The organism is Sphingomonas sp. P3_C6 (genome assembly GCF_056402595.1).
On the sequence record NZ_JBFUHB010000031.1, the window covers coordinates 1 to 49,792 of the forward strand.

At 66.0% G+C, this 49,792-nt stretch carries 56 protein-coding genes and 1 pseudogene; 17 read left to right on the forward strand and 40 right to left on the reverse strand.

All coding sequences use genetic code 11. The features are described from left to right. The coding region (locus AC1DT7_RS20825) for a transposase (protein WP_478036687.1) at positions 1–241 on the forward strand (241 nt) is incomplete at its 5' end. A 30-nt stretch (positions 242–271) separates the two neighbouring features. On the opposite strand, the gene AC1DT7_RS20830 is transcribed toward AC1DT7_RS20825, so the two are convergent. Further along, positions 272–1,060: an SDR family oxidoreductase gene (locus AC1DT7_RS20830; protein ID WP_478038096.1), complete on the reverse strand. Its 789-nt coding sequence runs from the start codon at positions 1,058–1,060 to the stop codon at positions 272–274. Between the two features lie 134 nt (positions 1,061–1,194). Further along, the gene (locus AC1DT7_RS20835) at positions 1,195–2,340 is read right to left on the reverse strand and encodes an acyl-CoA dehydrogenase family protein (protein WP_478038148.1); all 1,146 of its coding nucleotides are present in this window, start codon (positions 2,338–2,340) and stop codon (positions 1,195–1,197) included. A 225-nt stretch (positions 2,341–2,565) separates the two neighbouring features. Here AC1DT7_RS20835 and AC1DT7_RS20840 point away from each other — a divergent pair, with 225 nt between their 5' ends. From AC1DT7_RS20840 to AC1DT7_RS20850, 3 genes are all read left to right on the forward strand, one after another. Then, entirely contained in the window at positions 2,566–3,396 is an 831-nt protein-coding gene (locus AC1DT7_RS20840) for an SDR family NAD(P)-dependent oxidoreductase (RefSeq protein WP_478038097.1), read from the forward strand. Next, positions 3,393–4,868: an MFS transporter gene (locus tag AC1DT7_RS20845; protein ID WP_478038098.1), complete on the forward strand. Its 1,476-nt coding sequence runs from the start codon at positions 3,393–3,395 to the stop codon at positions 4,866–4,868. The genes AC1DT7_RS20840 and AC1DT7_RS20845 overlap by 4 nt, the downstream gene beginning before the upstream one ends. 264 nt (positions 4,869–5,132) lie before the next feature. Beyond that, positions 5,133–5,678, forward strand: a complete 546-nt coding sequence (locus AC1DT7_RS20850) for a CHAP domain-containing protein (protein ID WP_478038099.1) — start codon at positions 5,133–5,135, stop codon at positions 5,676–5,678. A 213-nt stretch (positions 5,679–5,891) separates the two neighbouring features. Here AC1DT7_RS20850 and msrB read toward each other — a convergent pair whose 3' ends face one another. Then, on the reverse strand, positions 5,892–6,389 hold the full coding sequence (msrB, locus tag AC1DT7_RS20855; RefSeq protein ID WP_478038100.1) for a peptide-methionine (R)-S-oxide reductase MsrB: 498 nt from the start codon (positions 6,387–6,389) through the stop codon (positions 5,892–5,894). A gap of 237 nt (positions 6,390–6,626) precedes the next feature. Between msrB and AC1DT7_RS20860 the strand changes: the two genes are divergently transcribed. Genes AC1DT7_RS20860 through AC1DT7_RS20870 form a run of 3 tightly spaced genes read left to right on the forward strand, consistent with a single transcriptional unit; the run spans position 6,627 to position 8,429 of the window. Then, the gene (locus tag AC1DT7_RS20860; RefSeq protein ID WP_478038101.1) at positions 6,627–7,106 is read left to right on the forward strand and encodes a carboxymuconolactone decarboxylase family protein; all 480 of its coding nucleotides are present in this window, start codon (positions 6,627–6,629) and stop codon (positions 7,104–7,106) included. Further along, the gene (locus tag AC1DT7_RS20865; protein ID WP_478038102.1) at positions 7,093–7,989 is read left to right on the forward strand and encodes a sigma-70 family RNA polymerase sigma factor; all 897 of its coding nucleotides are present in this window, start codon (positions 7,093–7,095) and stop codon (positions 7,987–7,989) included. The genes AC1DT7_RS20860 and AC1DT7_RS20865 overlap by 14 nt, the downstream gene beginning before the upstream one ends. Next, a complete protein-coding gene (locus AC1DT7_RS20870; RefSeq protein ID WP_478038103.1) occupies positions 7,989–8,429 on the forward strand; it encodes a hypothetical protein in 441 nt (146 codons plus the stop codon). The genes AC1DT7_RS20865 and AC1DT7_RS20870 overlap by 1 nt, the downstream gene beginning before the upstream one ends. On the opposite strand, the gene AC1DT7_RS20875 is transcribed toward AC1DT7_RS20870, so the two are convergent. From AC1DT7_RS20875 to AC1DT7_RS20890, 4 genes are all read right to left on the reverse strand, one after another. Beyond that, positions 8,387–8,815: a hypothetical protein gene (locus AC1DT7_RS20875; protein ID WP_478038104.1), complete on the reverse strand. Its 429-nt coding sequence runs from the start codon at positions 8,813–8,815 to the stop codon at positions 8,387–8,389. The two genes, AC1DT7_RS20870 and AC1DT7_RS20875, sit on opposite strands and share 43 nt — an antisense overlap. A 51-nt stretch (positions 8,816–8,866) precedes the next feature. Further along, complete coding sequence (locus AC1DT7_RS20880) at positions 8,867–10,108, reverse strand: cytochrome P450 (RefSeq protein ID WP_478038105.1); 1,242 nt, start codon at positions 10,106–10,108, stop codon at positions 8,867–8,869. Between the two features lie 200 nt (positions 10,109–10,308). Then, positions 10,309–11,550, reverse strand: coding sequence for an ABC transporter permease (locus tag AC1DT7_RS20885; RefSeq protein WP_478038106.1), 1,242 nt, complete (start codon positions 11,548–11,550; stop codon positions 10,309–10,311). After that, positions 11,547–12,491: an ABC transporter ATP-binding protein gene (locus AC1DT7_RS20890; protein ID WP_478038107.1), complete on the reverse strand. Its 945-nt coding sequence runs from the start codon at positions 12,489–12,491 to the stop codon at positions 11,547–11,549. Before AC1DT7_RS20890 ends, AC1DT7_RS20885 begins: the two co-directional genes overlap by 4 nt. Positions 12,492–12,617: 126 nt before the next feature. On the opposite strand from AC1DT7_RS20890, the gene queG reads away from it, so the two are divergent. Next, the gene (queG, locus tag AC1DT7_RS20895; protein WP_478038108.1) at positions 12,618–13,760 is read left to right on the forward strand and encodes a tRNA epoxyqueuosine(34) reductase QueG; all 1,143 of its coding nucleotides are present in this window, start codon (positions 12,618–12,620) and stop codon (positions 13,758–13,760) included. Positions 13,761–14,053: 293 nt separating this feature from the next. Here queG and AC1DT7_RS20900 read toward each other — a convergent pair whose 3' ends face one another. Next, complete coding sequence (locus AC1DT7_RS20900; protein ID WP_478038109.1) at positions 14,054–14,443, reverse strand: hypothetical protein; 390 nt, start codon at positions 14,441–14,443, stop codon at positions 14,054–14,056. 13 nt (positions 14,444–14,456) lie between these two features. Next, positions 14,457–15,137 carry an EI24 domain-containing protein gene (locus AC1DT7_RS20905; RefSeq protein ID WP_478038110.1) on the reverse strand — a complete coding sequence of 227 codons (681 nt, stop codon included), beginning with the start codon at positions 15,135–15,137 and terminating at the stop codon, positions 14,457–14,459. Between the two features lie 98 nt (positions 15,138–15,235). Here AC1DT7_RS20905 and AC1DT7_RS20910 point away from each other — a divergent pair, with 98 nt between their 5' ends. Next, on the forward strand, positions 15,236–16,234 hold the full coding sequence (locus AC1DT7_RS20910) for an adenosine kinase (protein ID WP_478038111.1): 999 nt from the start codon (positions 15,236–15,238) through the stop codon (positions 16,232–16,234). Between the two features lie 85 nt (positions 16,235–16,319). Here AC1DT7_RS20910 and AC1DT7_RS20915 read toward each other — a convergent pair whose 3' ends face one another. From AC1DT7_RS20915 to hisB, 8 genes are all read right to left on the reverse strand, one after another. After that, a complete protein-coding gene (locus tag AC1DT7_RS20915; RefSeq protein WP_478038112.1) occupies positions 16,320–17,846 on the reverse strand; it encodes an amino acid permease in 1,527 nt (508 codons plus the stop codon). 135 nt (positions 17,847–17,981) lie between these two features. Further along, positions 17,982–18,359: a histidine triad nucleotide-binding protein gene (locus AC1DT7_RS20920; RefSeq protein WP_478038113.1), complete on the reverse strand. Its 378-nt coding sequence runs from the start codon at positions 18,357–18,359 to the stop codon at positions 17,982–17,984. 127 nt (positions 18,360–18,486) lie between these two features. Continuing rightward, complete coding sequence (locus AC1DT7_RS20925; protein WP_478038114.1) at positions 18,487–18,807, reverse strand: phosphoribosyl-ATP diphosphatase; 321 nt, start codon at positions 18,805–18,807, stop codon at positions 18,487–18,489. A 31-nt stretch (positions 18,808–18,838) separates the two neighbouring features. Further along, complete coding sequence (locus AC1DT7_RS20930) at positions 18,839–19,039, reverse strand: hypothetical protein (RefSeq protein ID WP_478038115.1); 201 nt, start codon at positions 19,037–19,039, stop codon at positions 18,839–18,841. A gap of 155 nt (positions 19,040–19,194) precedes the next feature. Next, entirely contained in the window at positions 19,195–19,965 is a 771-nt protein-coding gene (gene hisF / locus AC1DT7_RS20935; RefSeq protein WP_478038116.1) for an imidazole glycerol phosphate synthase subunit HisF, read from the reverse strand. A gap of 1 nt (position 19,966) precedes the next feature. Further along, the gene (gene hisA, locus AC1DT7_RS20940) at positions 19,967–20,701 is read right to left on the reverse strand and encodes a 1-(5-phosphoribosyl)-5-[(5-phosphoribosylamino)methylideneamino]imidazole-4-carboxamide isomerase (RefSeq protein ID WP_478038117.1); all 735 of its coding nucleotides are present in this window, start codon (positions 20,699–20,701) and stop codon (positions 19,967–19,969) included. Continuing rightward, a complete protein-coding gene (hisH, locus tag AC1DT7_RS20945) occupies positions 20,698–21,339 on the reverse strand; it encodes an imidazole glycerol phosphate synthase subunit HisH (protein WP_478038118.1) in 642 nt (213 codons plus the stop codon). Before hisH ends, hisA begins: the two co-directional genes overlap by 4 nt. Beyond that, positions 21,302–21,895: an imidazoleglycerol-phosphate dehydratase HisB gene (gene hisB, locus AC1DT7_RS20950; RefSeq protein WP_478038119.1), complete on the reverse strand. Its 594-nt coding sequence runs from the start codon at positions 21,893–21,895 to the stop codon at positions 21,302–21,304. Before hisB ends, hisH begins: the two co-directional genes overlap by 38 nt. An 86-nt stretch (positions 21,896–21,981) precedes the next feature. On the opposite strand from hisB, the gene AC1DT7_RS20955 reads away from it, so the two are divergent. From AC1DT7_RS20955 to gmk, 4 genes are all read left to right on the forward strand, one after another. Then, positions 21,982–22,464, forward strand: coding sequence for an SspB family protein (locus AC1DT7_RS20955; protein WP_478038120.1), 483 nt, complete (start codon positions 21,982–21,984; stop codon positions 22,462–22,464). 153 nt (positions 22,465–22,617) lie between these two features. Further along, on the forward strand, positions 22,618–24,003 hold the full coding sequence (fumC, locus tag AC1DT7_RS20960) for a class II fumarate hydratase (protein WP_478038121.1): 1,386 nt from the start codon (positions 22,618–22,620) through the stop codon (positions 24,001–24,003). Between the two features lie 205 nt (positions 24,004–24,208). Next, positions 24,209–24,430, forward strand: coding sequence for a hypothetical protein (locus AC1DT7_RS20965; protein WP_478038122.1), 222 nt, complete (start codon positions 24,209–24,211; stop codon positions 24,428–24,430). Between the two features lie 51 nt (positions 24,431–24,481). Further along, positions 24,482–25,147, forward strand: a complete 666-nt coding sequence (gmk, locus tag AC1DT7_RS20970) for a guanylate kinase (RefSeq protein WP_478038123.1) — start codon at positions 24,482–24,484, stop codon at positions 25,145–25,147. A gap of 15 nt (positions 25,148–25,162) precedes the next feature. Here gmk and AC1DT7_RS20975 read toward each other — a convergent pair whose 3' ends face one another. The 8 genes from AC1DT7_RS20975 to AC1DT7_RS21010 all read right to left on the reverse strand — a co-directional run bounded on the left by AC1DT7_RS20975 (position 25,163) and on the right by AC1DT7_RS21010 (position 30,390). Further along, a complete protein-coding gene (locus tag AC1DT7_RS20975) occupies positions 25,163–25,843 on the reverse strand; it encodes an ATP12 family chaperone protein (protein ID WP_478038124.1) in 681 nt (226 codons plus the stop codon). 1 nt (position 25,844) lies between these two features. Beyond that, positions 25,845–26,066 (reverse strand): hypothetical protein, encoded by a 222-nt coding sequence (locus tag AC1DT7_RS20980; protein ID WP_478038125.1) that lies wholly within the window; start codon positions 26,064–26,066, stop codon positions 25,845–25,847. Further along, positions 26,063–26,725, reverse strand: a complete 663-nt coding sequence (locus AC1DT7_RS20985) for an HAD-IA family hydrolase (protein ID WP_478038126.1) — start codon at positions 26,723–26,725, stop codon at positions 26,063–26,065. Before AC1DT7_RS20985 ends, AC1DT7_RS20980 begins: the two co-directional genes overlap by 4 nt. Beyond that, positions 26,722–27,336: an FMN-binding negative transcriptional regulator gene (locus tag AC1DT7_RS20990; RefSeq protein ID WP_478038127.1), complete on the reverse strand. Its 615-nt coding sequence runs from the start codon at positions 27,334–27,336 to the stop codon at positions 26,722–26,724. Before AC1DT7_RS20990 ends, AC1DT7_RS20985 begins: the two co-directional genes overlap by 4 nt. 188 nt (positions 27,337–27,524) lie before the next feature. Then, positions 27,525–28,055, reverse strand: coding sequence for a DUF6714 family protein (locus AC1DT7_RS20995; RefSeq protein ID WP_478038128.1), 531 nt, complete (start codon positions 28,053–28,055; stop codon positions 27,525–27,527). Beyond that, positions 28,055–29,158 carry an RluA family pseudouridine synthase gene (locus AC1DT7_RS21000; protein WP_478038129.1) on the reverse strand — a complete coding sequence of 368 codons (1,104 nt, stop codon included), beginning with the start codon at positions 29,156–29,158 and terminating at the stop codon, positions 28,055–28,057. The genes AC1DT7_RS20995 and AC1DT7_RS21000 overlap by 1 nt, the downstream gene beginning before the upstream one ends. Beyond that, positions 29,155–29,532, reverse strand: a complete 378-nt coding sequence (gene crcB / locus AC1DT7_RS21005) for a fluoride efflux transporter CrcB (protein ID WP_478038130.1) — start codon at positions 29,530–29,532, stop codon at positions 29,155–29,157. The genes AC1DT7_RS21000 and crcB overlap by 4 nt, the downstream gene beginning before the upstream one ends. A 102-nt stretch (positions 29,533–29,634) precedes the next feature. After that, a complete protein-coding gene (locus AC1DT7_RS21010) occupies positions 29,635–30,390 on the reverse strand; it encodes a hypothetical protein (RefSeq protein ID WP_478038131.1) in 756 nt (251 codons plus the stop codon). A gap of 172 nt (positions 30,391–30,562) precedes the next feature. On the opposite strand from AC1DT7_RS21010, the gene AC1DT7_RS21015 reads away from it, so the two are divergent. Continuing rightward, complete coding sequence (locus AC1DT7_RS21015; protein WP_478038132.1) at positions 30,563–30,784, forward strand: hypothetical protein; 222 nt, start codon at positions 30,563–30,565, stop codon at positions 30,782–30,784. 76 nt (positions 30,785–30,860) lie between these two features. Here AC1DT7_RS21015 and AC1DT7_RS21020 read toward each other — a convergent pair whose 3' ends face one another. The 7 genes from AC1DT7_RS21020 to AC1DT7_RS21050 all read right to left on the reverse strand — a co-directional run bounded on the left by AC1DT7_RS21020 (position 30,861) and on the right by AC1DT7_RS21050 (position 35,923). Continuing rightward, positions 30,861–31,427, reverse strand: a complete 567-nt coding sequence (locus AC1DT7_RS21020) for a glycine zipper 2TM domain-containing protein (protein ID WP_478038133.1) — start codon at positions 31,425–31,427, stop codon at positions 30,861–30,863. A 113-nt stretch (positions 31,428–31,540) separates the two neighbouring features. Continuing rightward, entirely contained in the window at positions 31,541–31,969 is a 429-nt protein-coding gene (locus tag AC1DT7_RS21025; protein WP_478038134.1) for an OsmC family protein, read from the reverse strand. A gap of 87 nt (positions 31,970–32,056) precedes the next feature. Next, positions 32,057–32,374 (reverse strand): glycine zipper 2TM domain-containing protein, encoded by a 318-nt coding sequence (locus tag AC1DT7_RS21030; protein WP_478038135.1) that lies wholly within the window; start codon positions 32,372–32,374, stop codon positions 32,057–32,059. 603 nt (positions 32,375–32,977) lie between these two features. Next, positions 32,978–33,151, reverse strand: a complete 174-nt coding sequence (locus tag AC1DT7_RS21035) for a hypothetical protein (RefSeq protein WP_478038136.1) — start codon at positions 33,149–33,151, stop codon at positions 32,978–32,980. A gap of 41 nt (positions 33,152–33,192) precedes the next feature. After that, positions 33,193–34,119: a bifunctional riboflavin kinase/FAD synthetase gene (locus AC1DT7_RS21040; RefSeq protein ID WP_478038149.1), complete on the reverse strand. Its 927-nt coding sequence runs from the start codon at positions 34,117–34,119 to the stop codon at positions 33,193–33,195. 57 nt (positions 34,120–34,176) lie between these two features. Continuing rightward, entirely contained in the window at positions 34,177–35,340 is a 1,164-nt protein-coding gene (locus AC1DT7_RS21045) for a dipeptidase (RefSeq protein WP_478038137.1), read from the reverse strand. A gap of 97 nt (positions 35,341–35,437) precedes the next feature. Next, on the reverse strand, positions 35,438–35,923 hold the full coding sequence (locus AC1DT7_RS21050) for a dihydrofolate reductase (protein ID WP_478038138.1): 486 nt from the start codon (positions 35,921–35,923) through the stop codon (positions 35,438–35,440). Between the two features lie 341 nt (positions 35,924–36,264). Here AC1DT7_RS21050 and AC1DT7_RS21055 point away from each other — a divergent pair, with 341 nt between their 5' ends. Then, positions 36,265–37,509 (forward strand): phage tail sheath family protein, encoded by a 1,245-nt coding sequence (locus AC1DT7_RS21055; RefSeq protein WP_478038139.1) that lies wholly within the window; start codon positions 36,265–36,267, stop codon positions 37,507–37,509. On the opposite strand, the gene AC1DT7_RS21060 is transcribed toward AC1DT7_RS21055, so the two are convergent. From AC1DT7_RS21060 to AC1DT7_RS21090, 7 genes are all read right to left on the reverse strand, one after another. Continuing rightward, complete coding sequence (locus AC1DT7_RS21060) at positions 37,506–38,300, reverse strand: thymidylate synthase (protein ID WP_478038140.1); 795 nt, start codon at positions 38,298–38,300, stop codon at positions 37,506–37,508. The two genes, AC1DT7_RS21055 and AC1DT7_RS21060, sit on opposite strands and share 4 nt — an antisense overlap. A 57-nt stretch (positions 38,301–38,357) precedes the next feature. Then, a complete protein-coding gene (locus AC1DT7_RS21065) occupies positions 38,358–38,732 on the reverse strand; it encodes a beta/gamma crystallin-related protein (RefSeq protein ID WP_478038141.1) in 375 nt (124 codons plus the stop codon). Between the two features lie 100 nt (positions 38,733–38,832). After that, on the reverse strand, positions 38,833–39,516 hold the full coding sequence (locus tag AC1DT7_RS21070) for a class I SAM-dependent methyltransferase (RefSeq protein WP_478038150.1): 684 nt from the start codon (positions 39,514–39,516) through the stop codon (positions 38,833–38,835). A 29-nt stretch (positions 39,517–39,545) separates the two neighbouring features. Next, positions 39,546–40,673, reverse strand: coding sequence for a peptide chain release factor 2 (prfB, locus tag AC1DT7_RS21075; RefSeq protein ID WP_478038142.1), 1,128 nt, complete (start codon positions 40,671–40,673; stop codon positions 39,546–39,548). A gap of 128 nt (positions 40,674–40,801) precedes the next feature. Continuing rightward, positions 40,802–40,990, reverse strand: coding sequence for a DUF5908 family protein (locus AC1DT7_RS21080; RefSeq protein ID WP_478038143.1), 189 nt, complete (start codon positions 40,988–40,990; stop codon positions 40,802–40,804). Between the two features lie 59 nt (positions 40,991–41,049). Further along, entirely contained in the window at positions 41,050–43,572 is a 2,523-nt protein-coding gene (locus tag AC1DT7_RS21085; protein ID WP_478038144.1) for a penicillin-binding protein 1A, read from the reverse strand. 478 nt (positions 43,573–44,050) lie between these two features. After that, on the reverse strand, positions 44,051–45,307 hold the full coding sequence (locus tag AC1DT7_RS21090) for an N-acetylmuramoyl-L-alanine amidase (RefSeq protein WP_478038145.1): 1,257 nt from the start codon (positions 45,305–45,307) through the stop codon (positions 44,051–44,053). Between the two features lie 482 nt (positions 45,308–45,789). Here AC1DT7_RS21090 and AC1DT7_RS21095 point away from each other — a divergent pair, with 482 nt between their 5' ends. Together AC1DT7_RS21095 and AC1DT7_RS21100 are read left to right on the forward strand one after the other, a co-directional pair. After that, entirely contained in the window at positions 45,790–48,510 is a 2,721-nt protein-coding gene (locus AC1DT7_RS21095) for an Rne/Rng family ribonuclease (RefSeq protein ID WP_478038146.1), read from the forward strand. 135 nt (positions 48,511–48,645) lie between these two features. Next, the gene (locus AC1DT7_RS21100; RefSeq protein ID WP_478038147.1) at positions 48,646–49,413 is read left to right on the forward strand and encodes a class I SAM-dependent methyltransferase; all 768 of its coding nucleotides are present in this window, start codon (positions 48,646–48,648) and stop codon (positions 49,411–49,413) included. Positions 49,414–49,593: 180 nt separating this feature from the next. Here the strand turns inward: AC1DT7_RS21100 and AC1DT7_RS21105 are convergent. Beyond that, positions 49,594–49,792: pseudogene (locus tag AC1DT7_RS21105) on the reverse strand (hypothetical protein); the annotation flags it as partial.

The following is a 49,792-nucleotide window of genomic DNA, read 5'->3' on the forward strand; positions in this document are numbered from 1 at the left end:
GCGGGTGATCAGGGCGCACTGGACCATCGAGAACCAGCAGCATTGGTTGCTCGACGTCGCCTTCGGGGAAGATCGCATCCACACTCGATCCGACCACTGCGCCGAAAACCTTGCCCTGCTACGCCGGCTCGCCCTCAACCTGCTCCAGCACGATCCTGCCAAACTCTCCATCCGCGCCAAAATCAAACGCGCTGGCTGGAGCAATGGATACCTCTCATCGCTTCTCGCTCAAATGCGATAGCCCTGCCCTGAAGGGGAGGGGCTTTAGAAGTTACGCGTCGATCGATGTTCCCAGTGCGGCGTTCACCAGGCCGCCGTCGACGGTGATCGTGTCGCCCACCACATAATCCCCGGCCCGGCTGGCGAGGTAGATCGCGGTGCCCGCCATGTCCTCGTCGACGCCGATGCGCTTTGCCGGGATGCCCTTGGCGATCGCGTCGCCATGGTCGCGCGCGGCCTTGTTCATCTCGCTGGCGAAGGCGCCGGGCGCGATCGAGGTGACGTTGATCGAATCCGTGATCAGCCGCGCGGCCATGCGCTTGGTCAGGTAGATCAGCGCCGATTTCGACGCGTGATAGCTGTAGGTTTCCCAAGGGTTGAGCCGCTGGCCGTCGATCGAGGTGATGTTGATCACCTTGGCCGGGCGATCCCGGCTGGCCGCCGCCTTCAGCGCGGGGTGGAGCGCCTGGGTGAGGAAGAAGGGCGATTTCACATTGAGGTCCATCACCTTGTCCCAGCCTTTTTCCGGGAAGTTCTCGAACGGCTCGCCCCAGGCAGCGCCGGCATTGTTGACGAGGATATCGAGCTTGTCGGTATGCTCGGCGAGTTGGGCGGCGAGCGCCTTGCAGCCGGCGACGGTGGAGACGTCCTGGGGCAGGGGGATACACTTTTCCCCCAGTTCCTTTGCGGTCTCGAAGCATGCCTCGGCCTTGCGCGAGGAGATATAGACGGTCGCGCCCTGGGCGATGAAGCCGGCGGCGATCATCTTGCCGATACCGCGCGAGCCGCCGGTGACGAGGGCTGTGCGGCCATCAAGGCGGAAGAGGTTGGTGGTGTCCATTCGAATTCTCCTCCCCCTCTCGCTTGCGGGAGGGGGCAGGGGGTGGGCTCCCGCTCTCCGCATAGTCTATCGATTGAGGCAGGCCGCGAGCCCACCCCCGGCCCCTCCCGCAAGCGGGAGGGGAGGAAGAAGGGCTAACCGCCGCGCTTGATCGTCTCTCGGGCGATGATGAGTTGCTGGATCTGGCTGGTGCCTTCGTAGATGCGGAACAGGCGCACGTCGCGGTAGAGGCGCTCGATGCCGTAATCCGCGATATAGCCCGCGCCGCCGAAGATCTGCACCGCGCGGTCGGCGACGCGGCCGACCATCTCGCTGGCGAAATATTTCGCGGCGGCCGATTCCATCACCACGTCCTTGCCGGCATCCTTGGCCGCGGCGGTTTCCAGAACCAGCGCACGGGCGGCCAGCGCCTCGGTCTTGGAATCCGCGATCATCGCCTGGATCAGCTGATGCTCGGCGATCGGCTTGCCGAACTGCTTGCGGTCGCTCGCATAGGCGACGCTGTCGGCGATCAGCCGCTCGGCCACGCCGACACAGACCGCGGCGATATGCAGCCGCCCGCGATCGAGCACGCGCATCGCGATCTTGAAACCCTCGCCCTCGGCACCGAGTATGTTGGCGGCAGGCACCGGCACATCGTCGAAGATCACGTCGGCGACCTTGGCGCCCTTCTGGCCCATCTTCTTTTCGGGCTCCCCGATCGACAGGCCGGGCAGGTCGCGCGGCACGAGGAAAGCGGAGACGCCGCGACCACCGGCTTCCTCGCCGGTGCGCGCCATCACGGTGAACAGGTCGGCCTTGTCGGCATTGGTGATGAAGCGCTTGGTGCCGGTGAGACGATAGACGTCGCCGTCCTTTACCGCCTTTGTCTTCACGCTGCCCGAATCGCTGCCGACATCGGGCTCGGTCAGGGCAAAGCTGGTGACGATCTCGCCGCTGGCGATGCGGGGCAGCCAGTGCGCCTTCTGCTCGTCCGAGCCGGCCATGACCAGGCCCTGGCTGCCAATACCGACATTGGTGCCGAAGCTCGAGCGGAAGGCGGGCGTGGTGCGCCCGAGCTCGACCGCGACGCGCACTTCCTCGCTCATGGTAAGGCCGAGGCCGCCATATTCCTCCGCGATCGAGAGACCGAAAAGGCCCATGTCGCGCATCTCGCCGATCACGTCGGCGGGGATCGCATCGGCTTCCTCGACCACGGCTTCGAGCGGGCGCAGCCGCTCGGTGACGAAGCGACGGACCATGTCGATCAGGGCGTCAAAGGTTTCGGGATCAAGGGCCAAGGCTTCGGTCTCTCCATCGTCATGCCGGACTTGTTCCGGCATCCATCTCTCCCCCGGCGTCAGCGCGTGAGGAGGGATGGACCCCGGAACAAGTCCGGGGTGACGGTTGGTAGTGAAGGCCGCGTCGTCCCGCAAGCATGCGCAAACCCGAAATTCCAAAAAGGCCGCATTGACCGGGTCGAACCCCATACTATGCTGACCAAAACCAGAATGGAGGAGGATGTGATGCGCTTTTCAGGCAAGCGCGCCGTGGTGACCGGCGGCGCTTCGGGGATCGGCCGCGCGACGGCGCTGAGGCTGGCCGAGGAAGGCGCGGAGGTATGGATCGGCGATATCGACGAGGCCGGCGGGCAGGAGGTGGCGGACACCTCCAACGGGCGGATCCGGTTCAGGCGTACCGATGTGATGCAGGTCGAGGAGATCGCCGCCCTGATGGCCGCGGCCGATGCGGCAGGCGGGCTCGACGTTGTGTTCAACAATGCCGGTGCCGGCGGATCGCGCGATCCGATCGGGGAGATCTCGGCCGAGGACTGGGACCGGACCCAGGCGCTGCTGCTGCGGTCGGTCGCGATGGGCATCCGGTATGCAGCACCATTGATGGCCGCGCGGGGCGGCGGGGCGATCGTCAACACCGCCTCGATCGCCGCGCTGCAAACCGGCGCCGCGCCGACCGCTTACTCAGTGGCGAAGGCGGGCGTGCTGCACTTGACGACCATGGCCGCGGCCGATCTGTCCCGTCACAATATCCGGGTAAATGCCGTGTGCCCGGGCTTCATCACGACCAACATCTTCACCTCGGCGCTCGGTATCGGAGGCGAAAAACGCGACATGGCCAATGGCATGATTCGAGGTATAGCGGCGCATGCCCAGCCCCTGCAGCGCGCCGGAACCCCTGAAGATATTGCCGCCGCGGTCGCCTATCTGGCGAGCGAGGATGCGCGCTTCGTCACCGGCACGCACATCACGGTCGATGGCGGCATGACGATCGGTCCGCGCCATAGCTGGGACGCCGATGCCCCATCGATGTTCGCCGCGCTCGAGAAGTTCGCGTCTTGAGTCCAGGTCCTGCCGGCTCGCTGATCGCTGCGCCGCCGCCGCGCACGCTCGGCCCGCGCAGCCGCTGGTCGTTCGGCATCGGGTCGATCGCGTACGGCGTGAAGGACAATGGCTTCGCGACCTTCCTGCTGCTGTTCTACAATCAGGTGATCGGCCTGCCGGCGAGCACGGTCGGCATCGCCATCATGTGTGCGCTGGTGGTCGAGGCGTTCGTCGACCCGGCGGTCGGCTATCTGTCGGATCATACGCGCAGCCGCTGGGGGCGGCGCCATCCCTGGATGTACGCCTCCGCCCTGCCGGTCGCGATCGGCTGGCTGCTGCTGTGGAACCCGCCGCACTGGTCGGAAACGGCGACGCTCTTCTACGTGTTCGGCAGCGCGCTGCTGGTGCGGATCGCCCTGTCGGCATTCGAGATCCCTTCGTCCGCGCTCGGGCCGGAACTGAGCTCCGATTATGACGAGCGGACCCGGCTCTTCTCCTATCGTTACCTGTTCGGCTGGGGTGGCGGGCTGGCGATGCTGTCGCTCGCTTATGGCGTATTCCTGGTGCCGGACGCGACCCATCCGAACGGGTTGCAGAATGCCGATGGCTATTCGCGCATGGCGTTGTTCGCCGCGATCGTCATGGCGCTGTCCATCATCGTCTCGTCGGTCGGGCTGCATCACGAGATCAAGCATTTGCCCAAGGTGGCGAAATCGACCGAGAGCTTCCGCCAGCATTTCGCCCAGTTCCGTGCGACCGTGTCGAACAGGGCGTTCCTGATCCTGATGGCGGCGGGCGTCTTCGCCTATACCGCGCAGGGTGTCTCCTTCGCGCTGTCCAATTATCTGTACACCTATGTCTGGCAATTCGAGGGGGGCGACTATCAGTGGCTGTCGCTGGCGCTGCTGATCGGTGCGGTCGGCGCCTTCTTCATCGCGCCGATGCTGACAAAAGGCGGCAACAAACCGCGCGTCGGCATGATCCTGTCGTTCGTCAGCGTAACCCTGCTCGTCGGCCCGTATGTGCTGCGGCTGCTCGGCCTGTTTCCCGAGCCGGGCTCGCCCCTGATGCTGCCGATCCTGCTGATGATCTTCATGGTCAACACCGCGTGCAGCGTGGGCGCCTTCATCCTGGGCGCGGCGATGCTGGCCGATGTGGTCGAGGAATCGGAGACGCGCACGGGCAAACGGTCAGAAGGCGTCTTTTTTGCCGGCGGCTTCTTCGTGCAGAAGATGGTCGGCGGGCTCGGCATCTTCATGGCCGGGGCGATCCTGGCCTTTGCCGCTTTCCCCGCCGCAGCGAAGCCGGGCATGGTGCCGGCCGCGACGATCGACCGGCTGACCATCGTGTTCGTCTGCCTCGAACTGCTGTTCTACGGTCTTGCCGGGCTTTGCTATGCCCGCTTCCCGTTCGGCCGGGCCGAGCATGAGGCGCGGCTGGCGCGGAGCACGGCGGCGGCGGAACGCGAAGGCGCGCCGCACGCGCCCTGAACAGGACGTTCGATCGAATATCGTCCCCCGACGATCGTCGGGGGCCTGGATCTGGGGGCGATATCCATGATTCTATTGGGAAAGCGACGAATTTGCGACGACGCACGACCTTTGGCGCGCCGTTCGGCGTGCATCGAAGGGCAGTCATCGTCCCGTAAACACGGTTCGTCCTAAAAGGTTCCATTCGCCGCTACGCCGGGGTTCCCCATGCCGGCCGGACCTGCTTTTAGAAGCTCACGAGTTAGCGGGACCTGAGGGGGCCACATGAATTTTCGGGCGTTTGCAGCGCGTTTTGCGCTGGTGGCTTTGTGCGGCCTGATCGCAGCGACCCCGGCGTCGGCGCAGTTCTGGCAGTGCGCCCCGTACGCCCGCACCATCTCCGGCATCGAGATTCACGGCAACGCCAATACCTGGTGGGGCCAGGCAGCCGGTCGTTATGCCCGCGGCCATGCACCGAAGGTCGGCGCCGTCCTCGCCTTCTCCTCGACCGGCCGCATGCGCCTTGGCCATGTCGCGATGGTGAGCGAAGTAGTCAGCGATCGTGAAGTCCTGCTGACCCATGCCAACTGGTCGCGTCGCGGCGGTATCGAGCGTAACGTCCGCGCGGTCGATGTATCCGAGGCCGGCGACTGGAGCATGGTCAAGGTGTGGTACGGCCCGAATGGCGGCTTGGGCACCAGCGCCTATCCGACCAAGGGCTTCATCTATTCTGACCATGCCGCCGACAACGGCGTCGAGGACGACACCCAGCAGCCGCTGGCGACTGTGACGATGGCGTCGCTCGGCATGTCGGACGAAATCAGCTTCTAAACTTCTTTCCTTCTCCCCTTGCGGGAGAAGGTGGCCCGAAGGGCCGGATGAGGGGGGAGCGCGGCTCAAGACACTTGCGAGTGTCCCCCTCACCCTTCCCACGCCTTCGGCGCGGGCCCAGCGCCGGGTCGGTCATGCCCCCGGCATGACCTGAATAGCGCGGGGCGCTGTTCACCCGAAGCTCCTCTCCCACAAGGGGAGAGGGAGTTCAGGTCAGGCCTTCCCCGGCTGGAACGTCATCGCGACGCCGTTCATGCAGTAGCGCTTGCCCGTCGGCTTCGGCCCGTCATCGAACACATGGCCCAGATGCCCTCCGCACCGCCGGCAATGAACCTCGGTCCGTGCGAAGCCGAGCGTGCGGTCCTCGCGGGTACGTACCGCGTTCTGCAGTGGCGCCCAGAAGCTCGGCCAGCCTGTGCCGCTCTCGAACTTGGTCTTCGACGAATAGACCGGCAGCGCACAGCCCGCGCAGGAGAAGATGCCGGCGCGATGCTCATTGTTGAGCGGGCTGGTGAAGGGCGTCTCGGTCGCCTCATGGCGCAGCGTGCGATAGGCGGCGGGGGAGAGCTTCGCCTTCCACTGCGCATCTGTCATCGTCACTTCGAACTTTTCGGGCGGTCCGGCTGACGCGCTACCGCGGCATCCGAACAGGGCGAAGGCGGCGGCGCTGGTGCCCGCAAGGGTCAGGAAGCTGCGGCGGTCTGGGGTCATGATCGTCCTCGAAGAGGTGGTGAAGCCTATGTAGGTACGCGGGGCGGGGGCGACGAGATGTACTCTTTTTTCCCTCTTCCCCTGTGGGAGAGGGAAAGAAGGCATCGGCTCTTGTTCGCCGCATCAGTGCGCCGGGTTACGGGCGCCGCTCAAAAAAAATCGCACCCCCATGTCACACTCGCCGGGGCTATCCCGTCATGTCTGCATACGTGCATGGTGCACGCCTGGAGACAGACAATGACCTCACGTTTGCGCAACGTCCATCTGCTCGCTCCCGAGAGCGTGCAGGCGATGATGGCACTGGAGGCAAGCTTCGACTCGTCGACGCTCGAACCCGTGCTGCGGAACCTGGTGAAGCTGCGCGCGTCGCAGATGAACGGCTGCGCCTACTGCATCCACATGCATTCGACTCATCTGCGCGAGGCGGGCGAGAGCGAGATGCGGCTGTACATGCTGCCGGCCTGGCGCGAGTCGACCCTGTACAGCGATCGCGAGCGTGCGGCGCTGGGCTGGACCGAGTCGCTTACCCGCCTCACCGAAACCGGCGCGCCGGATACGGATTACGCGCCGATCAAATCGGTCTTCACGGATGTCGAGCAGGTCCAGCTGACCATGCTGATCGGGGCGATCAACGTGTGGAACCGGCTGCAGGTGGGCTTCCGTTCGCCGCATCCAGTGGAGCGTGCCCCAAAGGACCCTACCCGTGTTGCCGCCTGACCCGGCGGCTTCGGTGTTCGAGGCGCAGCGGCCGCGGCTGCTGCGTCTCGCCTATCGCATGCTCGGCTCGGTATCCGAGGCAGAGGATGTGGTGCAGGATGCGTGGTTGCGCTGGTCGCGGGTCGAGGAATCGGTCGATGTGCCGGCCGCCTATCTCACCCGCATCGTCACGCGGCTGTGCCTCGACCAGATGCGCTCGGCACGGGCGCGGCGGGAGACCTATTATGGTGCGTGGCTGCCCGATCCGCTGGTCGGATCGACCGAGGACGAGCAGGCCGACGACCTGACCTTGACCCTGATGCTGGCCCTCGAACGCCTCTCACCGCTGGAGCGCGCCGCCTTCCTGTTGCACGACGTGTTCGGCGTCGCGCTGAGCGAGGTGGCGGGCACGCTCGACCGCGACGCGGCGGCCGTCCGCCAGATGGCAGTGCGGGCGCGCAAGCATGTGCAGACGGCCCGGCCGCGCTATCCGGTGGAGCAGGCCGAGGCGGACAGGATCGCCCGGGCTTTCTTCATCGCGTCGCGCGACGGCGATGTCGCTGCGCTGCAATCGATGCTGGCGGAGGATGTCGCGATCCATTCCGACGGGGGCGGGCGGGTGCTGGCGTTTCGCAACCCGATCCTGGGCGTCGCCAAGGCGCTGCGGCTGTTCGCCGGGCTGGCGCGCAAATATGTCTATCGGCCGGTCATGTTGAAGCCGGTCTTGATCGACGGGCTGCCCGGTTATGTCAGCATCGACCGAGGCCAGATATTGCAGACCACCGCACTCGAGATTCGCGAGGGGCGGATCGCGGCGATCTACATCATGCGCAATCCCGACAAGCTCGGCCATGTCGCGCGTGCCTTCGACCAGGGCCATGCCGCCTTTCCGGGAGGACGATGATGCGGGGCACGATTCCCATTCTCGCCGCCATTCTGGGGGTAGGGGCGGTGGCCAATGGCCTGATCATGCTTGCCGTGCCCGCCGACTGGTATTTCGCGGTGCCCGGCGTCACCACCACGGGCCCGTTCAACCAGCATTTCATCCGCGATATCGGGCTGATCTTCGTGCTGATCGGGGTCGCCTTTATCTGGGGCGCCGCACGGCCCGTGATGCGCGTGCCTTTGTGGGGCGCGGCGAGCTTCTGGCTTGCCGGGCATGCGCTGTTTCATTTGTGGGAAGTGGCGGCCGGGATCTGCGGCACTTCTGCCATCGCGCGGGATTTCCCGGCGGTGACATTGCCGGCGATCATCGGGATCGGGCTTACGGTTTGGGCGATGCGGGATGCCCGGCTCGGTCGCTATCCCGTCGAGTCCGAACGGAATCGGGCTTCGCCGATCTGACCGGCGTTGCGACGCGCAAAACGGACTACCAACGCCGCGATGGCGGCGGTTGCGATAAGGGACAGCGCGGGAAAGACGAGGTCAGACGGCTGATCGAAACCATCGCCGAGCGAGTAGGCGGCTGCTAAGCCAGTGACGACCACGACTGCGCCGCCACTCCAGGCCGCGGATGGCTCTGCGAGTGGGGAACTCCTCTCGCCAAGTTTCATTCTTGCAAATGACCAGGCGAGCGAAACCACGAAGACGCTCCCGAACGCGATTCTTTCGAGCCTGTCGATTTCCGGAATGCTCGGCTCGAGATGCATCTTGAGATAGAACAGGACAGCCCATGAGCCGCAGAGGAACGTTGTAGCTCCCTTAGCGATGCCTTTAACTCCTTGCCACATCTGCGCGCCCCCTTTTCACGCGCGTACTATGTCAGCGAGGATGTCCTCCGCCTAGTATTTCGAGATCTCCACCGGCAGCTTGCGATAGCCGTGCACGAAGCAGGCAGCCACACGCTCCGGCTCGCCGAGTACGTTCACCCGCATGCGGCGCCTGGCCATTTCCTCGAGCAGCGTGGCGATCTGTAGTTCCGCCAGCCGCGCGCCGACGCAGCGGTGGATGCCGTGGCCGAACGCCAGGTGCCGGCGCGCATTGGGGCGGTCGACGATGATCTTGTCGGCGTTCTCGAACACGCTCTCGTCGCGATTGGCCGAGAGATACCAGAGCGCGAGCTTGTCGCCGGCCTTGATATGCTGCCCTTCCAGTTCGGTGTCCTCGGTCGCGGTGCGGCGCATATGGGCGAGGGGGGTCTGCCAGCGGATGATCTCCTGCACGGCATTATGGATCAGCGAGGAATCGGCCTCCAGCCTGGCGCGCTCGTCCGGGAACAGGTCGAGGCCATAGGCCGCGGCGGTCATCGAATTGCGCGTCGTGTCGTTGCCGCCGACGATCAGCAGGATGAGGTTTCCGAGGAACTCCATCTGGTCCATCTCGGCCATCGCGTCCGAATGCATCATCATCGAGATGAGATCGGGCGTCGGCTCCTTGCCGAGTTTCTGGTTCCACAGATTCTGGAAATAGCCGCCGCATTCATACATGTGCTTCAGCCGTTCGAGGCGAAGCTCCTCGGTCTTCACCAGCTCGATATCGCCGGCCCAGTCGGACCAGAAGGTCAGTTTCCGCCGGTCCTCCCAGGGGAAGTCGAACAGGATGGCCAGCATCTGGGTGGTCAGCTCGATTGAGACGGTATCGACCCAGTCGAATTCCTTGTTCCATTCGAGGCTGTCGAGGATTTCGGCGGTACGGGTGCGGATATTGTCGGTGAGGCGGACCATCTCGCTCGGCGTGAACGCAGGCGCGACGGTGCGGCGCTGGCCGGTATGCTTGGGCCGGTCCATCGCGATGAACATCGGCATGCGCACGTCGGTCGGCGAATTCTCGATGAAATCGGCGAGCGTGATGCCGCCGGCCTGGGACGAATAGAGATCGGGCAGCGATTCGACCTGGACGATCGGCTTGTAGCTGGAGACCGACCAATAGGGGCCGAAGCCGGATTGCTCGACATAATGGACCGGCGATTCGGCGCGGAGCTGGCGGAAAGGTTCCTGCCATATATCATCGCGATAGAGCTCCGGCCGGCTCACATCGAGCGGATCGATCGCCGTTTCGACCGGATGTAGCGCCTGTGTCGCCATTTTTTGCTCTCCTTTGGTTGTAGGAGAGCCTTAGCTGACATCTATGTCAATAGCGTTTTGCAACGGGATTCGGTGGGGCGGTGGTTTGCGCAGGTCGACTGATCGCTGCTGAACCGCATCATCGATAACGCGAAACAGACAGCCTGAGCACCTTCCCGGCCTTCGCCGGGGAAGGAAAGGGCGGTATGCCCCGACTGCGATCAGCGCCCGATCAGCCCCTTCCAGTTGATCTTGCCGCTCCCCGACTGAAGCACGCCGCGGCGGAAGGCGCGGGCGGCGACGGCGATGACGATCGCAACCCACAATGCCTGCCAGGCGAGCGCCGCGACATGCGGCCAGATTTCCGGCGAGTTCGCCGCGCGGCCGGCCATCGCATAAGGCGAACTGAACGGAAAAAGCTCGACCGCCGTCGCCAGCCAGCCGTCCGGGTGCGATACCGCCTGGACCGACAGGCCGAAGATCAGGATCTGCAGGACGGTGATCGGCAGCGACAGGAGCTGAAGTTCGCGGGGTGTGCTCGCCTGGGCGCCGACGCCCATGAACACGGCGCCGAGCAGCATATAGGCCATGGCGAAATAGAGCACGAACAGCAGCGAGAAGACCGGCATGCCGACCGCCGGCCCGATGTCGTGAAACGCGGCGCCGAGCCCGCCCGGCACCAATATGTCGATCTGGCTGGCCAGCGTGCCCCAGAAGCCGATGAACAGCAGCGCCGATCCGAACATGCCGATCAGCTTGCCGAAGAACACCGCCTCGAGCGGCACGGCGGCGGCGAGGATCTCGACCACCTTGTTGCTGCGTTCCTCGGCCATGGTGCCCACCGCCTGGCCCGCGAGGAACAGCGTGAGGAAGAAGATGCCGAACACGGCGAAGAAAGCCGAGCGCTTGTTGCCGGTCGGCGTCGGCGCGGCACGGGCGATGGAGGTCAGCGTCGCCTTGCTCAGCGCGTCGGTGCCGCTCCTTTCCATGCGCAGCGTTTCCTCGGCGAGCTGGGCGAGGAAATTGGCGTCGCGGCGGCCGAACCCGCCATAGAGGATCGTCGGTCGCGTCAGGTCGCCATAGAGCGCGGCCGAGGCATCGCTGCCCCGGTCGCTGAACGCGACATGGGCCTGGCCGGCCGGATTGTCCGTGGGCACCTGCATCACCAGCGCCGGCGGGCTGTCGTCGCGGGCGTAGAGCTGGCGCAGGCGCTTGTCGGCGGCGCGCATCGCCTCCTGCTGCGCCGGGTCGACGATCGCGACGATGCTTGCCTTCTCGACCGAGGCACTGGTGACCGACGACGCGCCAAGGCCACCGATCAGGCCGAAGGACAGCATCAGCACCGGCGTGAACAGGAACACCAGGAACATCGGCGTGAACACGGTCGCGACGAAATCGCGCCGCGCGATGGTCAGCGTCTGGCGGATCAGGCGGCGGAGATTGCCGGGCGGGGGCGTGCTCATGCTGCGTCCTCCCCGTCAGCGGCGGGTTCGTCCTTCAGCGCGTCGGGCCCGACGATACGCACGAATGCGTCGTGCAGGCCGGGCCGCTCCATCGACAGGCCGGATATGCCGAACCCTCCGTCGATCAGTCGCTTCAATATGTCCTCCACCCCGCCGGCCGGCACGATGAAGCGCCAGCCATCGCCGTCGCGTTCCGCATCGGGCGGCAGCAGCGCCTGGATGCCGGCCCCGTCATGATGCGGCACATACTGCGCCCGCATCGGCAGCATGCCGCGCGCGTCGGCCACCGTGCCCTCGAAGCGGCGCTTGCCGCCCGCGATGATCGCCAGCCGGTCGCACAGCCGCTCGGCATGGGCCATGACATGGGTGGAGAAGAGGATGGTCGCGCCGCGATCGCGCTGGGCGACGATCAACGCCTCCAGCCTGTCCTGGTTGACCGGGTCGAGGCCGGAAAAGGGCTCGTCCAGCACCAGCAGGTCGGGTTCGTGCACCACCGACCCGAGCAGCTGGACGAGCTGCGCCATGCCCTTGGACAATTTGCGGATCTTGCTGTCGACGGCGTGGCCGAGGCCCGCACTCTCCATCAGGGCGACAGCGCGCTTGCGCCCGGTCTTCAGGTCGAGGCCGCGTAGCGCCCCCATGAAGGCGATGGCGTCCTTCGCCTTCATCGCCGGATAGAGGCCGCGTTCCTCTGGCAGATAGCCGACCCGGTCGCTCACCTCGCGCGGGCGTTCATGGCCGAGCAGGGTGCGGGTGCCGCCATCGGGCTCGATGATGCCGAGCAGCATGCGCAGGGTCGTCGTCTTGCCCGCCCCGTTCGGACCGAGCACGCCGTAGATCAGCCCCCTGGGCACCGCGATATCAATGCCGTCGACGACGCGGCGGTCGCCGAATTTCTTGACCAGTCCGGTGGCGCTGATCGCCAGATTGTCGGTTATCAAGGCTTACCTTCCGTTCGTCCGGTTCAGGACTTCTCAGCCAGATAACAGTGCTTCGTTACTGTGTCTCGATCCGTCGGTAACAACGGAGAGGCTCACTTTTCGCGGGCGCTATGGTAGCGGGTGCCGGTGCATCACGGGATTGCCCTGAACGAACGCCTGAAGGCGAAGGCGGCCGAGCTGGGCTTTGCCGCGTGCGGGGTCGCGCGAGCGGATGCAGCGCCGTTGACGGCCGAGCGGCTGCGCCAATGGCTTGGCGAGGGCATGCATGGCGACATGATCTGGATGGAGGCGCGCGCGCATCACCGCGAAAGCCCCGCCGGCCTGTGGCCCGACGTGCGCAGCGTGATCTCGCTCGGCATGAGCTATGCGCCCGTTGCCGATCCTCTCGCGCTGGCGGCCGAGACGGAGCGGGGGCGGATCTCGGTCTATGCGCAGGGGGCCGATTATCACGATGTGGTGAAGCGTGCGCTGAAGGCGCTGGCGCGCTGGCTGATCGCCGAGGTCGAGGGCGCCGATGTGAAGGTCTTCGTCGATACCGCGCCGGTAATGGAGAAACCCCTGGCCGAGGCGGCCGGGCTTGGCTGGCAGGGCAAGCACACCAATCTGGTCAGCCGCGATCATGGCAGCTGGCTGTTCCTCGGCGCGATCTACACCACGCTCGATCTTGTGCCCGATGTGGCGGGGAACGACACCTGCGGTTCGTGCGATGCGTGCCAGCGTGCCTGCCCGACCGATGCCTTCCCCGCGCCCTACAGGCTCGATGCGCGGCGGTGCATCTCTTACCTTACGATCGAGAATGCCGGGCCGATCCCGCCCGAGTTCCGCGCGGCGATGGGTAACCGCATCTATGGCTGCGACGATTGCCTGGCGGTCTGCCCCTGGAACAAGTTCGCCGCGGCGGCGCGCGCCAACCGCGCCTTTGCGCCGCGCGCCGAACTGGCCGCGCCGGGGCTGGCCGATTTGCTGGCGCTCGACGATCCGGGTTTCCGCGAGGTGTTCGCCGGATCGCCGATCAAAAGGATCGGGCGCAACCGCATGGTGCGCAACTGCCTGGTCGCGGCGGGCAATAGCGGCGCCATCGCCCTGACCGGGCCGGTCGTGCGGTTGCTCGATGATGACGCGCCAGTCGTGCGCGGCGCGGCGATCTGGGCGCTCGGCCGGCTCGATCCGCGGCGCTGGGAGGTCGAGCATGCGATAAGACGCGCCGACGAGCAGGACGAGACGGTCCTGGCCGAATGGAGCGCCGGCCCAGGTGAGCGGGCGTTATAGCGGTTGGGGCGGCTCGGACGGATCGACCAGATGCCAGCCGTCGTGGCTGCGGATCATCGGGCGCCCGCATCCGGTGCAGACGCTGCGGAAATATTCGCCATCATGGGTCGCCAGTCGTCGATCGCGCCGGTGCTGCCCCAGGGCACACCGCCAAAGCTGTAGAAGATTCATTCCGGCCCTCCGCCCCGCGGATTGCCTCCCGGTCACCCTCTCGATTCGGATCTATAACTGATCCGAATCGGCTATATCACAGCTGAGTGGCGACCCTCCATGAAAAGCCCGACAGATTGTCTCTATCTTGCCCCATTGCGTCCCACGCTGAGCGCGCCGACGCAGCTTGCCCGGTCGATCGGGCTGCCATTGGTCTGCCGCGCATCCAGATAGGTCACGACGGGCTCGCCCCGGCCCTTGGGGTAGAGATAGGCGTCGAGTACGCAGGTCGCGTTGCCGAACTGGAGTTTGCGCGCGTTGCCTTCGCGCACATCGGCTGCGGGCTGGCCGAACAGGCCGATCAGCCCGTTGCCGGTCTGGCCGATCACCCGGTCGAGCCCGGCCGCGGTGCCGCCCGGGATCGGGATCGCGACCGGCGCCAAAGCGGCCCGGGCGGGGCGGGGGGCAATGCCGACACCACCGCATCCGGCAAGCAACAGGCCGGGAATCATCGCGAACGCCATTTTCTTCATTACGCAAACACCTTCATACGCGTCTTCGACCATGGAACAGATGAGTCGCCATCGCGGCGCCGAGCACCGGCGCGGCGAGATTGAGGATCGGCACGAGGAACAGGGCGGTCCCGGCAAGGCCGAGCGCGAAGCGTTGGAAGCCGGTCGATCCGCGCCAGTTCTTCATGCCCTTTTGGGGGATGTGGCGTGCGGCGACCATCTCGCCCAGGTCCTGGCCGAGCAGCCAGCCATTGACGATGAAGAACAGCAATGCCGTGCCAACCCCGGTGATCAGCAGCAGCAGGTAGAGCGGCGACACGGCCAGGTTCACCAGGATCAGCCGCCCGGCCGATCCGAGGCCCATCATGACCGACCGACCGAGCGGTACGTCGCGCGCCTCGGCCAGCGCCTCGGGATAATGTTTCCCTTCCACCGCCGCGACGACCTCATCGGCGAAGATGCCGATCACCGCCACGGCGATGGTCCTGAACAGCAGGAAGGCGGCGCCAAGCCACAGCAGCACCGTCGCCGCGCCTACCCAGCCGCCGGTCTGGGCGCTTGCGCCGATCCAGGCGGCCAGACGCCCGGCGCCGTACCACAGGGCGATGCCGAACAGGACGAGCAGGACCAGGGTCAGTCCGAGCGATTTGAGGAAGACCCTGATGATCTTCGGATCGCCGAGTTGGCCGACGGACAGAAGGAAAGCGCGGAGCATGAGACCGGTGTACCGGTGGCCGCTCTCAAGTCCAGACTGTTGCGCTCATCTGCCCGCGCCTTTACGGCCAGCCGGTATTTCCCATCCAGGAGACTGACTTGACCAGCCCAACCTATGACGTGGTTGCGATCGGCAACGCGATCGTCGACGTGCTTTCCCAGGCGGATGACGCGTTCATCACCGAACAGGGCATGGCCAAGGGCTCGATGCAGCTCATGTTCTCGCCCGAGGACGCCGACGCTCTTTATGCGAAGATGGGCCCGGGCATCGAGGCGAGCGGCGGCTCCGCGGCGAACACCGTGGCGGCCATCGCCGCGCTCGGCGGCCGTGCGGGTTTCATCGGCCAGGTCGCCGACGACCAGCTCGGCGAAGTGTTCGCGCACGATATCCGCGCGACCGGCGTGGCCTTCACCACCGCAGCGCGCGACGGCGAGCCGACCACGGCGCGCTGCCTGATCTTCGTGACGCCCGACGGCCAGCGCACGATGAACACCTTTCTCGGCGCGTCGCAGTTCCTGCCGGAGAGCGCGCTCGACCGCGACCTGATCGCCTCGGGCGCGATCCTGTATCTCGAGGGGTATCTCTGGGATCCCGAGGAACCGCGCCGGGCGATGCGCGCCGCGATCGAGGTCGCGCGCAAGGCGGGCCGCAAGGTCGCCTTCACGCTTTCCGACGTGTTCTGCATCTCGCGCCACGGTGCCGATTTCCGCGATCTGATGGCCAAGGGCCTGATCGACATCATGTTCGCCAACGAGGCCGAGATCCTGGCGCTGATGGAGACCGAGGATTTCGAGGCAGCGGTCGCCGCGGCGGCGGCGCAGGTGCCGACGCTGGTGGTGACGCGCAGCGAACAGGGCGCGATCGCCATCTCCAACGGAGAGCGTGCGTCGTGCGGGGCCGAGCCGATCGAGAAGGTGGTGGACACCACCGGCGCGGGCGACCTGTTCGCGGCCGGCTTCCTGTCGGGCCAGGCGCAGGGCAAGAGCCTGGAGCAGTCGCTCCGCCTCGGCGCGATCTGCGCGGCGGAGATCATCTCGCACTATGGCGCGCGGCCGATGTGCGACATGAAGGCGCTGGTGGCGGAGAAGCTGGGCTAAACGTCCCGCGTTCTTGCACGCCCATCAAAAAAGGGGCCGGGGAGTTGATCCCCGGCCCCTTTTTCTTTTGCCCTTACGGGGCCGGTCATTCCGCCACTGGCGGGACCGGCTGTGGTGGCACGTCGGTGTCGGTCTCGTGGACCTCGACGTTCCCGCGTCCGACATGGCTGCGGCTGTAGCTATAGGTGAAGTAGACCACGAGCCCGACTGCGGCCCAACCAACGAACATCAGCTTGGTCGGCATACCGAGGCTGACGAACAGATAGAGGCAGCCGATGATGGCGAGCGGCGCCATCACGACGACCGCCGGCGTGCGGAACGGCCGCCTGCGGTCGGGATCGGTCTTGCGCAGCACCAGAACCGCGATCGACACGGCAGCAAAGGCGAACAAGGTGCCCGAATTGGACACGTCCGCGAGGATGCCGACCGGGAAGAACGCCGCGAACAGGGCCACGAACACGCCGGTCAGGATGGTGATGACGTGCGGCGTGTGGAACTTCGGGTGAATCTTCGAGAAGGCGGCAGGCAGCAGGCCGTCACGGCTCATCACGAAGAAGATGCGGGTCTGGCCGAACATCATCATCAGGATGACAGAGGGGAGGGCGAGGCCGGCTGCGAGGCCAATCAGGTTGCCGACCTGCGGCCAGCCGATTTCGCGCATCGTCCAGGCCAGCGCTTCCTTCGAGCAGACGACGGCTGCGTCCTTGATCGCGGCGCACTGGCTGGCGAGTTCGGGGCTGCCGGTTGGGAGCGCAATGCCATCGGGGCCGGAAACCGGCTGCGCGCCGACGCTGCCGATCACGCCGGCAGCGACGAGAAGATAGAAGATCGTGCAGATGGCGAGCGAGCCGATCAGGCCGATCGGCATGTTGCGCTGAGGGTTCTTGGTTTCCTCCGCAGCGGTCGAGACCGCGTCGAAGCCGACATAGGCGAAGAAGATTGACGCAGCGGCCGCGGAGACGCCGGCAAAGCCGAGCGGTGCGAAGGGCGTGAACCGGTCCATGTTGATGACGGGCACGGCGAGGACGATGAACAGCGCCAGCGCCGACACCTTGATCGCCACCAGCACGGCGTTGACCATGGCGCTTTCCTTGGTGCCGATGACCAGCAGCCAGGTAACCAGCCCCGCGATCAGCATCGCGGGCAGGTTGACGACGCCGCCGTCGAACGGGCCGCGCACTAGCATATTGGGAATGTCGATGCCGAAGGCGTGTTCTATCAGCCCGACGACATAACCCGACCAGCCGACCGAAACCGCGCCAGCGGCGATGGCATATTCGAGGATCAGCGCCCAGCCGACCATCCAGGCGACCAGCTCGCCCATCACGGCGTAGCTATAGGTGTAGGCGGAGCCGGAAACCGGCACCATCGCGGCCATCTCGGCGTAGCAGAGCGCGGCGAAGGCGCAGACAAAGCCGGCGATGACGAACGAGGCCATCATGCCGGGGCCGGCCTTCTGCGCGGCCTCGGCCGTCAGCACGAAGATGCCGGTGCCGATCACGGCGCCGATGCCGAGCATGGTCAATTGGAATGCGCCGAGCGATCGCGTGAGCGATTTCTTCTCGGCTGTCGCCAGAATGGCGTCGAGCGACTTGATGCGTCCGAATATCATGAAACAGGGATCCCCCCAGAAGCGGCACTGCGGATGCCGCCAAGTTTTTCGATCGCGGGAGCCTAGCCTGAAATCAAGAGGGTGCAATCCCCCAATCGCGCCTGAACACCGGTGCCACCGAAAAGCATCGGAGCCTCAGCGTGCGAGCAACGGCCCCAGCGGTTGCCCTGCAAAGACATGGACATGGAGGTGCGGTACCTCCTGTCCGGAATGCTGGCCGGTATTGGCGAGCAGCCGGTATCCTGGCTCGACCAGCCCCGCGTCGCGCGCGACGGTGCCGACCGCGCGGACGAAGCCAGCGATCTCGGCGTCCGACGCCCTGGCGCTGAAATCGTCCCAGGAGACATACGGCCCACGCGGAATGACCAGGATATGGGTCGGCGCTTGTGGGGTGATATCGTAAAAGGCGACGGCGAACTCGTCCTCATAGACCCGCTTCGACGGAATTTCGTCGCGCAGGATCTTCGCGAAGATGTTCTGGTCGTCATAGGGCTTGGTGGCATCGATCGGCATAAATTCCCTATTCCTCTCTTATCCCCGTCCCGCTCAGGGGAGGGCCTGTCCTCGCAAAACCCTCGGCGTGATTGATCGGGGACATGCCCTCCCCCGACCCCTCCCGCAAGCGGGAGGGGAGTAAAGGCTAGTTCGTACGCCCCGCCTTTTCCTCGATCCCCGACACGCCCTCGCGCCGGCGCAATTCCGCGCGCACATCGTCCAGCGTCACATCGGCATCGGCCAGCAGCACGAGCAGGTGGAAGACGAGATCCGCCGCCTCGCTGGTGATCTCCGCCCGATCGTCGTGGATCGCGGCGATCACCGTTTCCGTTGCCTCCTCGCCGAGCTTCTGCGCGATCTTGGCGCGGCCCCGGGTGAAGAGCTTCGCGACATAGGAGGTGTCGGGATCACCGCCCTTGCGGGTGCGGATCACGGTTTCGAGCGTATCGAGAAAGTCGTCGGCCATCGGCGCGGGCTGCCCCGCCGCGGCGCGCGCGTCAATCCTTTAGGGTGTCGGCTTCGGTCCGTGCGCGTTTGGCGAAACGCGCGCGCATCGCGCGGCGGACCAGCCACACGCCCAACGCGGCCATGACGAACAGGGCGATGTCGGACAGTTCCGGGCTGGTGCGGGCCTTGGCCACGCCGCTGTGCGCGGCCCAGGCGGGCGCGGCCAGGAAGAGGGCAGGGAGGAAACGCATGCCTTCCCTTACGCTCCAGCTCCCTAATGTTCCGTTGCCGTCCGTACTCCCGTTCGTTTCGAGCGAAGTCGAGAAACAGGCCACAGGCGCCGAGCAAGGTTTCTCGACTTCGCTCGAAACGAACGGAGGGGAAGGTTAAGGAACGGAGGTGAGAGTCAGGAGGCGAGCGGCGTCCGAACCGGCACGCCGGCCGCCGCAAGCGCGGCATGCGCGTCGGCGATGCTCGCCTCGCCGAAATGGAAGATCGACGCCGCCAGCACGGCGCTCGCATGGCCGTCGAGCACGCCAGCCACCAGATCCTGCAGCCCGCCGACGCCGCCCGATGCCACCACCGGCACCGCCACCTGATCGGCGATGGTGCGGATCAGCGACAGGTCGTACCCGTCGCGCGTGCCGTCGCGGTCCATCGAGGTGACGAGCAGCTCGCCCGCGCCGAGCTTGACTAGCTTCAGGGCGTGCTCGACCGCATCGATGCCAGTCTCGCGCCGGCCGCCATGGGTGAACACTTCCCAATGATCGCCGACGCGCCGCGCGTCGATCGAGGCGACGCAGCACTGGCTGCCGAACCGGTCGGCGATGTCGGACACCACTTCCGGGCGCGACACGGCGGCGGAGTTGACGGCGACCTTATCGGCTCCGGCGAGCAGCAGCGCGCGCGCATCCTCGGCGGTGCGCACGCCGCCGCCGACGGTGACCGGCATGAAGCACACCTCGGCGGTGCGGCGCACCACGTCGAGGATGGTGCCGCGCGCCTCGTGGCTCGCGGTGATGTCGAGGAAGCAGAGCTCGTCCGCGCCCGCCGCGTCATAGGCGCGGGCCTGCTCGACCGGATCGCCGGCATCGCGCAGATCGACGAAGTTCACGCCCTTGACGACGCGGCCATTGGCCACGTCGAGACAGGGAATGACGCGGGCGCGGACGGTCATCTTACGCTGCAGCCGCCACGCTCAATGCCGCCGCCAGATCGAGGCGGCCATCGTACAGCGCCCGGCCGGTAATGACCCCTTCGATCCCGTCCACCGCGTGCAGCGCCAGGACGTGAATTTCGGCAATGCCCTTCACGCCGCCGCTCGCGATCACCGGAATCCTCACCGAGCGTGCCAGATCGACGGTCGCCTCGACGTTGCACCCCTTGAGCATCCCGTCGCGCCCGACATCGGTGAACAGCAGCGACGCCACCCCTGCATCCTCGAAGCGGCGCGCCAAATCGATCACCTCGACGGTCGACACGTCCGCCCAGCCGCGTGTCGCGACCATGCCGTCACGCGCATCGACCGCGACGACGATGCCGCCCGGGAAATCGCGTGCCGCCTCGCGCACCAGCTCCGGATTCTCGAGCGCCGCGGTGCCGATCACCACGCGGGACACGCCGAGGTCGAACCAGCGCTCGATCGCCGCGCGGTCGCGGATACCGCCGCCGAGCTGCACATGGCCGGGGAAGCGCTCGACGATCGCCTTGACCGCCTCGCCATTCACCGAGGCGCCGGCAAAGGCCCCGTCGAGATCGACGACATGAAGATATTCGGCGCCCTGATCGGCGAAGATCATCGCCTGCGCGGCGGGATCGTCACCGTAAACGGTCGCACGGTCCATATCGCCCTCGGCGAGGCGGACGACCTGGCCGCCCTTGAGGTCGATTGCGGGGAAGACGATGAGGCTCATGGCCGCCACTCCAGGAAACGGGCGAGCAGTTCCAGGCCGTAACGCTGGCTCTTCTCGGGATGGAACTGCACGCCGAGCATGTTGTCGCGGCCGATCGCCGCGGTGACCGGGCCGGCATGGTCGGTCGCGGCGAGCACGTCGTCGCCTTCAAAGGCATAGCTGTGCAGGAAATAGGCTTCGCCCGGCACGATCAACGGGTGCGGCGTCGAAGGGACGACGTCGTTCCAGCCCATATGCGGCACCTTGGCAGTCGGATCGGCGGGGGTGAGGAGGCGGACGCTCCCGCGAATCCAGCCAAGGCCGGCATGCGTGCCCGCTTCCTCGCCGGTATCGGCCATCAATTGCATGCCGACGCACACGCCGAGGAACGGCACGCCGTCCCGCCGTACGCGCTGCGCGATCGCCTCTACCATGCCCGGCACCGCGCGGAGCGCCGAGGCGCAGGCGCCGAAGGCACCGACGCCAGGCAGCACGATCCGGTCGGCCCGCGCGACGAGCCCGGCTGAGTCGGTGATGGCGACGTTCGCGGCGCCCGCCGCCTTCAGCGCATTTGCGACCGAATGGAGATTGCCCGCGCCGTAATCGATCAGCGCCAGCGTCTCAGCCACCCAGAATCCCCTTGGTCGAGGGAATCGCATCCGCCTTGCGTGGGTCGATCTCGACCGCGATGCGCAACGCCCGGGCCAGGCCCTTGAACGCACTCTCGACGATATGGTGGTTGTTCTTGCCGTACAGCGTCTCGACATGCAGCGTCAGCCCGGCACTGCCGGCGAAGCTGTGGAACCAGTGCTCGAACATCTCGGTATCCATCTCGCCGAGGCGCTTCTGGCTGAACTCGCATTTCCACACGAGATAGGGCCGCCCCGAAATGTCGAGCGCGACGCGGGTCAGCGTCTCGTCCATCGGCGACAGCGCGTCGCCATAACGGCGGATGCCCCTCTTGTCGGCAAGCGCCTTGGCGATCGCCTCGCCGATCGCGATGCCGGTGTCCTCCACCGTGTGATGCTGGTCGATATGCAGGTCGCCCACCGCCTTCACCGTCAGGTCGATCAGCGAATGCCGCGAAAGCTGTTCGAGCATATGATCGAAGAAACCGATTCCGGTTTCGATCGTGTAGCTGCCGGTGCCGTCAAGGTTGACGGTCACGTCGATCGACGTCTCCTTGGTGGAGCGCGAGATGGTGGCGGTACGCATGCGCACTCCCATAGCGCCACCGTTCTGTCATGCAATCTTGCTCAGGCAATCTTGACGGGGTTTCAAAGCCCGCTAGTCCATGCCCCATGAGCGATGGCCTGCCCGATAGTCTGATTCCCTATGACGAGATCGTCCAGGAGGCGCTGCGCGCCGTGGTCGGCCGTGTTCTCGGCTCCGTCGCCGAGAATGGCGGACTGCCGGGCGACCATCATTTCTACATCACCTTCAAGACCCAGGCGGCGGGCGTCGATATCCCGCAGCGGCTGATCGAGCGTTTTCCGGACGAGATGACGATCGTTATGCAGAACCGCTATTGGGACCTTGTCGTCAACGACACGGGCTTCTCGATCGGCCTGAGCTTCAATCAGGTGCCGTCGAAGCTGGTGATTCCGTACGCAGCGGTGACCGGTTTCCACGATCCGTCGGTGAATTTCGAGCTTCGCTTCCAGGCGCAGGAAGGTCCTGAAGGCCCCGATCCGCATGACGAGGCGGAGAATGACGGCCCGACCGTCACGCCGGTCGAGGATGGATCGAACGTCGTCTCGGTGGATTTCAAGCGGAAGAAATAAACTCTCCCTCTCCCGTTGGGAGAGGGAAGGGGCCCATCGCAAAGCGATGGGAAGGGTGAGGGTGACGTTTCGTCGCCTCATCGCCCTCACCCTTCCGGCGCTTCGCGCCTCCCTCCCTCTCCCGCTGGGAGAGGGAATTTGGAGTGACCTCGCATGACCGAAACCCGCACCGAAACCGATTCGATCGGCGCCATCGACGTCCCTGCGGACGCCTATTGGGGCGCGCAGACCCAGCGTTCGATCGAGAATTTCCCGTTCGGCGAGACCGAGCGCATGCCGATCGGCATCGTCCATGCCCTCGCGCTGGTGAAACAGGCCGCGGCACGGGTTAACCGGGCGCACGGTCTCGACCCGAAGATCGCCGATGCGATCGAGGCGGCGGCGGCCGAAGTCGCGAGCGGCAAGCTCGACGACCAGTTCCCGCTGGTCATCTGGCAGACCGGTTCCGGCACCCAGAGCAACATGAACGTCAACGAGGTGATCGCGGGCCGCGCCAACGAGGTGCTGACCGGCAAGCGCGGTGGGAAATCGCCGGTTCACCCGAACGACCATGTAAACATGAGCCAGTCGTCCAACGACAGCTTCCCGACCGCGCTGCACATCGCCGCGGCCATGGCGGCGACTCAGCGCCTGTTCCCGGCGCTCGACCGGCTGCATGATTCGCTCGAAGCGAAGGCGAACCTCTGGGCCGACATCGTCAAGATCGGCCGCACGCATCTGCAGGACGCGACGCCGGTCACGCTCGGGCAGGAATTCGGCGGCTATGCGAACCAGCTCTATCGCTGCCGTGCACGCATCACGCCGGGCGTCGTCCATGGTATGTGCCAGCTGGCGCAAGGCGGCACCGCGGTCGGCACCGGGCTGAACGCGCCCAAGGATTTCGGCGAGGCGATCGCAGCGCAGCTCTCGGACCTGACCGGGCTTCCCTTCTTCACCGCGGAGAACAAGTTCGAGGCGCTCGCGTCGAACGATCCGATCGTCCACCTCTCCGGCACGCTCAACACGCTCGCGGTGGCGCTCACCAAGATCGCCAACGATATCCGCCTGCTCGGCTCGGGCCCGCGCTCGGGCATCGGCGAGCTCGACCTGCCGGCGAACGAGCCGGGCAGCTCGATCATGCCGGGCAAGGTCAACCCCACCCAGTGCGAGATGCTGACCATGGTCTCGGCCCAGGTCATGGGCAACAATGCCGCGATCACCATTGGCGGGCTTCAGGGGCATCTCGAGCTCAATGTGTTCAAGCCGCTGATCGGCGCGAACCTGCTGCGCTCGATCCACCTGCTCAGCGTCGGCATGGAGGGATTCGCCGAGCGCTGCGTCGATGGGCTGGAGCCGAATCGCGGGCGGATCGCCGAACTGGTCGATCGCTCGCTGATGCTGGTCACCGCGCTCGCGCCCGAGATCGGCTATGACAATGCCGCAAAGATCGCCAAGCACGCTCATGCAGAGGGACTGACCCTGAAAGAGGCGGGGCTCGATCTCGGCCTGGTCGATGCCGGGACATTCGACCGGCTGGTGCGGCCCGAAACGATGGTGTGACAATCCTTCCCGGCACGGGAAGGGGGACCATCTGAAGGATGGTGGAGAGGCTTGGAGCGCGGGACAGATGTTGCGCGCTCCAAGCCCCTCCACCACCCGCCGAAGAAGCGGGCGGTCCCCCTCCCCGAGCAAGCTCGGGGAGGACCTGAAAGAAGGGAACCACCCGCCGCCTCATGCGCTCTCACCCCGAACGGAGGGACATCCCATGAAGACCAGCACGATCATCGGCGGCCTGATCGGCAGTGCCATCGACGGCGGAGAAGGCGACGACAGCACGGTCGACGGCGCGCTGATCGGCGCCGGCGTGGTGACCGCGGCACGCGTGCTGGTGCCGGTCGCGGTAACCTTCGCGGTGGGCTGGATCGTGCTGCGCGGCCTCGGCAAGCTGACCGATTCCGTGCTCGGCACCCGCAACCCCGAAGGCTGATCTGCCGCAAGACGGGTTGACGGGAGGAGGGCGCCCGCGCCACTAGCGCGCATGGACGCCTCCGATCCCGATCCGCACGGCTTCAAACGCCGCGGTGTACTCTTCGTTCTTTCCTCGCCGTCGGGCGCGGGAAAATCGACGATCGCGCGCAAGCTTCGCGAGGACCAGCCCGAGCTGGTCGTCTCCGTTTCCTACACCACGCGACCGATCCGGCCCGGCGAGGTGGACGGCGTGGATTATCATTTCGTCGATCTCGAAACCTTCCGCGAGATGGTCGCGAACCACGAATTCCTCGAATGGGCGCATGTCTTCGGCCATCGCTACGGCACGCCCAAGGCGCAGGTCTGGAACGTGCTCGAGCAGGGCCGCGACATCCTGTTCGATATCGACTGGCAGGGCGCGCAGCAGCTGCACCAGCTCGCCGGCGGCGACATCGTCCGGGTCTTTATCCTGCCGCCCTCGATGACCGAGCTGCGCAGCCGGCTCGAACGCCGTGCGACCGATTCGCCTGAAGTGATCGACGCGCGCATGGACCGCGCCGCGAACGAGGTCAGCCACTGGGACGGCTACGATTATGTCCTGGTCAATGACGATGTCGAGCATTGCTTCGACTGCGTGAAGACGATCCTTGCGGCCGAGCGGCTCAAGCGCTCGCGCCAGACCGGCATCATCGGCTTCATCCGCAAGCTGATCCGGACGTCGCCGACGGGCGAGTGACGCGCCGGCTGTTTTCTAAATCAGCCCCAGGAACCGTACGCCCGCATCGAAGTCGCGCCGCCGCGATTCGAGCGCACCGAGCGACAGTTCGTCCCGGCCCCATTGCTCGGCCTGCCAGTCCTCGTCGAGTTCCACCGCACGCCACACCTCGTCTGGTGTCGCCGCGCCCTCGGCCAGTGCCAGCGCCGCGACCAGCGAGCCGCCGATGGTGACGATGGGCGAGAGTCCCGCCAGTTGCCACGCGTTGCGCGCCGCCACCGCTTCGGCCAGCCGTGCGATGGTCGCGGGCGGTTGGGGCTTGTGCATCACGCCCGAGGCGATCTCGAAATGCACGTCATACCGGGTGCGTGCCCAGTCGAGCATCGGATCCCACAGCGCCGCTTGCCGCGCGACCAGATCGTCCGGGCTTTCGGCGCGGTAATAGAGCAGGTCGCTCTCGCCGAACGCGGCAAGGCCGGCGGCGAAGGCGGTCGGGTCGATCCGTTCGATCGCCGCGTTGGACAGGCCGGTCAGCGGCATGGCGCGCGGATCGATCTCGGCGCCTTCGCCCACCGCCCGCCATTCGTCGGCGACCGCCTCGGCCAGGGCAGGGGTAGGGAGGATCAAGTGCTGCTTTCCGGGCGTGCGCACGGGCTTGCCGTCGAGCGTGATGCCGCGATCGGCATCGATCGCCACGGTTTTCCAGAATCTCTTCATGTCAGGCCTCGGGCGGGGTCCGCCAGCGCCGCGCGAGCGAACGCGGCACGATCGCGATCATCGCCAGCGCCGACAGCACGATCGCGACGCCCAGGATCTTCGGGCCCATCGTCTGCGCGCGGCCGAGCAGCACCACGCCGAAAACGGCACCGGCCGATCCGGCGAGCCGGGTGAGCGTCAGCGTCAGCCAGCGATTGCGGGCGGTGGTGTCCTGCTCGGTCATACCGTCTCCATATGCCCGGGCAGGCTCGCCACCGTCGTGGCCACGGCATGCGCCCCGGCCGCGACCAGCTCTTCGGGCGGATGATAACCCCAGGCAACGCCCAGCGCCCGCGTGCCCGCCGCGCGCGCCATCAACATGTCATAGCTGGTATCGCCGATCATCACCGTCGTTTCCGGCGATGCGCCCGCCTCGGCCATGGCCAGCTCGATCATCGAGGGATGGGGCTTGGACGGGTGCCGGTCGGCGGTCTGAAGCGTGACGAAACGGTCGGCGATGCCGTGATGGGCGAGGATGCGGGCGAGTCCGCGGTCCGACTTACCGGTCGCGACGCCGAACAGCCAGCCGGCCTTCGCCAGCGTATCGAGTGCGTCGATCATGCCGTCGAACAGGGGTTCCCCATCCATTGCGCCCGAGGAGCGGAGCCGGAAGAAGCTTGCCTTATATTCCTCGGCCAGCGCGCGGTGGCGGGCATCGTCGAGTTCGGGGCTGAGCGCGGCGATCGCCTCGACCACGCTGAGTCCGATGATCCGACGAATGGCGTCGCGGCCGGGCGCTGCAAGCCCGCCGAGCCGGAACGCCTCCTCCATCGACTGGCAGATATTGGCCTGGCTATCGACGAGCGTGCCGTCGCAGTCGAACAGGGCGAGGCGGTTGGTCATGCAGTCCTCACGGATATTGGCCTCATCAGATCGGCAAGCGCCGTATTGCCGCTTTGGGTCAGCCCCTGGAGCGCGCCTTCGCGGTCTGCCCCGGTCTTGTTCTGGCCCAGCTTGTGCGTGCCGCGGACTGCCTCGATCGTCACCTCGAAGCCGGTGATCGCCCGCAGCATCGCGTGGAACCGGTCATCGTCCAGCTTGGCGCGGGTCCATGGGTTTTCGGGAATGACCCGCGGCTCGTGGAGCGCGGCAAGCGTGTCGAGCTGCTCGGTAAGGCCCTGCTCGTCGAGAAGTCGGGCGGTGCCCTCGATCTCGACCGCGATGTAGTTCCAGGTCGGCACCTGCTGGACCGGGTCGGCATACCAGTTGGGGGAGATGTACCCATCCGGCCCGGCGATGCTCAGGATCACGCGCGCGCCATCGAGGTGCGACGTCAGCCGGTTGCCGCGCGCCAGATGGAAACGGACCGCGCCGTCGCCGGCCGGAACGATCGGCGCATGGGCGACCACCGGCCCGTCGGCCGTCGCCGCCATGATATGCGCGAAACCGCGCGCGAACGCCCAGTCGAGCATCGCGGCGTCGCTGTCGAAGCGGAAGGCCTTGTTCGGGTGCATGGTTGTGGCCGTACCGCGGCTGCACGACCGGCGCTAGGTCGGCGTTGGTCAGACCGCAAAGATGGGGTTCTCGGTGGACGTCATCGCCTGCGCTTGCGCCGGCTTACCCGGCGACGCTGATTCAACCACTTGTCCATGCGTGGAACAGACCCGCCATGGCATCATATTCCCGTCCGGCCTCAGGCGCTTCAATGATCTTGGAGCGAGGTGGCCCGTTCGCGCCAGTAATAACCGAGAGCCTCGGATACCGCGCTTTCCAGTCGCAGCGCATCATTGGCCGCTCGCCATTCCAGATAGTGCACCACGGCCGTCACCTGGGGGCCGGTGAGTCGCGCCCACCGATCTTTTGCGTAATCGGTCCAGGTTCGTCCGTCTTCGAAGCGCTCGTCGCGGGTGAGGTCGTCGAAACCATGCGTCAATTGGAACGAAAGCTCAGCGCGTTCGAGGCGACCGTGCAAATCGGCGACGAGATAGGCCGGAAGGTAGAAGCATACGGCCTCATGCGAGAGGAAGTTCAGGGCGCTTGCCCATCCGTCCGGCGCCTCGTCGATCCATGTCGCGTCCAGCTTGGTCCAGTCGTCCTTGTCGTGGAAGTCAGTGACGATCGACAGCGGCTCGCTGCCCTGGCTGCTGTTGTTCAGCGGCTCCGACAGGGGCGGCCGAATCGCCGGAAAAGCCGCCCTGATTTCCGCGACGATGTGCTCCGCAGTGAGCGGCATTACGCGCTACCGCGGCTCCGCCGTTCGCCGCGCCGGGCCTTGCGCACCGTCTTGGCGTGCGCCTTGGCCTGCTGCTTCTTGACCGCCTTGCTCGGCGGGGGCGGGGTGTCGAGCGGCATGTTGTTGCCGAGCATCTCGTCGAAGCCGAGCTGCTTCAGGCTTTCGGCAAAATGCTGGGGCAGCTCGGCCTGGATATCGATCTTGCCGCCATCGGGATGGTCGACCGCAATGCGCCGCGAATGCAGATGCATCTTGCGGCTGATCCCGCCGGTGAGGAACGCTGCCTGGCCGCCATATTTGCCGTCGCCGACGATCGGATGGCCGATCGCCGCCATGTGCACGCGCAACTGATGTGTGCGGCCGGTATGCGGGATCAGTTCGACCCAGGCAGTGGTATTCCCCGCGCTTTCGATCACGCGGTAGCGCGACCGGGCGAGTTGCCCTTCCTTCTCGTCGACATGCATCTTCTCGCCGCCGCTGCCTGGCTGCTTGGCGATCGGCAGGTCGATCGTGCCGTCCTCGATCGAGGGCACGCCGACGATCAGGGCCCAATAGGTCTTCTTGGCGCTGCGCGACGAGAAAGCCTTGGCGAAGAATGCCGCGGCACGCGTCGTGCGCGCAATCAGCAGCGCGCCGCTCGTGTCCTTGTCGAGGCGATGGACCAGCTTCGGACGGCTCTCGCCCTCGAACTGCAGGCCGTCGAGCAGGCCGTCGACATGCTCGTGCGTCTTGGTGCCGCCCTGGGTAGCGAGGCCGGCCGGCTTGTTGATGACGATCGCCTGCTTGTCGCGGTGGATAACCGTCTCGCGGATGAAGTCGGTCTGTTCCTCGCTGAGCGGGGGGCGCTCGCGTTTCTGCGGGGCATCGACCCGGACCGGTTCGGCCGGTGGTACGCGGATCGTCTGCCCTGCCACGATGCGGTCGCCCGGTGTCGCGCGCGCGCCATCGATGCGGAGCTGCCCGGTGCGCGCCCATTTGGCGACGGTGGTGAAGCTGGTGTCGGGCAGATGCCGCTTGAACCAGCGATCGAGCCTGATGCCGTCGTCATCGGCGCCGACGTTGAACTGGCGGACGTTGGTGTCGTCCTTTGCCTTATCGCTCATGCCGCCACCCGCACCAGCGAGAGGCCCGCGAACAGGGCGACGATCGAGCCGATCACGGAGAGCAGGACATAGAAGAGTGCCACGCCGAGATCGCCGCGCTGGATCATCGTCACCACGTCGAGCGAGAAGGACGAGAAAGTGGTATAGCCGCCGAGCGCGCCGACGCCGAGCAGCAGCCGCCAATTCTCGCCGGGAACCGACATGCGCGCGAGCGCGCCGACGAGCAGGCCCATGGCGAACCCGCCGATCAGGTTCACGGCGAGCGTGCCGTACGGAAAGGCCGGGCCGAACGCGGAAAGCGTGGCGCGTCCGGTAAGATAGCGCGCGCCGGAGCCTATGGCACCGCCGAACATGACTAGGAGAAGTTGGAACATCCGGGGAGCGTTAGCGCGGATTGGAGGAAATGAGAACCTTGAGGGATTTTTCGCAGACGGATCTAATTTCCCTCTCCAACGGGGGCAAAGGGAGTGAAGGCGTTACTTCCCGTTGTTCGCCACGATATCGACGTCCGTCCCACCATCCTTGCGGCTGGTCACGAACAGCGCGAAGGCGCCATTGTCGCGGGTCCGGGTGCCGCCGAGGACATGTTCGCCGCCATCCGCCTGATGATCGGCCGAATATCCGGCATTGGTCGCGCGGGTATAATACCAGTCGAGCACCGTCTGAAGTGGCGCCGCGCTGGAGAAGCTGACGGCGCGGAGCGTGCAGCCATTGGCGTCGGCGCCTGCCGCCTCGGAAACCCTGGCGTCGGGATAGAGCGGCAAGTCGACGGGCAGGCGCTGGGCCCAGCGCGCCGAATAGCGCATATTGCTCGCGCAGCCGCTGGTCCGCTTGTCCTTCTGCCGCGAGGCGAGGGCACCGAGCGTCAGCGATTCGCGCGCCGCGCCGCATTGCGGGCAATCGGCGCCGGGGGCGGGTGTCTTCTTCAGCGTTTCGCTGGTCGCGGCGCCCTTATGGGCGGTGGTGCCGCCCGGCGTGCCGGCAATGCCCTCGGGCGGTACCGCGCCGGAATAGGGCTGGGCAGGGGGACGGACCGCGTCGTTGTTCGCCTGTTGCGCCAGCGTGGGGTCGACCATGATCTGGTCCTGCAGGGCGCTGGTCAGTGCCGGATCGCGCGTCGTACCCGAGCTGTTGGCGTCGACCAGCTCGTTGTCGAGCGAATCGAGGTTGCGGTCCTCGTTGCCACGCGCACCGCACGCGGCAAGCGTCACGGGCAGGACGAGGAGGGTCAAAGCCCGAAACCGATCAAGCGCCATTCGAAAGGGAACTCCCGCGATATGCCATGCACCATGGCTGATCGCCGGTTAAGGAAGCGTTGGCGCGGCGAACAGCCGCTTAACCACGATCATCACGCGCGCTGCCATGATGCTTGCGCCCCGGCCCCCGGCCCGCCATGTTTGCCCCATGCTAAACATCCTCTCGATTCTTGTCGGCATGCTGGTGCTCCTGTTCACGCTGGTCGGCTTCATTCCCTTTCTGGGGTGGCTCAATTGGCTGACGATCCCGCTGGGTATCGTCGGGCTCGCTCTCGGCGCATTGTCGTCGAGCAATGCCGGGCGCAACCTGAACCTGGTGCTGATCATCATCTGCGCGATCCGCCTGTTCATGGGCGGCGGCATCATCTGATCGTCGGTGCCTTGCGGACGTACGAAAAGGGCCCGGCGATCGCTCGCCGGGCCCTTCGTCGTTCAGGGATAGTGGCTTAGCGGCAGGTCACGCCGCCACGATCGATCGACTGGCCAAGCAGGGCGCCCGCGGCGCCGCCGAGCAGCGTGCCGAGCGCACGCGAGCCGCCACCCGCGATCTGGTTGCCGAGCACGGCACCGCCCAGGCCGCCGACGATCAGGCCGGTCGTGCCGTCGCTGCGGCGGCAATAATAGCGGTTGTCCTGGCCGCGATAGATGCGGTCGGCACGGGTCAGCCGGCGCGGCTGGTAATAGCGGCCGTCGCGATAATAGCGGTCGGCATAATAGACGCGCTGGCCGGGTTCGAGCCGGTTATAGTCGTAGCTGCGATAACGCCGCCAGTCGCGCGTATCCTTGCGATAGTCCCGACGGGCATCGCGGATATCGCGATTGCGGTCACGCCGCGCATCGCGGATGTCGCGCGCCGAGTCGGCGTTACGGACATCGCGGCGATAGTCGCGGTTCGCGTCGCGCACCTCGCGATTATAGTCGCGGGCTGCCTGTCCCGGTGTCGTCTGGGCCAGTGCCGGCACGGCCGGAACGGTGACGGCGGCGATCATCGCCGCAAGCAACATCTTGCGCATGGCTCTTCTCCTTGAATCCTCTGCGATGATTCAAGAACCCGTTGCGCCGTGCGAAGTTGCGTGAATGGAAAACTACCGCCCGTTCACGCAACCGCAATGCCGCGCCTGCGCGATCAGGGGTTGAGGCGGTGCGTCAGCGTGACCTCGGCCTTCAGCAGCTTGGACACGGGGCAATTCGCCTTCGCGTCGGCGGCGATATCGGCGAACTGCTCGGGGTCGATGCCGTCGATCGTCGCGGTCAGATCGAGATCGGAGCGCGTGATGGTGAAGCCGCTGTCGTCCTTTTCGAGCGTGATCTTCGCGTTCGTCTCCAGCGTGCCGTCCGAATAGCCGGCGCGGGCGAGGCCGAAGCTCAGCGCCATGGTGAAGCAGCTCGCATGGGCGGCGGCGATCAGTTCCTCGGGGTTGGTGCCCGGGCCTTCCTCGAAGCGGCTGGTGAAACCATAGGGCGTGTCGGCGAGCGCGCCCGACTGAGTCGAGACATGGCCGACGCCGTCCTTGCCGAAGCCATTATACCGGGCGGATCCGCTGCGAGTCGTCATGATAGGTCTCCTGCGATGGGAGACCCGAATACACGAAGGGCGCGGATCGCGCCGCGCCCTTCGCCGTTATTTCTCAAAAGAAAACGTTTAGCGGCAGCGGCGCCGGTTGTTGCTGTTGCTGCGGTCGATCTCGCGCCCGGCGAGACCGCCCAGAATCGCGCCACCCAGCGTGCCGACGGTGCGGTCGCCGCGCGTATCGATCGTGCGGCCGACCAAGGCACCGCCGACGGCGCCGATGAGCAGGCCGGTCGTGCCGTCCGACTTGCGGCAATAGGTGCGGCCGTCGCGGCCACGCCACTCCTTGTACCGGTAGTTCTTGCGCGCTTCGGCGCTGGTAACGGGAACCGCCATGGTTGCCGGGATCACGAGTGAGGCGGCGACGGCCGCCATGATCATCTTGCGCATTGGTCTACTCCCTTGCCTTAAATCAATATCGGGGTCGTAACGCTCCCTCTTTGGGCGAAGTTGCATGAACGTCGAATAACGTTCCATTCATCGGTGCGGCAGGTCTTGGGAAGAGGGCGGCTGGGCGCAGGATATTCTCCACGATATCCACGTTATCCACAGGCGCGCGACGTCGTTTGAGCCTTTGCACGACTCGGATTCAATGACAGCATCATGACTGTAAGCGGAAGACGCGGAAGCGAGAAATCGCAGAAGTAACAGAGGCTTATGTCAGAATTGTGGAAAGGTGCCGCAAGGAAACCGTTCACGCTTCTGGCGGAGTGTCGGACCGAGCAGGGAAGCCCGCCGTCGCGCAAGCGAAGGCTTGGCGGAACGGCCCGGAAAGATGGTCCAAGGCGTTCTTTCCGGTCCTCGCGACATGAAAGGACGTTGGCCGTGAAGACCGGAAACGCGCCGCCCGGCAACGGGTGGAAGGCGATCCGGAGAGAGTGGCCGAGGCGCGATCATCGGGTTTCGACCTGATTATCGAGCTGGCCGCCGGAGGTCGCGGCGTTGAGGCCCGCAAGGGTATCGCGCCCGACCCCGGTGACCGAAATGCGAAGCCTAGGGCCGTTCGCGGCGCGGGTGGAGCATGCCGCCGAAACCAGAGGGCGCGGGCGTCTCTTCGGAGATGCCAAGCGGATCGAAGTCCGGCGACAGGGGGTCGGCAGCGATGCCGGCCCCCATTTTGCGTTCGCGCTCCCCGGCAGTGCGGATGCGCGGGCCCTGCGCGGGCAAAACTTGCTTCTCCCAAGGACGACGTCGCCCGCGCAGGCTCGCTAGCCCGCGAGCAGTTCCTTCGCGCGGGTGCAGTCCTTCTCCATCTGCGCGGTCAGGGCGTCGAGGGAGTCGAACTTCGCTTCCGGGCGGAGAAAATCGATCAGCGCGATCTCGATCGTCTGGTTGTAAAGGTCGCCCGAGAAATCGAAGAAATAGGGCTCGAGCAGTTCCTTGGGCGGATCGAAGCTCGGCCGCACGCCGAGATTGGCCGCACCGTCGAGCAGGCGCCCGTCGGGCAGCCGGCCACGCACCGCATAGATGCCGTAAGCGGGGCGCAGATAATTGCCCATGTCGATATTGGCGGTCGGATAGCCGATCTCGCGGCCGCGCTTGTCGCCATGCTGGACCACGCCTTCGATCGCGAAGGGCCGGGTGAGCAGCCGCGCCGCGCCGCGCGGATCGCCGGCGACGAGCAGGTCGCGGATCCGGCTGGAGGAGACTTCCTCGCCATCGAGTTCGACCGGGGCGACCGTGTCGACCGAAAAGCCGTTCTTCGCACCGAGATCGGCGAGAATATCGACATTCCCGCCGCGGGCCTTGCCGAAGGTGAAATCCTGGCCCGTCACCACGCCGCCAACGCCGATCTTGTCGAGCAGGCGATCGGCGACGAACTCAAGCGCGGTCAGGCCGGCCAGAGCCTCATCGAAGCGGAACACGACCATGCCGTCGGCGCCCGCGGCGGCGAACAGCGCCTCGCGCTGGTCCAAGGTGGTCAGGCGAAAAGGGGCTGCATCGGGCTTGAAATGGCGCACCGGATGCGGGTCGAACGTCGCGACCAGCACCGGGCGACCTTCCGCACGGGCGCGCTCGACCGCCTGGCCGACCACTGCCTGATGCCCCATGTGGAACCCGTCGAAATTCCCCAGCGCGACGATCCCGCCCCGAAGTTCGGGAGGCACCACCGAGCCGCCGTCAAGCCGCTCCATGCGTTCGGGCATAGGGGGGCGACGCGACGGACACAATCCTCCCCGTGTCGGGCAGGATCATTGCGGCGCGATCCCCGCGCGCAGCACCCGAAACACATTGCCCCCCATCACCTTGGCGATATCGGCGTCCGAAAATCCGCGGTCGATCAGCGCCTGGGTCACGGCGACGATCTGGCTCGAGTCGAAGCCGGTGGTCACCGCGCCGTCGAAATCGGAGCCGAGACCGACATGGTCGATGCCGACCACGTCCCGCACATGCGCGATCGCCGCCGCGACCGCCTCGGGTCGGGTCGAGCAGATCGCCGCATCCCAATAGCCGATGCCGATCACCCCGCCGGTCCGCGCGATACCGCGGATTTCGTCGTCGGTCAGGTTGCGGTTGACCTTGCACGTCGCCTGCACGCCGGTGTGGCTGGCGACGATCGGGCGCTTCGCCATGGCGATCACCTGGGCGGTGGTTGCGTGGCTCGAATGGGCGACGTCGACGATCATGCCGATCCTCTCCATCCGCCGCACGACCTGAATGCCGAGTGGGGAGAGACCGCCCTTGGCCACGCCGTGCATCGACCCGGCCACGTCATTATCGAAGAAATGCGCCAGCCCCGCCATGCGGAAGCCCGCTGCATGGAGCCGGTCGAGATTACCGAGCTTGCCTTCGAGATCCTGCAGGCCCTCGATCGAGAGCATGCCGCCAACCACCTTGCTGCCCGAAGCGCGATCGGCGAGCAGCCGGTCGAGCTCGGCCGGGTTGTGGATCACCCGGAACTGTCCATTCGAGGCGGCAGCGTAGCGGTCGAGCTTGGTCGCATGCCAGAGCGAGCGTTCGAGCAGCGAGCCCCAGGTGCGGATCGGCTGGAGATCGGTAATGGCGAGCGAGGTGATGTTGTCGGTGTCGGCGGTGTTCGCGTCGTAATTCTGGCCCTTGGGCGTCTTGGTCACCGAGGAAAACACCTGAAGCGCATAATTGCCCTGGATCAGCCGGGGCAGATCAACCTGGCTGCGATCCACCCGGTCCAGCAGGCTGCGTTTCCACAACAGGGTATCGGCATGCATGTCGGCGATCTGCAAGGTGGCATGGAGCGCGCGAGCGCGCGGGCTGATCTTCAGCGAGACCGGCTCGACCTTGTTCATCGATCGCTCGATCATTGCCGGGGCAAGGGTGAAGAAGGCAATCGCGGCGACGAGAATCAGGGCCAATATGCCCCAGAACCATTTGCGCATATCGCCTCTCCGTCACGCCGGATCAGTCCGGCGTCCACTGCGCCGGCTGTCCGATCGATCCAAGGTATGAGGGACGATGGACGCGCGAACAAGGCGGTTACGGCCGCTCCAGCGTTACGAAGCTGTATGCCGGTCGGTCGCCGTCGGCGGGATGATCCTCGCGACCGATCTCCCGCCAGCCGGTAAAGGCCGGGACGACGGCATCGCCCTCTGGCGCGGCATGGACCTCGGTCAGTTCGACCCGGTCGGCGCGCGCCAGGAACAGCGCGAATATCTCGGCGCCGCCGATCACCGCGATCTCGGGCGCGTCGGCCATGGCGATCGCCGTCTCGACGGAATGCGCGACTTCTGCACCCTCGGCCGACCAGGTCGCGTCGCGGGTAAGGACAATATGGCGGCGGCCCGGCAGCGGGGCGGGGAAACTCTCGAAGGTCTTGCGGCCCATGATCATCGGCTTGCCCATGGTCTGCGCCTTGAAGCGCTTGAGATCGGCGGGCAGCCGCCATGGCAGCCCCCCGTTGTGGCCGATCACCCCGTTGTCGGCACGGGCGAGGTGAAGGCTGATATGGGGAGGGATCGACATCGGTCGCTTATGCGATGCGTCGGGCCGCGGTGCCACCGTCTTGTGCGGAGATCATGACGGGATTGCCTGTCGGGCGCAGGGGCAGGGGAGCGTGGATTTGGGCTGCGGCTGTGGCGACTGGGTCATCCATTGCAGAAGCGCTGCGGCGAGCGCAGCCGTGATGATCGTGAGATTAATCTCCCGCATGTCCTTGTCTCCCTTTGTCCCTGTCCGACTACATTTGTAATCGTTCGACTGAATGGCTGCTGAATTGGCGATGGGGAATGCACCGATCGCGGTGGTATCGGCCGTTGCGCACGGCAGGCCGGCTGCTAGGCTCGCCGCGCTACAAGGGGGTGGGAATGGACAAAAGTCGCGCGACGCCTGGCGTCTATATCCAGGAACTGTCGGCCTTTCCGCTCTCGATCGTCGGGGTGGCGACCGCAGTGCCGGCCTTTATCGGGTATAGCGAGAAGGCGACCGATCCGGTCGGCGGCAATTCGCTCACCAATGTCCCGGCCTCCGTCTCGTCGCTGGCTGATTATGAGACGATGTTCGGCACTGGCTGGTCCGGCGACCCGACCGGGGTCGTGCCGATCCTGCGGGAAAGCGTGGCGATGTTCTTCGGCAATGGCGGTGGCAATTGTTATGTCATGTCGGTCGGCAGCTTCGCCGATTTCACCACCGACATGGGCGCGGCCGGGCTGGCGCCACAGCATTGCCAGGCCGGCCTCGATGCGATCGCGGCCCAGGTCGGGCCGACCCTGCTGGTCGCTCCGGATGCGCTGGCGATGGCCGAGGCGGATTATTACGCCTTTGCCTGTGCAATGTTGCGCCAGGCAGCGACCCTGCAAGATCGGTTCGCGATCCTCGATGTACCGGGCGGCCGCGATTCCGCCAACGCGACGCCACAGCGTATCCAGGCCGCCATTGCCCGCTTCCGAACGGGCATCGCGCCGGTACAGGCGGAGGCGGCCAGCTATGGTGCGAGCTATTTCCCGTTTCTCGATTCAGTGATCGACGGCAATCCGAGGGTCATGCCAGCCTCGCCGACGATGGCAGGGCTCTATGCCGATACCGATTCGGTCCGCGGCGTCTGGAATGCGCCGGCGAACCTGTCCGTCGCGATGGTCGATGGCGTGACGATCCCGGTCGACGACGCCGAGCAGGGCGACATGAACGTGCCGCTCGACGGGCTGGCCGTGAATGCGATCCGCCTGTTCGCCGGCCGGGGCGCCGTCGTCTGGGGCGCACGCACACTGGACGGCAACAGCCAGGATTATCGGTACATTCAAGTACGGCGCACGCTCATCTATATCGAGCAGTCGATCAAGGCAGCGCTGGCGCCGTTCGCCTTCGAGCCCAATACCGGGGCGACCTGGGCAAGCGTCAGCGGCATGATCTCCAATTTCCTGACCGGTCTCTGGACCCAGGGTGGCCTGATGGGCGCCAAGGCGTCGGAAGCGTTCCAGGTATCCGTCGGCCTTGGGACGACCATGACCGCGCAGGATGTGCTAGACGGCCATATGCGCGTCCTCGTCACCGTGCAGATGATCCACCCGGCCGAATTCATCGAGCTCAGCTTCGAGCAGCAGATGCAATCCTAGACCGCGACGGGCGCCTTGATATGCGCCTGCGCCTCGTAGCCGACGAGCCGGAAATCCTCATAGTCATACTGGTCGATGCCGGCTGGCTTGCGGAGAATCTCGAGCTGCGGCAGCGCGCCGGGTTGCCGTGAGAGCTGCTCGCGCGCCTGATCGAGATGGTTCGAGTAGAGGTGGCAATCGCCGCCGGTCCAGATGAACTCGCCTGGCTCCAGCCCGCACTGCTGCGCCAGAATATGGGTCAGCAACGCATAGCTTGCGATGTTGAACGGCACGCCGAGGAAGATATCGGCCGAACGCTGATAGAGCTGGAGCGAGAGCCGCCCGTTCGCGACATGGGTCTGGAACAGGCAATGGCACGGCGCGAGCGCCATGGCGTGGAGGTCGCCCGGGTTCCAGGCGCTGACGATCTGGCGGCGCGACGCGGGGCTGGACCTGATCTGCTCGATCAGGTCCTTGATCTGGTCGATATGGCGGCCGTCCGCCGTCTCCCAGTCGCGCCATTGCTTGCCATAGACCGGACCGAGCTCGCCATCCTCATCGGCCCATTCGTCCCAGATGCTCACCTTGCGGTCGCGCAGCCACTGCACGTTGGTGTCGCCGCGCAGGAACCACAGCAGCTCGACGATGATCGACCGCAGATGCAGCTTCTTGGTGGTGAGGACAGGGAAGCCCTTGGCCAGATCGAAACGCATCTGATGGCCAAACACGGACAGCGTTCCCGTGCCCGTCCGGTCCATCTGCTGGGCACCGGTGTCGAGCACGCGCTGCATGAGGTCGAGATAGGGCTGCATCGGATCGGGATAGCGCGCGCGCCACCGCGCGCCAAGCCAGTCGTTTGCCCCTTGCGATCAGCGTCGGCGGCGTGGCCGGGGCATGGGGCGGATCGAAGATATCTTGTCGTCCAGACCCATCCGGCTGAGCCGGCCGATCGAACGGTCGATGATCTCGCAGCGTCCGCGGAAATCGTCGTCGGTGCAGACCTGCCAGGTGCCACTGTCCACCCCGATCGCAGAGATCTTGTCTTCCATGCCGGTCGGGCCGAGGCGGCGGATCGGGCGGGTGATCTCCATGCTTCGCCCGCGGAAATCATCGTCGACGAAAACGGTGACTCGCGGCCCGCCGTCCCGGTCGCGATAGCCGTCGCGATACCGTTCCTGGGCCGTCGCCGTCGGAGCGACCGCGATCACGGCAAGGGTCAGTACGACCAGGTTCAGCCTTTTCATGAAGTCCTCCCATCAGGCCCGCAATTGCGCTCCGCATGCGGTTGAACGAAGCTTCCCATAGGCCGGCCGCGAACACAATGGCGACCCAGGCCTGGCGGGTTCACCCCAGCTTGCACGGCTTGATGGCGCGGGGCTCGGGCCGGGGGCCGACCGCGCGGAAGGTGGCGAGATATCCGCCGGCCGATGGCATCTCGTGCATCTCGACCTGGGTATAGCCGACCGCTGCGAACTCGCAGCGCAGCAGCCCGGGCGGCGTACCGTGATTCTGGGTTGCCCGGTTGGCATCGACCACCACGACCAGGCCGTCCGGCTTCAGCGACGGGCGCATCCGCCAGAGGAATTCATAAGGCTGCTCGATCTCATGATACATGTGCACCATCAGCACCCGGTCGAAGCTCGCATCGGGCAGGCGCGGATTGGCGGGCAGGCCGAGGCGCACGCTGACATTGTCGAGCCGTTCGCGCGCGACGCGCTCGGCCAGCGCATCACGCACGCCGGCAACGATGTCCTCGGCCAGCACCCGGCCGTCCTTGCCCACGCGGGTGGCGGCGCGGATCGTGTAATAGCCCTCGCCGGCGCCGATATCGGCGACGGTCATGCCGGCCTTCAGCCCGGCCTTGTCCATCACCTCGCCGGCCTCGTTCAGGCGGTCGCGTGCTTCCTCGGTCGACCAGCGCGACGAGATGATATGCGCGACCGGCCGGTCGGCCTTGGGGAAGGGGCCCGCCTTGTCCTGGTCGTCATCGACACGCGGCTGCCCGGGCTCGCAGCCCGTGAGCAGCATCGCCGCCAACGCCAGGGCTGCGGCCAACCTCACTCGACGTCCTCCACCTCGACCGTCTCGCCGGTAACGCGCTGCGACAGCGCGGCCGACATGAAGGGGTCGAGGTCGCCGTCGAGCACGTCGGATGGGCTGGTYGAGGTCACGCCGGTGCGCAGATCCTTCACCAACTGATAGGGCTGGAGGACATAGGAACGGATCTGGTGGCCCCAGCCGATATCGGTCTTGGTCGCGTTCTCCGCATTGGCCGCAGCCTCGCGGATCTGCAGCTCGCGCTCATAAAGCTTGGCGCGAAGCTGGTTATACGCCTCGGCCTTGTTCTTGTGCTGGCTGCGCTGGTTCTGGCACTGCACGACGATGCCGGTCGGCAGGTGCGTGATGCGCACGGCCGAATCGGTCGTGTTGATGTGCTGACCGCCCGCGCCCGACGCGCGATAGGTGTCGATGCGCAGCTCGCTCTCGTTGATCTCGACCTCGATATTCTCGTCGATCACCGGATAGACCCAGATGCTGGCGAAGCTGGTGTGGCGGCGCGCGGCGCTGTCATAGGGGCTGATGCGGACGAGGCGGTGAACGCCGCTTTCCGTCTTGGCATAGCCATAGGCGTTCTCGCCCTTGATCAGCATCGTTGCGGATTTGATGCCGGCCTGCTCACCCGAATGCTGGTCGACCAGTTCGACCTTCATGCCGCGGCGTTCGGCCCAGCGGGTGTACATGCGCTGCAGCATGCCGGCCCAGTCCTGGCTCTCGGTGCCGCCGGCGCCGGAATTGACTTCGATATAGGTGTCGTTGCCGTCGGCCTCGCCGGCGAGCAGCGCCTGGATCTTGTCATGCTCGGCCCGCGTGGCGAGTTCGGCGAGGCTACGGGTGCCGTCGGCCGCCATTTCCTCGTCGCCCTCGGCCTCGGCCATCTCGATCAGCTCGGCCGTGTCGGACAGCTCGTTCTGGATCGCGCGCGTCGCGTTGATCGCCTCTTCGAGGCGTCGGCGCTCCCGCATCACCGACTGGGCGAGCTTGGGATCGTTCCAGAGGGACTGGTCTTCGACGCGCGCGTTCAGCTCGTCGAGCCGACGCAGCGCGCGGTCCCAATCGAGAAAGCGGCGGAGCAGCGCGAGCGCGTCATTGATGGTGTCGACATGAGCCTGCGCTTCGGCGCGCATGGTGGGAACTCCGGTAAATACTCGTCATGCCGACAGGAGCCGGCTCACAGGGATATATAGGGCGGGCTAGTAGATTCCGCCCGTCCTTGGCAAGGCGGGGGTATCATTCAATATGATTTAGCGCCCGTTCAGCGCGCCTGAAGACGCTTCAACGTCGCCAGGACACGTCGCACACAGGCATTGACGATCTGCTCGATCCGCGACGGGGGCCGGTCCGCCGCGGAAGGCGGTACCTCTCCATTCTCCGCCGGTGGTGTTGCCGCTGCCGGCTCACCGACCGTCAGGCGGATGCCGGTCTCACTGATCTCCAACGCCATGGCTGCTTCTCCCATCGGCTGACGAACCGATGCAGGATGCGCCCGGATCGGGCTTATGCCTAGTAGATTCCGCCTTCGCGCTGGAGGAAGTCGGTGTCGCGCGGGGCGGCTTCCTGCCGCTGGACGGGCTTGGCTTCCCTCGGCTTGTCGGCGGCGTCGCTCTCCAGATCGCGGCGCGCCGCGCGGCGCGGCTCGCTCTCGGGCTTGAATGCTTCCCAGATTACCGCCGCCTTCGGGTCGGTGGTCGGCCAGGCGCCGAAGACCGGCTTGCCCGAGGCACGGTCGATCCGGACCATGCGGATGCCGGCGGGCGCGCGGAACGGGATCTTCTCCATTCCCTCATAGGCCTTGACCGCGAACTCCTTGAAGATCGGCGCGGCGATCGTGCCGCCCTGGGCGTAGCCGCCAAGTCCGGTCGGCGAATCATAGCCGATATAGACGCCGCCGATCATCTGCGGCGTGCCGCCAATGAACCACACGTCGGTCGGGCCGGAATTGGTGCCGGTCTTGCCGAACATCGGCCGGTCGAGATCGCGCAGCACGGTCGCGGTGCCGCGCTGGATCACGCCCTCGGCGATATGCACCATCTGATAGGCGCTCTGCGCGTCGACCACCTGCTTGCCGTGCGCGACCGGGCGCGGCATCGGCTTGCCGTTCCAGTCCGGCGCGTTGCAGCGGTCGCAGGCGTGCCAGTTGGTCGGCCAGATCACCTTGCCGTGACGGTCCTGCACGAAGTCGATCAGGGTTGCCGGGTGGCCGCGGCCCTGGTTCGCGAGGATCGAATAGGCGTTGACCATCCGCATCACGGTCGTCTCGCCGGCGCCCAATGCGAAGGACAGATAGGGCGGATATTTGCCGACGCCGATCCGGTCGATCAGCGACACGACATGTTCCATGCCCGTCTGCGAGGCGGCGCGGACCGTCATCAGGTTGCGCGACTGCTCGACGCCCCAGCGCATGGTATGGGGACCGGAGCCGCCGCCGCCGAAGTTGCGGAAGCATTTCTGGCCGAGCCGCGCGCCCTGATAGACGCAGAAAGGCCCGTCGACGATGATCGAGGCGGGGGTCATTCCGCCTTCCAGCGCGGCCGCATAGACGATCGGTTTGATCGTCGAGCCGGGCTGGCGCATCGCCTGGGTCGCGCGATTGAACGACTGGATGCTCGAATCGAAACCGCCCTGCATTGCGAGAATGCGGCCGGTGGCGGGTTCCTCGACGACGAAGCCGCCGGAGATCTTGGGCACCGAGCGCAGCGCGAACGTGCCGCCCTCGGGCGCGACGGCCAGGATGTCGCCGACCTTCAGCGCCGCAAAGGCAGTGCCACCCACACCGCGCACCGGCATTTGCGCGGCAGAGCTCGGCAGGCTGCCGGTCTGGCCGTTGCTGAAGCCGAGCGTGGCCGATCCGCCGCCGACTGAAGTGACGATCGCGGCACGCCAGTCCAGATAGTCGAGACGGAGATTGGTATTGAGCAATGCCGACTGCCAATTGTCGCCCGAGATCTCGACATGGCGCAGCGGGCCGTTCCAACCGCGGCCGCGTTCGAAGCGGATCAGGCCGTTGCGCAGCGCCGTCTGGGCGTCGAGCTGGATCTTGGTGTCGAGCGAGGTGCGCACCCACAGGCCGCCCGAATAGACGCTGTACGGTCCGGCCTTTTCATCCTCGCCGAACTTGTCGATCAACTGGCGACGGACCTCCTCGACGAAATAGCCGGCACCGGCCACCTCGGTCTTCGGCGTCTGGCGCGGCACCGCGCCGATCGGCGCGACGACTGCCCTGTCATATTGCGCCTGGTCGATGAACTCGTTCTTGAGCATCTCGCGCAGCACATAGTTGCGGCGGTCGAGCGCGCGCTGGGTGTTGCGGAACGGGTCGTAGTTCGACGGGCCCTTGGGCAGGATGGCGAGATAGGCCATCTGCGGCAGGTCGAGCTGCTTCAGCTCCTTGTTGAAATAGGCATAGCTCGCCGCCTCGACGCCGAAGGCGTTCCGGCCAAGCGCGATCTGGTTGAGATACAGCTCGAGGATCTGCTGCTTGGTCAGCGTATCCTCGATGCGATAGGCGAGGATCGCTTCCCTGATCTTGCGCGTCGGCGAATAGGTGTTGCCGATCAGCAGGTTCTTGGCGACCTGCTGCGTGATGGTCGAGCCGCCCTTGGCGCGCCGGCCGGTGCCGAACTTCGTGGCGTAATCGATGACCGCGCCGGCCATGCCGGGATAATCGACGCCATGATGCTCGAAGAACGTCTTGTCTTCCGCGGCGAGGAAGGCGCGGACCAGCAGCGGCGGATATTCGGCGTAGCTCAGTTCGACGCGGCGCTCGCGGGCATAGCTATGGATCGGGGTGCCATCGATGCCGCGGACGTTGGTCGGCAGTGGCGGCTCATAGGAGCGCAGCTTGTCGACCGAGGGCAGGTCGCTCGCAAAGACATACCAGAAGATCGCATAGGCGATCGCGATCAGCACCGCGAGGACGGCAAGGACCTTCACCCACCAGCGCCCCCAGACGCGTTGGGCAAATCCGCGAATCCCCTCAACGTCGCGGCGAAGGCGGAATTTCACGCTGGATTCGGTACTGGTCATACAGGGTCGAGGCTCTAGCAAGTTTATCGGGGCTTGYCAGCCTGTGTCCTTTCATCCTTGCGCGTTCCGCCCGGATAAGTCGTCGTGCGGCCGGATTGAGTCAGGCGCGTCCGGCATGGTGCGTGTGACGAAAGTCCTGGGCGGTATCGGGCGGTTTGTTGGGTTTTCACGAGGGGATTCGGGAAAATGCGGCGTTTTTCGCGGCTGACTTTTGTCATGCCTGTCGGGGGTGTGCTGGGCGAGGGTGTTGGAAATGTCGTGAGGGTTGCTGACATTTCCGGGATTGATCATTAGTTGTGAAATATATCATTATAAATCAATAGCTTAATGCGATCTGCGTCATGTCGGACTTGTTCCGGCATCCACCGTGCCGCACATTCTCGGGCCGCAGAGTCCTGGGGACGGTGGACCCCGGAACAAGTCCGGGGTGACGAAGGGCGGGCGCCACACGCCAGCACCTCCTCCCTGAAATTTCGTGTCAGTCGTTCGATGCGAGCCGGCGGGCGAAGTGGATGTCGACCGCGCGGCGGACGCTTTCTGCGATGCGCTCGCGGCCTTCGCGCGAATCGATGAAGGCTGCGTCCTTCGGATTCGAGATATAGCCGGTCTCGAACAGGATCGACGGCATGTCGGGCGCCTTCAGCACCATCAGTGACGCCATGCGGTGGAAGTTCGGCTTCATCGGCATCAGCGGCTGCGCTTCGCGGCCGAGCAGGCGGGCGAAGTTCGCCGAGCTGTTCATCGTCTCGCGCTGGGTAAGGTCGATCAGGATCGACGAGATGTCGGCCGAGGTGGAGGCGAGGTTCACGCCCGAAATGATGTCGGCCTTGTTCTCGCGCGCGGCAAGACGGGCCGATTCCTTGTCGGAGGCGACCTCGGACAAGGTATAGACGGTCGCGCCCGAGGCGTCGCCGCTGCCCACGCTGTCGCAATGCACCGAGATGAACAGGCTGGCCTTGAGCTTGCGCGCGATGCCGTACCGTTCCTGGAGGACGAGGAACTTGTCGTCGTCCCGCGTCAGCGCGACGCGGACCCGGCCCGAGCGGAGCAGTTCGTCGCGGATCGCGCGGGCGATCCTGAGCGTCACGTCCTTTTCTCGGCGGCCGTCGACCGGCGAGATCGCGCCGGGGTCGACGCCGCCATGACCTGCGTCGATCACCACCAGCGGGCGGCTGTCGTCATCGCCGTAGATTCGCGGCAGCGGCAGCTTGCTGGTCGATTTCGGGATGGGAACCGACACTTCATATTTGCGCGCGGGCGGCTGCATTCCCAGGTTGAACGGCGGAAGGAAGCGCAGGCGCTGTTCCGCCGCGGCGCGGGCGAAGCTGGCGTCGTCGACGGTGCGCAGCTCGAGCGTCAGTTCGCGGCCGTCGGCACCGAATGTCCCTTCGGTGACGATCGCGGGCCGGGAGAGGTCGAACACGATGCGGGTGCCGTCATTGCCGCGCGCTGCCTGACGCACCGCCGCAACCATGCCATTCCCGTCGACCGGCACGCCCGGTGATGCGCCATCGATATCGACCGCGATGCGCTGCGGCCCCTTGAGCACAAAGCTGGAGGCGTCCGCGACGCCCTGGTCGAAGCGGATCACGATGCGGTCCTGCCTGATCTCGACACGCTCGATGGTCGCGGCCCAGGCGGGCGAACCGCCAAGCCAGCAGGCCAGAAGGGCAAGAAGGAACGACACGGATCGGTAATGCCGCGCCGGTAGGGCAACGGTCCAGCGAAAAGGCATGGGCGGGGGGTCCCATCGAGTACAAAACGACAGCCCCCGGAATAGGTGACAGCCCCTTCCGGCACGGTAAAATTATATGGTTAACGGCAAATTTTGGCATGAAATTGCCGTGGACCCCGGCAGAAACGTGCCGGTTGCTGCGCGGCGATAGCAGTGCTAGTCATGAAATTGCACCGGCAAGCGCCTCTTCTGGCGTCTGCCCGGTCCCATGGCCGCACCGGATTTCTCGGTGGCGGCTCTTCAGGTTGACGTTCGCATGATGCATTTTCCCCGCCCCTCGCACCGACCGGTTTCCGCCGGCGGTCTCGCGAGCGCGCGGGGTGCCCAGGGCCAGATGCCGGGGCGTGGATCGCGAGCAGAGGCATTTTTCGAAACCACAAGCGGCACGGAAAAGGGCGGCAATTCCGCCACCACGTCGCCGCATCACAATCGCGCGCGGCGGATGCCGCCAGGCCCCGGACCGCGCGCCCGGAGAACAATAAATGACCATGCGTATGCTGATCGACGCGCGGCACCGGGAAGAGACCCGGGTTGCCGTCGTCAAGGGGAACCGGATCGAGGAGTTTGATTTCGAGTCCGCTGAGCGCAAGCAGCTCAAGGGCAATATCTATCTAGCCAAGGTCACCAGGGTCGAGCCGTCGCTGCAGGCGGCGTTCATCGATTATGGCGGTAATCGCCATGGCTTCCTCGCTTTCAGCGAAATTCACCCCGATTATTACCAGATCCCGAAGGAAGACCGCGACGCGCTGCTGCGCGAAGAGGCCGAGCACGCCGCCGAAGAGGCAGCGCTGCGCGCCCAGATGGACGCCGAGGACGAACTCCATGACGATGAGCATGGCGAGGACGACGGCTTCGAGCCCGACGCCGAATCGGTCGAGCGGTTCGACGACGATGGCGGAGCCGACCCCGAGGTAAGCGCCGAGACGGAGAGCCGTGGTCGCGGCCGCCGCAAGCGCAGCGCCGCCGATGATGCGGTCGACGATCTGCGCGAGCGCCGCACCAACCTGCGCCATCGCTACAAGATCCAGGACGTGATCCGCCGCCGCCAGGTGCTGCTGGTCCAGGTCGTCAAGGAAGAGCGCGGCAACAAGGGCGCTGCCCTCACCACCTATCTGTCGCTGGCCGGCCGCTATTGCGTGCTGATGCCCAACACGTCGCATGGCGGCGGCATCAGCCGTAAGATCTCGAACGCTGGCGACCGCAAGCGTCTGAAGTCGATCATGGCCGACATGAAGCTGCCCCCGTCGATGGGCTGCATCGTGCGCACCGCCGGCCTCCAGCGCACCAAGGTCGAGATCAAGCGCGACTTCGATTATCTGGCGCGCCTGTGGGACGGGATTCGCGAGACGACATTGTCGTCGTCGGCGCCTGCCCTGGTCTATGGTGACAGCGACCTGCTGAAGCGGGCGATCCGCGACATCTACAACCGCGACATCGACGAGGTGATCGTCGAGGGCGAGGCAGGGTATCGCCAGGCCAAGGAGTTCATGAAGCTCCTGATGCCGAGCCATGCCCGCAAGGTTAAGCATTATTCCGACCCGGTGCCGCTGTTCCAGCGCAGCCATGTCGAGGAACAGCTCGCCGCGATGTATCATCCGGTCGTCCAGCTGAAATCGGGCGGCTATCTGGTGATCAACCCGACCGAGGCGCTCGTCTCGATCGACATCAACTCCGGCCGGTCGACGCGCGAGCACAGCATCGAGCAGACCGCGACCGCGACCAACCTGGAAGCAGCGCACGAGATCGCGCGCCAGCTGCGCCTGCGCGACATGGCCGGCCTCGTCGTCATCGACTTCATCGACATGGACAATGGGTCCAACGTCCGGAAGGTCGAGAAGGCGATGAAGGAGGCGCTGAAGAACGATCGCGCCCGCATCCAGGTCGGCCGCATCTCCAGCTTCGGCCTGATGGAGATGAGCCGTCAGCGCCTGCGCACCGGCGTGCTCGAAGCATCGACCCGCCAGTGCCCGCATTGCGAAGGCACGGGTCTGGTCCGCACCGCATCGTCGGCCGGCCTGTCGGCATTGCGCCTGATCGAGGACGAGGCAGCCCATGGCCGCGGATCGCAGCTGCTGCTGCGCGCCAGCCAGGAAGCCGCCTTCTACCTGCTCAATCGCAAGCGCGCGGAACTGGCCGAGATCGAGGATCGCTACGGCGTGACGATCGAGGTTGCGCCTGACGGCGAGCAGGAAGGCGCGCGCATGTCGGTCGAGGTCTCCGGACCGCCGCCGGCACATGCACCGCGCTTCGACGCGGCGATCGAGGAGATCGAGGACGATATCGAAGAGGATATCGAGGACGAGATCGACGAGGTCGAGGTCGAGGACGAGGAAGAAGAGGAAGCCCCCCGCGAGGCACGTGCACCGCGCGAGCCGCGTGAGCGTGGCGAGCGTGCCGAAGGCGAAGACGGCGGTTCGCGCCGCCGCCGCCGCCGTCGCGGCCGCCGCGGCCGCAATCGTCCCGAGGGCGAGGAGGGCGCTCCGCGCGCCGAAGGCGAAGAGGGCGAGGCCGAGGGCGAGGCCGATGCCGAAACGGAGACCGCCGATGAAGGTGCAGCCGAGTTCGCCGGCGAGCAGCCTGTGGCCGGTGAGGGCGAAGGCCGTCGCCGTCGCGGTCGCCGGGGCCGGCGTGGCGGTCGCCGCGGTGAGGGTGATCGCGTCGAGGGTGGCGAGTCCGCACCGGTCGACGCCGATGCCGCTGAGGCTGAAGCCGTGGTCGAGACACCGGTAGCCGAAGAGGCTCCTGCCGAGGTCGAGGCGCCCAAGAAGGGCCGTCGTCGCCCCAAGGCACGTGAGGCGGTCGCGCAGGTTGCTGCCCCCGAACCTGTGGTCGAGGCGGCCCCGGTCGTCGAGGCCGAGGCGCCCGCCGAGGAAGCGCCGGCCAAGCCGAAGCGCGCACGCCGCAGCAAGAAGGCCGAGGCCGAGGCAGCGCCCGAGGCGGTTGCTGCGCCCGAGCCTGAGCCCCTCGTCGCCGAGGCTCCTGCGGCCGAAGCGCCGGCCAAGCCGAAGCGTGCCCGCCGCACCAAGGCAGCGGCGTCCGAGGCGGCAGCGCCCGAGGCGATTGCAGAGGAATCGGCCCCGGCCATTCCGCTTGCCGACGATGGCGCCGCGCCTGCCGATGACGCCGCCGGCGGGATCGATCCCGATCCGGGCGAAGCGGGTTCGCCCCGTCGCGGCTGGTGGCAGCGGACCTTCGGGCAATAGTCCCCGCCTCTCCCTTTCGGGAGGGCAGGATTGAAGAAGAAGCGGCGGGGGCTCGATGCCCCCGCCGTTTTCTTTTGCGGCGCGTCGGCGCCTATGGTCGAAGCGTCGGGTGGAGATGGAACGAACGGGGCGGTTATGCCGGTCCATGACAGTGCATCGAAAGGCTATCGGGCGGGGGCGGCGACCTATGTGACCGGGCGCCCCGGCTATCCGCCCGAGGCGAGCCGGTGGCTCAGCGAGGTACTCGGCGTCGGGCCCGGCCGATCGACGATCGAGATCGGCGCGGGCACGGGCAAGTTCCTTCCCCTGCTGGAGGAATGCGGCGGTCATATCCTCGCGCTCGAGCCGGTCGACGCGATGCGGGAGCGGTTGGCGCATGATCATCCGGACATCGAGGCGATCGCCGGGACGGCCGAGGCAATCCCCTTGCCGGACGCGAGCATGGACGTCGCGGTCTGTGCCCAGGCATTCCACTGGTTCGCCAGCGCGGCGGCGCTGGCCGAGATCGGGCGCGTGCTGGCGCCGGGTGGCAGGCTTGGCCTGATCTGGAATGTCCGCGATGAAAGCGTATCCTGGGTCGCTGCGCTGTCCAGAATCACCGACGTGTTTGAAGGCGATACGCCGCGCTATCGCACCGGGGCATGGCGGCACGTCTTCCCGGCGCGGGGCTTCGCCTTTATCGGCGAGCGGCAGGCCCGCAATGCCCATGTCGGTAGCCCGGAGCAGGTGATCGTCGGGCGGACATTGTCGGTCAGCTTCATCGCCGCGCTGCCGTCCGATCAACGCGACGCGGTGGAGCGCGAGGTCCGCGCGCTCATCGCCGACACGCCCGAGCTGGCCGGCCGCGACAGCATCGCCTTTCCGTATGAGACGCGGATGTTCGCCTATCGTCGGACTGAGTGAAGGAACTGAAGCCTCACATGTCCGTCACCGCGGGACGTGTCCGGTGGTTATCCCATTCGCACATCTACTTTGCTTGTTCCCCGGCGAAGGCCGGGGCCCAGTTGGGGGACGATAGTGATGATCGTTGCGCACCGTTACATAAGCCTTCCCAACTGGGCCCCGGCCTTCGCCCTACGAGATTCACACATGGTATAGTGCGTATCCTTGTAGCATCGTCTGAAGGCGTAAGAGGCCTTCGAGTATGACGACGGGTCCGGGTTTTCCATAATAGCCGGTCCAGCCGCCGAGGCGCGCGCAGATCCACGAGGCGAACGCGAGCGAGCCTGGTGGGTGAGGGTTTTTCTGCTTGTCGGTCTTGCCTTCGAGCGCGGCGTTGACC

Coding starts and splice junctions, on each gene's coding strand:
- AC1DT7_RS20905 (WP_478038110.1), bottom strand. CDS start 15,137: ATGCTCCGCGCTTTCCTTCTGTCCGTCGGCCAACTCGGCGATCCGAAG.
- AC1DT7_RS20840 (WP_478038097.1), top strand. CDS start 2,566: ATGCGCTTTTCAGGCAAGCGCGCCGTGGTGACCGGCGGCGCTTCGGGG.
- AC1DT7_RS21055 (WP_478038139.1), top strand. CDS start 36,265: ATGGACAAAAGTCGCGCGACGCCTGGCGTCTATATCCAGGAACTGTCG.
- hisF (WP_478038116.1), bottom strand. CDS start 19,965: ATGACCGTCCGCGCCCGCGTCATTCCCTGTCTCGACGTGGCCAATGGC.
- AC1DT7_RS21060 (WP_478038140.1), bottom strand. CDS start 38,300: ATGCAGCCCTATCTCGACCTCATGCAGCGCGTGCTCGACACCGGTGCC.
- AC1DT7_RS20975 (WP_478038124.1), bottom strand. CDS start 25,843: ATGAAGAGATTCTGGAAAACCGTGGCGATCGATGCCGATCGCGGCATC.
- AC1DT7_RS21030 (WP_478038135.1), bottom strand. CDS start 32,374: ATGCGCAAGATGATCATGGCGGCCGTCGCCGCCTCACTCGTGATCCCG.
- AC1DT7_RS20875 (WP_478038104.1), bottom strand. CDS start 8,815: ATGTGGCAAGGAGTTAAAGGCATCGCTAAGGGAGCTACAACGTTCCTC.
- AC1DT7_RS21070 (WP_478038150.1), bottom strand. CDS start 39,516: ATGCTGCTCACGGGCTGCGAGCCCGGGCAGCCGCGTGTCGATGACGAC.
- gmk (WP_478038123.1), top strand. CDS start 24,482: ATGGACGCCTCCGATCCCGATCCGCACGGCTTCAAACGCCGCGGTGTA.
- AC1DT7_RS21085 (WP_478038144.1), bottom strand. CDS start 43,572: ATGACCAGTACCGAATCCAGCGTGAAATTCCGCCTTCGCCGCGACGTT.
- AC1DT7_RS21015 (WP_478038132.1), top strand. CDS start 30,563: ATGCTAAACATCCTCTCGATTCTTGTCGGCATGCTGGTGCTCCTGTTC.
- AC1DT7_RS20925 (WP_478038114.1), bottom strand. CDS start 18,807: ATGGCCGACGACTTTCTCGATACGCTCGAAACCGTGATCCGCACCCGC.
- AC1DT7_RS21020 (WP_478038133.1), bottom strand. CDS start 31,427: ATGCGCAAGATGTTGCTTGCGGCGATGATCGCCGCCGTCACCGTTCCG.
- crcB (WP_478038130.1), bottom strand. CDS start 29,532: ATGTTCCAACTTCTCCTAGTCATGTTCGGCGGTGCCATAGGCTCCGGC.
- hisB (WP_478038119.1), bottom strand. CDS start 21,895: ATGCGTACCGCCACCATCTCGCGCTCCACCAAGGAGACGTCGATCGAC.
- AC1DT7_RS21080 (WP_478038143.1), bottom strand. CDS start 40,990: ATGGCGTTGGAGATCAGTGAGACCGGCATCCGCCTGACGGTCGGTGAG.
- AC1DT7_RS20965 (WP_478038122.1), top strand. CDS start 24,209: ATGAAGACCAGCACGATCATCGGCGGCCTGATCGGCAGTGCCATCGAC.
- AC1DT7_RS20900 (WP_478038109.1), bottom strand. CDS start 14,443: ATGAAGAAAATGGCGTTCGCGATGATTCCCGGCCTGTTGCTTGCCGGA.
- AC1DT7_RS21090 (WP_478038145.1), bottom strand. CDS start 45,307: ATGCCTTTTCGCTGGACCGTTGCCCTACCGGCGCGGCATTACCGATCC.
- AC1DT7_RS20915 (WP_478038112.1), bottom strand. CDS start 17,846: ATGATATTCGGACGCATCAAGTCGCTCGACGCCATTCTGGCGACAGCC.
- AC1DT7_RS20995 (WP_478038128.1), bottom strand. CDS start 28,055: ATGCCGCTCACTGCGGAGCACATCGTCGCGGAAATCAGGGCGGCTTTT.
- AC1DT7_RS20830 (WP_478038096.1), bottom strand. CDS start 1,060: ATGGACACCACCAACCTCTTCCGCCTTGATGGCCGCACAGCCCTCGTC.
- AC1DT7_RS20980 (WP_478038125.1), bottom strand. CDS start 26,066: ATGACCGAGCAGGACACCACCGCCCGCAATCGCTGGCTGACGCTGACG.
- AC1DT7_RS21025 (WP_478038134.1), bottom strand. CDS start 31,969: ATGACGACTCGCAGCGGATCCGCCCGGTATAATGGCTTCGGCAAGGAC.
- AC1DT7_RS21045 (WP_478038137.1), bottom strand. CDS start 35,340: ATGCGCAAATGGTTCTGGGGCATATTGGCCCTGATTCTCGTCGCCGCG.
- AC1DT7_RS20870 (WP_478038103.1), top strand. CDS start 7,989: ATGCGGGGCACGATTCCCATTCTCGCCGCCATTCTGGGGGTAGGGGCG.
- AC1DT7_RS20880 (WP_478038105.1), bottom strand. CDS start 10,108: ATGGCGACACAGGCGCTACATCCGGTCGAAACGGCGATCGATCCGCTC.
- AC1DT7_RS21040 (WP_478038149.1), bottom strand. CDS start 34,119: ATGGAGCGGCTTGACGGCGGCTCGGTGGTGCCTCCCGAACTTCGGGGC.
- AC1DT7_RS20930 (WP_478038115.1), bottom strand. CDS start 19,039: ATGCGTTTCCTCCCTGCCCTCTTCCTGGCCGCGCCCGCCTGGGCCGCG.
- AC1DT7_RS20990 (WP_478038127.1), bottom strand. CDS start 27,336: ATGCACCCGAACAAGGCCTTCCGCTTCGACAGCGACGCCGCGATGCTC.
- AC1DT7_RS20955 (WP_478038120.1), top strand. CDS start 21,982: ATGAGCGATGGCCTGCCCGATAGTCTGATTCCCTATGACGAGATCGTC.
- AC1DT7_RS20850 (WP_478038099.1), top strand. CDS start 5,133: ATGAATTTTCGGGCGTTTGCAGCGCGTTTTGCGCTGGTGGCTTTGTGC.
- AC1DT7_RS21100 (WP_478038147.1), top strand. CDS start 48,646: ATGCCGGTCCATGACAGTGCATCGAAAGGCTATCGGGCGGGGGCGGCG.
- AC1DT7_RS20985 (WP_478038126.1), bottom strand. CDS start 26,725: ATGACCAACCGCCTCGCCCTGTTCGACTGCGACGGCACGCTCGTCGAT.
- hisH (WP_478038118.1), bottom strand. CDS start 21,339: ATGCGATTCCCTCGACCAAGGGGATTCTGGGTGGCTGAGACGCTGGCG.
- fumC (WP_478038121.1), top strand. CDS start 22,618: ATGACCGAAACCCGCACCGAAACCGATTCGATCGGCGCCATCGACGTC.
- hisA (WP_478038117.1), bottom strand. CDS start 20,701: ATGAGCCTCATCGTCTTCCCCGCAATCGACCTCAAGGGCGGCCAGGTC.
- msrB (WP_478038100.1), bottom strand. CDS start 6,389: ATGACCCCAGACCGCCGCAGCTTCCTGACCCTTGCGGGCACCAGCGCC.
- AC1DT7_RS20860 (WP_478038101.1), top strand. CDS start 6,627: ATGACCTCACGTTTGCGCAACGTCCATCTGCTCGCTCCCGAGAGCGTG.
- AC1DT7_RS21000 (WP_478038129.1), bottom strand. CDS start 29,158: ATGAGCGATAAGGCAAAGGACGACACCAACGTCCGCCAGTTCAACGTC.
- AC1DT7_RS21095 (WP_478038146.1), top strand. CDS start 45,790: ATGACCATGCGTATGCTGATCGACGCGCGGCACCGGGAAGAGACCCGG.
- AC1DT7_RS20885 (WP_478038106.1), bottom strand. CDS start 11,550: ATGAGCACGCCCCCGCCCGGCAATCTCCGCCGCCTGATCCGCCAGACG.
- AC1DT7_RS20920 (WP_478038113.1), bottom strand. CDS start 18,359: ATGCCGATCGATGCCACCAAGCCCTATGACGACCAGAACATCTTCGCG.
- AC1DT7_RS21050 (WP_478038138.1), bottom strand. CDS start 35,923: ATGTCGATCCCTCCCCATATCAGCCTTCACCTCGCCCGTGCCGACAAC.
- AC1DT7_RS21065 (WP_478038141.1), bottom strand. CDS start 38,732: ATGAAAAGGCTGAACCTGGTCGTACTGACCCTTGCCGTGATCGCGGTC.